Below are 48,947 nucleotides of genomic sequence, written 5' to 3'. Positions count from 1 at the left end.
GCGTTGTCGGGATCACCCCGATACCACCAGTATCGGGGCGACCCTCCGCCTTGCGATCGCACGCACCAGACGCCGCCGGACCCGCCCTCCGGGCGGACGACGCCACTTTCGAAACACGCCCTAGCCTCCGCTAGACGTCGCGCTTCTCCAGCAGGGCGAACGCGCCGCCGACGGCGACTGCCGTCACGACGACCAGCACGACGAGCTGGGACGTGCCGCTCGCGCCGTCCATGCCGTCGGCGCCGAAGATCTTGGCGAGCGAGTTGATGGCGTTGTAGTCCGACATCTTCTCGGCGAGCGTGCGCGTGCTGTCCCAGATCATCAGGAACGCCGGCAGGATCGCCGGGACGAGGACCACGCCGAGCATCGCGGTGATGGCACCCGCGGAGTGCCGCAGCATGGAGCCGACCGCCAGCGCGACCACGCCGAGCAGCGACACGTACAGGCCGCCCTTGAGGACCGTGCCCGCCCACGGGACGTCGCCCGCCTCGGGGCCGCTGTTCATCGAGGACGTCGCGAGGCCCACCAGCAGGATGGAGCCCGCCGAGACGACGAACGCCACGGCGAGGAAGACCAGGATCTTCGCCAGCAGGACGCGGTGGCGCTGCGGCGAGGCCGTGAACGTCGTACGGATCATGCCCGTGCCGTACTCGGACGAGGTCACGAGGACGCCGAGGGTGATCAGGCAGATCTGGCCGAGCATCAGGCCGAAGAAGGCCGGGATCGTGAACGGCACGTCGCCGTAGTCGCTCGGCTCCGTGTTCGCGGCGGCCAGCAGGCCGATGCCGACGACCAGGGCGATGAAGATGCCGAGGGTCCACATCGTCGAGCGGACCGACTTGATCTTCGTCCACTCGGAGGCGAGGGCGTTGCCGAGGTGCGTCTTCTTGACCGGGATCGGCGAGGAGTAGGCGTTGTTCATCGCCTGCTGCCACGCCGAGGGCGGCGCGGGGGCGGCGGGCGCGGGCGGCGGCGGGGGAGCGACCGCGGGGGCGCCGGCCGGTGCGAACGCCTGCTGGGGAAGCGGCTGGGGCTGCTGCGGGGCCTGCTGCGCCTGCGGCTGCTGCTGCGGAGTCGGAGGCGTGGTCATCGGGCGGCGTCCTCGTTGTCGGTGGCGCCCTTGGTCAGGTCGGGCGCGGGAGCGGGTGCGGCGGCGGGAGCGGGGGTGGCGGGCGGCTGCTGCTGCGGCGCGCCGGCGTACGGGTTCGGCGTCGGCGTCCCCGACGGGTCCTGCGGCTGCTGCGGCTGCTGCATCGCGAAGGGCTGACCGCCCTGCTGGGGCGGCGGCGGCGCGTACCAGCCGGGCTGGCCCTGGCCGGGCACCGGCAGCTGGCCCTGCGGCGGCACGGCACCGGGCGGCAGCTGCTGCTGGAGCCCCGCGCGCTGGTCGATAGTGGAGCGGTAGTCGACGGCGCCCTGCGTCATCCGCATGTACGCCTCCTCCAGCGAGGCCTGGTGCGGGGAGAGCTCCCACAGGCGTACGTCGGCGCCGTGCGCGAGGTCGCTGATGCGGGGGAGCGGCAGGCCCGTGACGCGCAGCGCGCCGTCCTGCTCGGGCAGCACCTGGCCGCCCGCCCCGGTCAGCGCGGCCGTCAGCTTCTCGCGGTGCTGCGGCTCGCCGTCGGGCGTGCGCACCCGGGCGAAGTCGGCGGAGTTCGCCGAGATGAAGTCCCTGACGCTCATGTCGGCGAGCAGTTGGCCGCGGCCGATCACGATCAGGTGTTCGGCGGTGAGGGCCATCTCGCTCATGAGGTGGGACGACACGAAGACCGTGCGGCCCTCGGCGGCGAGCGCCTTCATCAGGTTGCGCACCCAGAGGATGCCCTCGGGGTCGAGGCCGTTGACCGGCTCGTCGAAGAGCAGCACCTGCGGGTCGCCGAGGAGGGCCGCGGCGATGCCCAGGCGCTGGCCCATGCCGAGCGAGAAGCCCTTGGAGCGCTTCTTCGCCACGTCCTGGAGGCCCACGACGCCGAGCACCTCGTCCACGCGGCGGGCCGGGATGCCGGAGAGCTGCGCGAGGCAGAGCAGGTGGTTGCGGGCGTGCCGGCCGCCGTGCACCGCCTTGGCGTCGAGCAGCGCGCCGACCTGGCGCGGGGCGTTGGGGAGCTTGCGGTAGGGGTAGCCGCCGATCGTCACCTGCCCGGTGGTGGGCGCGTCGAGCCCGAGGATCATGCGCATCGTCGTCGACTTGCCCGAGCCGTTGGGCCCGAGGAAGCCGGTGACGGTCCCGGGCCGCACCTGGAAGGAAAGGTTGTACACGGCTGTCTTGGCGCCGTAGCGCTTCGTCAGGCCGACTGCCTCGATCATTCTCCGCACCCATCGAATGGTTCAGGACGTCGGGGCACACGCCCCCGTAAGGGTTAGGAGGATAACGGCGGGCTGACGGTTCCGGCCAAGAGCGGGTAAAAGTGTGAAGGCTTCGGTCAGGCGTCCCGCTTCTTCAGGAGCGCGTAACCGCCGAGCAGCGCGAGGACCACCCACGCCAGCATGATCGCGAGCCCGCCCCAGGGCCCGTACGGGGTGTCGTCGTCGAACGGCGTCTTGACCTGCATGATCCTGCTGCCGGCCTGGTCGGGCAGGAAGCGGCCGATCTTCTTCGTCGCCGATACGTTGCCGAGGATGCTGGAGATCAGGAAGAAGAACGGCATCAGGATGCCGAGGGAGAGCATGGGACTGCGCAGCATCGCCGCGACGCCCATCGAGAACATCGCGATGAGCGTCATGTAGAGCCCGCCGCCGATGACCGCCCGCAGCACACCGGGGTCGCCGAGCCCCGCCCGGTACGGGCCGAGCACCGCCTGTCCCGCGAAGAACGTGATGAAGCTGGTGGCCAGGCCCACGGCGAGGGCGAGCAGCGTGGCCACGAGGATCTTGCCGAAGAGGAACGTGCCGCGCTGCGGCACGGCCGCGAGCGAGGTGCGGATCATGCCGGTGCTGTACTCGTTGGAGACGACGAGCACCCCGAACACGATCATCGCGAGCTGGCCGAGCGACATCCCGGCGAAGCTGATGAAGGTCGGGTCGAAGGTCAGCCGGTCCTTGGCGTTCAGGCTGTCGTAGTCGTTCCTGGACAGGATGCTGATCAGCATGCCGAGCGCGATCGTGACGACGCCGGCGAGCCCGAGCGTCCAGACGGTCGAGGAGACCGAGCGGATCTTGGTCCACTCCGACCTCAGTACCTGTGCCACGGCCATCGCTCAGGCCCCCTTCCGCCGCTGCCAGCCCTCGCCCCAGGCGGACCGCTCGTCTGCGGGCGGCGCGCCGTCGGGCCGGTCGGAGTGCGCGTGGTACTCGACCGACTCGGCGGTGAGCTGCATGAACGCCTCCTCCAGGGACGCTTGCTGGGGGCTCAGTTCATGGAGGACGACCTGACGGCTCGCGGCCAGTTCGCCGAGCCGCTCGGGCGGCGCGCCGTCCACCTCCAGGGCGCCGTCACGCGCCTCGACGGCGCCGATGCCCGCCTCGTGCAGGACGTCGAGGAGACGCTCGCGCTGCGGGGAGCGCAGCCGTACGTACGAACGCGAGTTCTGCCGGATGAAGTCGGACATGGAGGTGTCCGCGAGGAGCCGCCCCTGGCCGATGACGACGAGGTGGTCGGCGGTCAGCGCCATCTCGCTCATCAGGTGCGAGGAGACGAAGACCGTGCGCCCCTCGGCGGCGAGGGACTTCATCAGGTTCCTGATCCAGTGGATGCCCTCGGGGTCGAGCCCGTTGACCGGCTCGTCGAACATCAGGATCTCGGGGTCGCCGAGCAGCGCGCCCGCGATGCCCAGGCGCTGGCCCATGCCGAGCGAGAACCCCTTGGCCTTCTTCCTCGCGACCGCGGTGAGCCCCACGGTGTCGAGCACCTCACCGACGCGGGCGCGCGGGATGCCGTTGCTCTGCGCCAGGCAGAGCAGATGGTTGTAGGCGCTGCGCCCGCCGTGCATGGCCTTGGCGTCGAGGAGCGCGCCGACGCAGGTGAGGGGGTCCTTGAGCCGGGAGTAGTGCTTGCCCTCGATGCGGACGGTGCCGGCCGATGGGTTGTCGAGCCCGAGCATCATGCGCATCGTCGTGGACTTTCCCGCGCCGTTGGGCCCGAGGAAGCCCGTGACGATGCCGGGCCGGACGGCGAAGGTCAGGTTGTCGACGGCCACCTTCTCGCCGTAACGCTTGGTCAGCCCGTCGAGCGTGATCATGCGGCCACGCTAGAACGCGGCAGGGCCCCCCGCCACCGGAGCGGCAGGGGGCCCGAACGCGCGCGTCGCTCAGCGGGTCTGCTGGGCGGGCACCCCACGCGAGGTCGGCTCGTCCTCGGTGGGCGTCCCGGCGGCGGCCACCGCGGCACCCGTGAGGGTGGCCAGCATCTCGCGCACGTTCGTGAGCTGCGCGTTGATGCTGTCCCGGCGGTTGGTGAGGGCCGCCAGCTCCCGCTCGGACTCGCTGCGGATGCGGTCCGCCTTGGCGTTCGCGTCGGCCACGATGTCCTCGGCCTGGCGCTGCGCGGTCTCCACCGTCTGGCGGGCGCGCCGCTCCGCGTCGGTGCGCAGCTTCTCCGCTTCGAGGCGCAGCTGCTCCGCGCGGTGCTCGATCTCCGCGAGGCGCTTCTCCGCCTTGGCCTGACGCGACGCCAGGTCGCGCTCGGACTGCTCGCGGCGCTTGGCGAGGTTCGTCTCGAAGTCCGCGGCGGCCTGGGCGGCCTTGGCGCGGGTCTCCTCGAAGAGGGCGTCGGCCTCCTCGCGCTTGGACTGCGCGTCCTTCTGGGCCTCCGAACGCAGCGAGCTCGCCTCGCCCTTGGCCTTCTCGACGATCCGGACGCCCTCGTCCTCGGCCTTGGCCTTGCGCTCGGCGGCGAAGGACTCGGCGTCGTTGCGCACCTGCTGGGCGGCGGACTCGGCGAGCTCGCGGTGCTGTTCGGCCGCGCGGCGGGCCTCTTCGCGCAGGTCCTTCGCCTCTTCCTCGGCGAGGCGGAGGATCTTCTCGACGCGGGCGCCGAGCCCGGCGTACGACGGCTCCGCGTCGCTCACCTGGGCCTGGGCGTTCTGCGTCTCGAGGTGCAGCTCCTCGATGCGCTTCTCCAGGGCGGTGATGCGGGCGAGAGCGCTGTCACGGTCGGAGACGAGCTTGGAGATACGTTCGTCCACCTGAGCGCGGTCGTACCCACGCCGCACAAGCTCGAAGCCGTAGGGGGAAGTGTCGCTCATGGGGTTCCTGTCGAATGAGACCGGTGAGGTGATAAGGGAATCCTAGGGGTCAAGGCGGCGTGTCATCGAGCAGATGCCCGTTTGATCTGGAGAATGACACCCCTTTTGAGTGGCTAACCGGCAGAGCCCTTGCCGCGACAGGGCCAAAGGTCCTCACAAGCATGCTTGTCGCAATCTGGCTAGCTTTCTGACTGCTTGCCACCCGAACGGGTCGACCCTGCCGCCGCTCCCGCCTTGACACCACCCGTCCCCGAACCGCCACCGGACTTCCCGCCGCCTGACGGGGCCTCAAGGGAGCCCAACGCCTCAAGCACGTCCTGGACACGGGAGATCTCCGCGTTGATGTCGTCGCGGCGCCGCACCAGGACCTCCAGTTCGCGCTTGCCCTCCTCGACCACGCGGGTGGCCTCGGCCTCCGCGTCGGCCTTGATCCGCTCGGCCTCGCCGACCAGCGAGGCCTTCTTCGTCTCGGCCTCCTTCAGGAGACCCTCGGCCTTCTTCACGGCGGCGATCCGGACCTTGCTCGCCTCGGACGTCGCGTCCGAGACCATCTGCTTGGCCTTCGCCTCGGCCTCGGCGAGCTGCTCCTCCGCGGCCTTCACCAGCGCGTCGCAGCGCTCGCCCGCGGACTTCATCGCCTCGGCGGACTCGCGGCGCGCACGCTCGTGCAGCTCCTCGATCTCGGCGGTGATCCGGTCGCGCTGCTCCTCGGACCGCTCCCTTATGGCGGTCGCGTCGCGCCGGGCGCCGACCAGCAGCTCGTCCGCGTCCGTACGCGCCTTCTCCACCCGGGAGTTGCCCTCGATCGTGGCCTCCGCGACCAGGCGGTCGGCCTCCTTGCGGGCCGCGCCGACCATCGTGTCGGCCTGCGCCTCGGCGTCCGTGGTCGCCTTGAGCGCCTTCTCCTGGGCGTCCGCAGCCAGCTTCTCCGCCTCGGCGGCGGCCTCCGTGATGAGCGTGTCGACCTGCTCGGCGGCCTCCTGACGACGCTTGTTGGCCTCCTTGCGGGCCTCGTCCAGGGTCCGCTCGGCCTCCTCGCGCGCCCCGGTCGTGATCCGCTCGGCCTCCCTCGCCGCCTCCGCCTCGACACGCTCGGACTCGGCGCGGACGCGCTCGGCGTGCTGCTGCGCGGAGTTCACCGTCTCCGCGGCCTCGGCGCGCAGCCGCTCGGCGTCGCCCGTCGCGTCCGAGATCAGCTTCTCGGCCTTGGCCACCGACTCCGCGCGCACCCGCTCGGCCTCGGCGGCCGTCTCCGCCTTGAGCCTCTCCGCCTCGGCGGCGGCCTCCGCGCGGACCCGCTCGGCCTCCGCCGTCGAATCGGCCCGCAGCTGCTCGGCCTCCGCCGTGGACTCCGTCCGCAGCCGCTCGGCCTGCTCGACGGCCTCCGCGCGGACGCGCTCGGCCTCCGCGATCGTCTCGTTCTGCAGCAGCTCGGCCTCGCTGCGCGCCTCGCCGATCAACGTGTCGGCCTGGGCCGCGGCGTCATTGCGGATGCGGTTGGCGTCCTCGCGGGCGTCGGCACGCGTACGGGCCGCGTCGTGCTCCGCCGACGCCTTGGTGTCGGACGCCTCCGTACGCACCCGCTGGACGTACTCCGAGGCGTCCGAGCGCATCCGCTCGGCCTCCGCGATCGCCTCGGCGACCGTGCGCTCGGCCAGCTCCTTGGCGGCCTCCGCCGCCTCCGTCGCCTCTTGCCGGGTGCGGAGGGCGTCCTCGCCGGCGCGCTCCCGCTCGGCGTAGGCGTCGGAGCGGACGCGGTCGGCCTCCTCCTGCGCCTCCGTCCGCGTGCGCTCAGCGGCGTGCTCGGCGGCCGAGCGCAGGCCCGCGACCTCTTCCTGCGCCGCCTCGTGCAGACCCGCGACGGAGTCCCGTACGGACTGGGCGGTCTGCTCGGCGGCCGAGACCAGCTCGGTCGCCCTGCGGTCGGCCTCCTCGACCAGCCGCACCGCCTCGGCCTGCGCCTCCTCGACCCGCTTGCGGGCCGAGGCGAGCAGCTCCTCGCTCTGCTCGCGGGCCCGCTCACGCTCCTGGTCGGCCTCCGCGCGCGCCGAGCCCAGCGTCTCCTCGGCCTCGCGACGGCGCCGCGCGGCCTCCTCCTGGGCGGCGGACAGGGCCTCCGCGGCCTCCGCGCCCACGCGCTCGGCGGCCGCGGCGGCCTCCGCGCGCACCCGGTCGGCGGTCTCCTGCGCCTCGGTCCTCAGCCGCTCGGCCTCGGCGGCGGCCTCCGAACGCAGCCGCACGGCGAGCGTCTCGCCCTCCGCGCGTGCCTGCGAGGCGTCCGCGGCGGCCTCCGTGCGCAGCCGCTCGGCCTCGGCCTCGGCCTGCGCCTGGAGCGTACGGACGCGCTCGGCGGACTCCGCGCGCAGCCGGTCGGTCTCCTCCGTGGCCTCCTTGCGCAGCAGCTCGGCCTGCTCACGGGCGTCGGCGAGGGCCTGCTCGGCCGCGGTCAGCCGCTCCTCGGCCTCCGCGCGCAGCCGCGTCAGCTCCTCGGCGGCCTCCGCCTGCCGTGCCGCTATGGCCCGCTCGGTCTCCTCGTGCAGCGCCCGCGCGGCCTCCTCGGCCTCGGTGCGCACCGCCTCGGCCTGCTCGACGGCCTCCTCGCGGTGCCGCTCGGCCTCCGCGCGGGTGCGCTCAAGCGTCTCCTCGGCCTGCTTGCGCAGCGACGTGGCGCGCTCGACGGCCTCGGTGCGGACCCGGTCGCTCTCCGCGGTCGCCGCCGTCCGCAGCTCCTCCGCGTCGGCCTTCGCCTTGGCGAGCAGCTCCTCGGCGGACTTGGCCGCCTCCTCGATCTCCTTGACCGCCTCGCGCCGCGCCTCGCCCCGGATGCGCTCGCCCTCCGAGACCGCGTCCGCCCGCAGCTGCTCGGCCTCGCCGCGCAGCCTGCGCGCCTCCTCCTGCAGCTCGACGGTCTTGGCGCGGTACTCCTTGGTGTCGTCCTTCGCCGCGCCCTTGAGCTCCTCGGCGATGTCGTGCGCCTCGGCCCGCAGCCGGTCCGCCTCGGTCTCCGCCTCCGTACGAATCCGCTCGGCCTCGTCGGTGGCGGCCTTCGTCGTCTCCTTGGCCTTCTTCGAGGCCTTGTCCAGGACCTCCTCGGCGGTCCGCGCCGCCTTCGCGAGCTGGCCCGCGGTCTCCTCCGCGGTGATCGTGCGCGCCTTCTCGGCGGCCTCCGCGATCAGCTTCTCGGCCTCCGCGCGGGCGTCGGCGATGAGCTGCTCGGCCTCCGACTTCGCGGACTCCGCGTCCTTGGTGGCCTCGCTGACGAGCCGCGCGACCTGCTCCTTCGCCGTACGCGTGCGCTGCTCACCGGCGGTCTCCGCCGCCGCGATCTGCTTCGCCGCGGCGTCCTTGGCCTCGGCGAGGACCTTCTCCGCCTCGGCCCGCGCCTCGCGCAGCGCCGCGTCGGCCTCGGCCATGCGCTGCTCGGCGACCCGGCTCGCCTCCGTGGCCCTGCGGCGGGCCTGCTCGGACTCCTCGGCGGTGGTGGAGCGGAGCTGCTCGGCGTGGTCGGTGGCCTCCTGGGCCTGGGTGGAGGCGGCGTTCAGGAGGCGCTCGGCGTCGGTGCGGGCCCTGCGCAGCAGCGCCTCGGCCTCGGCGCGCGCGGCCTCGGCGTCGCTCGCGAGCCGGCGGCGGGCCTGCTCGGCGACGCGCTCGGCCTCGGCGCGGGCGGCGGCCAGGGCCTGGTCGGCCTCGGCGCGCGACTCGTCGAGGAGCCGGCGGGCCTGCTGCTCGGTGCGGGCCCGCAGCTGCTCCGCCCACGCCACGTTCTCGTTGACGTGCGACTCGACGGTCCGGCGGCGCTCGGCCAGCTCCTGGTCGAGCTGCTGACGGCGCGACACGGCCTCGGCGTGCAGCTCCGACTGGAGCCTGGCCTGCTGCTCGGCGTGCTCCTGGAGGATGCGCTGGGTCTGCGCACGGGCCTCGCGCAGCTCCCGCTCGGCGTCCGCCCGCAGCTGGTCGGCCTGGATCTGGGCGTTGCGGAGCATCTGCTCGGCCTGATAGCCGATGTCCGCGCTGTCGTAGGCAGGGCGGGACGCGAGGTTGCGGCGCGCCTCGTGCAGCTTGGCGCGCAACACCTCGACCTGGTAGCCGAGGTCCTCGGCGTGCTGAACGGCCTTCTCCCGATCAGTCTTCAGCCGGTCCATCTCGGCCTCGAACCGCGAAAGACTGTCGGTCTCAGCCCGCGAGCTCTCTTGGCGTTCGTAGCCCCGCACTGCGCGGTCCCATCCGTCCCCTGGTCGAAGTCTCCAACGAGCCTCGTTCATCCGCCGAACGAGGCCCCCGGGGGAATGGTGTCAGATCAACGGCGGAGCATGGGTTGCTGCCCCGACGCTCGTCCCCCGAAACCCGGACCCCGGCACGCGGCCGCCCAGCCTTCGGACGGCCTGCCGCCCCGACTTCGGACGGCCAGGCGCTAACCCTACCGGCCCGGATATACGGAGGTCAGTGCTCCTGGGACTCGGAAGGCGCCGAAGTGACGAGTTCGGTGAGGACACCATGGCAGTCCTTGGGGTGCAGAAACGTGATGCGCGACCCCATGGAGCCGGTCCTCGGCTCGTCGTAGAGGACCCGTACGCCCTTGCCCCTGATCGCCGCGGCGTCGCCGTCCACGTCCGCGGTGCCGAAGGCGATGTGGTGCACGCCCTCGCCGTTCTTGGCCAGCCACTTGCCGACCGCGGAGTCGTCGCGGGTCGGTTCGAGCAGTTGCAGGTACGAAGCGCCTCCGTCACTCGTATCGTTGATCTTGAGCATGGCCTCGCGCACGCCCTGCTCCTCGTTGACCTCCGTGTGGAAGACGGTGAACCCGTACGTCTCCCGGTAGAACTCGACGGTCTTGTCGAGGTCGAAACAGGCGATCCCGATGTGGTCGATTCGCGTCAGCATGTTTCAAGTGCAGCGCCTCACACAGTGATTACGCAACGTGCGCGCGATCACACTCGTCGGCCGGTGACGGGCGGGGTACCGCTCAGTACATTCAGATAAACCCTCGTTAACTTCTCCTCCCAAGGGGCCGTGGCACATGTCTGGAACGACCGGTACCACCTCAGTGATCGTCGCGGGCGCGCGCACGCCCATGGGCCGCCTGCTCGGCTCCCTGAAGTCCTTCTCCGGCGCCGATCTGGGCGGGTTCGCGATCAAGGCCGCGCTCGACCGGGCCGGCATCGGCGGCGACCAGGTCCAGTACGTGATCATGGGGCAGGTGCTGACGGCCGGGGCGGGGCAGATCCCGGCGCGCCAGGCCGCGGTCAAGGCCGGCATCCCCATGAACGTCCCGGCACTCACCGTCAACAAGGTGTGCCTCTCGGGCCTCGACGCCATCGCCCTCGCCGACCAGCTCATTCGCGCCGGCGAATTCGACGTCGTCGTCGCCGGCGGCCAGGAGTCGATGACCAACGCCCCGCACCTGCTGCCCAAGTCCCGCGAGGGCCACAAGTACGGCGCGATCGAGATGCTGGACTCGATGGCGTACGACGGCCTGACCGACTCCTTCGACGGCGTCGCGATGGGCGAGTCGACCGAGAAGCACAACACCCGCCTCGGCATCGGCCGCCCCGAGCAGGACGAGGTGGCCGCGCTGTCGCACCGGCGTGCCGCCGCCGCCGAGAAGAACGGCCTGTTCGAGGCCGAGATCACGCCCGTGGAGATCCCGCAGCGCAAGGGCGACCCGGTGCTCTTCGCCAAGGACGAGGGCATCCGCCCCGACACCACCGCCGAGTCGCTCGGCAAGCTGCGCCCCGCCTTCGCCAAGGACGGCACGATCACCGCGGGCACCTCCTCGCAGATCTCCGACGGCGCCGCCGCCGTGGTCGTCATGTCCAAGGCCAAGGCCGAGGAGCTGGGCCTCGACTGGATCGCCGAGATCGGCGCCCACGGCAACGTGGCGGGTCCGGACAGCTCCCTGCAGTCCCAGCCGTCCAACGCCATCAAGCACGCCCTGAAGAAGGAGGGCCTGACGGTCGGGGACCTGGACCTCATCGAGATCAACGAGGCGTTCGCCGCGGTCGCCGTGCAGTCAATGAAGGACCTCGGGGTTTCCCCGGAAAAGGTGAACGTCAACGGCGGCGCCATCGCCCTCGGCCACCCGATCGGGATGTCCGGCGCCCGTGTCGTGCTGCACCTCGCCCTCGAACTGAAGCGCCGCGGGGGCGGCGTGGGCGCGGCGGCGCTGTGCGGCGGCGGTGGCCAGGGCGACGCCCTGATCATCAAGGTGGGCAGGGGCTGATCCGCCCCCTCCCGCCCTCTCGTACGCAGTGAAGTGAACGGAGCTGTCACATGCAGGACGTCCCCTCCCTGGTGGCGCAGGCCCGCGAGGGCAGGCCGCGGGCCGTGGCGCGGCTGATCTCCCTGGTCGAGGGGGCGTCGCCGCAGCTCAGGGAGGTGATGGCGGCACTGGCCCCACTGGCGGGCAACGCGTACGTGGTGGGGCTCACCGGGTCGCCCGGCGTCGGCAAGTCCACGTCGACGTCCGCCCTGGTCAGCGCCTACCGGCGGGCCGGGAAGCGGGTCGGCGTGCTCGCCGTGGACCCGTCGTCGCCGTTCTCCGGCGGCGCGCTGCTCGGCGACCGGGTGCGGATGTCGGAACACGCGTCCGACCCCGGCGTCTACATCCGCTCCATGGCCACCCGCGGCCACCTCGGCGGGCTCGCCTGGGCGGCCCCGCAGGCGATCCGCGTCCTGGACGCTGCGGGCTGCGACGTGGTGCTCGTGGAGACCGTCGGCGTCGGCCAGTCCGAGGTGGACATCGCCTCGCAGGCGGACACGTCCGTGGTCCTGCTCGCGCCCGGCATGGGCGACGGCATCCAGGCGGCCAAGGCCGGAATCCTGGAGATCGGCGACGTGTACGTCGTCAACAAGGCGGACCGCGACGGCGCCGACGCCACCGCGCGGGAGCTGAACCACATGCTCGGCCTCGGCGAGTCCCGCGGCGCGGGCGACTGGCGGCCGCCCATCGTGAAGACGGTGGCGGCGCGCGGTGAGGGCATCGACGAGGTCGTCGAGGCGCTGGAGAAGCACCGGGCCTGGATGGAGGAGCGCGGCGTCCTCACCGAGCGGCGGACCGCGCGGGCCGCCCACGAGGTGGAGACCATCGCGGTCACCGCCCTGCGCGAACGGATCGGCTCCCTGCACGGCGACCGCAGGCTCTCCGCGCTGGCGGAACGGATCGTGGCGGGGGAACTCGACCCGTACGCGGCGGCGGACGAACTGGTCGAGCGCGTCACGGAGGGCTGACGGGCCCCGCGGGCTCTCTGCGGGGCCTCGGTGCCTCGGTCCGTCTGCCGTCAGTCGTCCGAGCCGTCGTCGTCCGCGTCGTCGTGGTCGTCACGGTCGTCGTGGGTGTCCGAGCGGTCGGCCGTGACCTTGTCGTTCGTCAGGCCGACGTGCCAGTCGGCCTCGGCGCCCTTGGCGCCGGTCGTCTCCACGTCCCAGACGCCGGCCTTGCCGTCGTCGTCCAGGTCCACGGAGGTCACCGTGCCCTTGCCGGCGGCGGCCCGCGCGGCGTCGGCGGCGCTGGTGGAGGCGCCCTTGAGCGCGGAGTTCACCCGGGCGGCGTCGGCGGCGTCGTCACCGTCGTCGTCCTTGTCCACCCAGGAGCCGAGGACCTTGCCGGTGCCCGCGTCGACCTCGACGCCGTGCCAGGTGCTGCCCTTCAGAATGTCGACGTCCCAGACCAGGCCGCCGTCCTCGTCGTCGAGCTCGGCGGAGACCGCGGTGCCGGACGTGTCGGCGAGAGCCGCCTTGATCGCGTCCGCGGCCGTCACCTCGGCGGCCTTGGCCTCCGCGGTGTTCTCGGCGGCGTCGTCGCGGTCGTCGTCCTTGCCGTCGTCGTCCTTGCGGTCGCTGTCCTTCGGCTGGACGCTCGACTCGGCCGCGGCGCTGTCGTCGTCACCGCCGGTCGCGAAGGCGGTGGCGGTGCCGCCGCCGATCAGGGCCGCGGCGGCGACGGTGGCGATGACCAGGTTGCGCTTCATGAGGGTCCTCCCGAGGAGAGTGGGCGGTACGGGCGGCGGCCGGGGCCGCCGCCGTTCGCTTTCGACACGGACCAATCTGGCGGACCGACCCTGAACCGGAGCTGAAGCCGCCTGAAGGACTCTTCAGGTTCGCTCTGACACCCTGATGCCATGCGCCCACCCGCCTCCCACCACCACCCCGCCGGAGGCGCCTCGCGCCACACCTACCGACTCCTGATCGTGGAGGACGAGAAGCGGCTCGCCCTGTCGCTGGCCAGGGGACTGACCGCCGAGGGCTTCTCCGTCGACGTCGTCCACGACGGCCTCGACGGGCTGCGCCGCGCGAGCGAGGGCACGTACGACCTGGTCGTCCTCGACATCATGCTCCCCGGCATGAACGGCTACCGGGTCTGCTCCGCGCTGCGCGCGGCCGGCGACGACGTGCCGATCCTGATGCTCACGGCGAAGGACGGCGAGTACGACGAGGCGGAGGGCCTGGACACGGGCGCCGACGACTACCTCACCAAGCCGTTCTCGTACGTGGTGCTCGTGGCCCGCGTGAAGGCGCTGCTGCGCCGCCGCGGCACCACGGGCCCCTCCCCGGTCCACACCCTGGGCGACCTCAGCGTCGACACGGCCGCGCGGCGGGTCCTGCGGGACGGGGACGAGGTCCCCCTCACCGCCAAGGAGTTCGCGGTCCTCGAACAGCTGGTGCTGCGGGCCGGGGAGGTCGTCTCCAAGGGCGAGATCCTGGAGCACGTCTGGGACTTCGCCTACGAGGGCGACCCCAACATCGTCGAGGTGTACGTGAGCACTCTGCGCCGCAAGCTGGGCGCGGCCCTCATCAAGACGGTGCGCGGCGCCGGCTACCGCCTGGAGGCCCCGCGATGAGCCGGCTCTTCGGCTCCGTGCGAGCCAGGGCCACACTCGGCGCGAGCCTGGTCGTGGCCCTCGCCCTGGTCGCCGCGGGCGCCGCGGTGCTGCTCGCGCTGCGCGCCAATCTGACCGCGCAGGCGGAGGGCCGCGCCGACTCCGCGGCCCGCGAGGTCGCCACGCAGCTCCTTGCGGGCCGCCCGTACGCGGAGCTCGACCTGCCGGAAGAGGACGAGAACCCCGTACAGGTCGTCGACGACCAGAGCAGGCTGCTCGCCGCGAGCGAGGACCTGGAGCGGATCAGCGGCACGGGGACGGCCGAGGTCGAGCCCGCCGCGCGTTCCCGCGGCGTGGGTGACGGCAACGGGCAGGACCAGCGGGACGCGGGCGAGGCGTCCGAGCCCGGTGAGATCGACGACGACGCCGAGTACAGCTCGGGGTCGGCCACCGTCGACGGCGAACGCGCCGACTACCGCTTCGCGGCGGTCGAGGTGAGCACGGAGGACCGCGGGGACCTCACGGTCTACGCGGGTGGCTCGCTCGCCGACGAGAAGAGCGCGGTCTCGACGGCGCTGACGTCGATGCTGATCGGCTTCCCGCTGCTGCTCGCGGTCGTCGCGGGCGTCACCTGGCTGGTGACGCGCCGCGCGCTGCGCCCGGTGGCCGCCATCACCGCGGAGATGTCCGCGATCACCGCCTCCGAGGACCTGGCGCGCCGGGTGCCCGAGCCGGACACGCACGACGAGATCGCCCGCCTGGCCCGTACGACGAACGAGACGCTCACCGCCCTGCAGACCTCGGTGGAGCGGCAGCGGCGCTTCGTGGCGGACGCCTCGCACGAACTGCGCAGCCCCATCGCGTCGCTCCGCACCCAGCTGGAGGTGGGCGCCGCGCACCCCGCCCTGCTCGACGTCGAAGGGGCGGTCGAGGACACCGTGCGGCTCCAGGAACTCGCCGCCGACCTGCTGCTCCTCGCCCGCCTCGACGCGGGGGAGAAGCCCGGCGGGGCCCGCGTGGATCTGGCGGCTCTCGTCGGCGAGGAGCTGTCGCAGCGGACGCGGGACCGGGCCGAGGTGCGCACGGAGCTGCGGAGCGCGGAGGTCTCGGGGTCACGGAGCCAGCTCGCCCGGGTGCTCGGCAATCTGCTGAACAACGCCCAGCGGCACGCCCGCTCCCGGGTCACGGTCGCCACCAGGTCCGATGGCGCGTGGGCGGTCCTTGAGGTGTCCGACGACGGCGAGGGCGTGCCGCCGGGCGAACGGGAGCGGATCTTCGAGCGGTTCGTGCGCCTGGACGATGCCCGGACCCGCGACGAGGGCGGGGCCGGCCTCGGTCTCGCGATCGCACGCGACGTGGCGGCACGGCACGGCGGCACGCTCATGGTCAGGGAGGCGCCGTCCGGTGGTGCGCTCTTCGAGCTCAGGCTGCCGGGACCGGCCGTCGCCCGTCGGTGAACCGGGACGGGGCGGGGCGGGCGCGGCGGGCCGGTCGGCTCAGGGCTTGCCGCGCTGGGACCGCAGGTGCTCCGCGATCGGGGTCAGGGCCTTGTGCAGCTCGCCGAGCGCCTCGGGCGAGACGAGGTCGACGAAGTGCCGCCGGACGGAGGCGACGTGGTGCGGGGCGACCTTCCGCATGGTCTCCATGCCGTCCTCGGTGAGCACCGTGTAGAGGCCGCGCCTGTCGGACTCGCAGTTCTCGCGGCGCACCAGGCCCGCGTTCTCCATGCGGGTGATCTGGTGGGAGAGCCGGCTCTTGGACTGGAGGGTGGCGGCTGCGAGATCGCTCATCCGCATCCGCAGCTCGTCCGATTCGGAGAGGTGCACGAGAATGTCGTAGTCGTTCATGGTCAGGTTGAACGGCTGGAGGTCTTTTTCGAGCTGATACGTCAGCATCCTGTTGACCTCTACGTGGGTGCGCCAAGCGCACTGTTCCTCGTCGGTCAGCCACTGCGGGGCCGTCTCGGTCTCCATGGAATCGATTCTACCTAAGAAGTTGAAAGGTGAACGAACAGGGAAATGTGACACGCCTCGCACCCCTGATCGCACCGAAGCGCACAGGCGTTCGCCGTCACACTCCGCAGACTACCGCTCACAGCCCGAAGCGACGCTGGAGGTCCCCCAGTTGTCCGGGAAGACGCGGTGCGCCGGTTTGCTGGCCCGGTTGACCGGGCGCGCCCCGCGTGCCCGGCACACCCGCCTGGCGCGGCACCTCCCCGGACGCCTGCTCGGGCATGAGCGTCTCGGTGGACTGCAGCAGCACGGTGCCCGCGCCGACGAACTCGAACTGGTGCTCCTCGCCGGACGTCCCCCCGAGACCGGTCAGTGCCCGCACGCCGCCGATCACGCCCGTCAGGTATCCGTGGTCGTAGTGATGGCAGGGCGAGGGGCAGTCCGCCCAGCCCACCAGGGCCTGGGGATCGACCCGGATCGGCGGCTCCATGAACACCACGGGGCCGTTCGACGCGGCGACGAACTTGCCCGTTCCGATGAGCGTCAGGAAGCCGGGGACGATCGATTGCTTCAGCGCGAGAGTTGGCTGAAAAGCGAGGAGGTTGCCCGAGCGAATGGTCAGGTTGCCCTCATCCAGGTCGTACGAATTGACGTCGAAGGCCCGGTCGGCGAGGAGCATCTTGCCCTGACCGTCCGCCACCACCCAGTCATTTGCGTGCAGCGGCGAATGAAAACTGGTCCGGACGAGACGGTCCAGGCGGCCGTGCCCGATGCCGTTGAACTCCATCTGCCCGTAGTAGGCGATCATCTTTCCCTTCTGCAGGAACCACTGGCTTCCCTTGAGCTCCACGCAGAAGGTGTACGCGTTCACGTTGTCGTCGCTCGGCAGCGTCGTCGGGTCGAAGACGGCCGGGGCGCCCGCGGGGGTCGAGACGTTCGGGTTCACAGCTTCTCCTCCGAGGCCTGCACATACACCGAGCCCGTGCCCGACAGCTCCAGCTGGAACGCCTCGCCGGAGCCGCGGCCTACCATGTCGCGCCAGCCGAGCGCCGTGGACAGTCTGTTGCGGACCTCGCCGTGGTGCGCCACATAGGCCTGGGGGTCGACGTGGACCGGGCGCTGGGGCGTGATCGGCACCTCGATGACTCCGCCGTGCGCCATGACGGCCACCGCGCCGTGCCCCTTCAGGGTCGTGGTGAACAGGCCCTGGCCGCTGACCTGGCCGCGCACCATGCCCATGACGCCGCCCTGGGAGCCGAGGAACATCGTGCCCTGCTGGAGCGTGCCGTCGAAGGCCAGCAGCCGGTCGGCCTCCACATAAAGCGTGTCGCCCGCCAGGCTGATCACCTGGACGTGGTGGCCGCCGTGCCCGAAGAGGACCGTGCCGGAGCCCTCCACGGTCATCAGGGGCGTCGCCTCGCCGGCGGCCCTGCGCCCGATCATGGACATCAGGCCGCCCTGGCCGCCCTGGATGTTCGGGGTGAAGGAGACGTCTCCCTTGTAGGCGAGCATGGCGCCGCGCTGGCTGAAGACCGTGGCGCCCGGCCGGACGGTCGCCTCGACCATCTTGGAGTTGATCTCTCGGAAGGGCATGTCAGACGTCCCCCGCGATCGTGGTGCGCTCACTGGGCTGGACGTAGACGAGGCCGTCGCCCTCGAAGCGGATCTGGAAGGCCTCGCCGCCGCCCTCGCCCACGAAGGTGCGGAAGGTCACGCCGGACTGGAAGCTCTGGCGCACGTCCCCCTGGTGGGCGATGTAGGCACCCGGGTCCACCGTCAGGGGGTACTGCCGTGAGACGCGCAGCACCACCGCGGGCCCGTGGGAGACGATCGCCGCCTGGCCCGTGCCCTCGACGGTCGTGGTGAACAGGCCGTTGCCCTGCGAGGCGCCGCGCAGTCCCGTGAAGCTGGTGCCCGTGCGCAGCCCGGCGTCGGCGCAGAGCAGATTGCTCGCCTCCACGAACAGCTTGTCGCCCCGCAGCCGCACGAGGTTGATCTCGGTGGCCCGGTCGGCGAACCAGCACGTGCCGTGCCCCTTCACCTCCATCACGGTCATCTGCTCGCCGGTGACGCGGCGCGTGACCATGCCGCGGATGCCCTCGCCGCCGCCGGTCATCTTCTTGAAGGCCATCTGACCGTCATAGGCGATCATCGAGCCGTTCTTCGCCTTCACGGCGTCGCCGGTCATGTCGACGGCGAGCACTCTGCTCCCTTGGAGCCGGAACGTAGCCACGAATCGACGGTAGCCGCCCCGTACGCACGCGGAACAGGGTGAAGGGCCCTGAGCGAACCCCGAGAAGGCCCCGATGTCACAATGGGGGTCGCTTGTGCGTCCGTTCACAAGATCGGGTCGCCGAGCCGACCCGCCCTCTTCCGCCGACCCTCACCGAAGGTGACCCGTGGACATCAAGACTGCCGCTGCCCTGCACCGACTCCGACTCGTCTCGATCCCGGAAGCCATCTCGTTCCCGATCCTGCTGGTCTGCTCGGTGCTCAAGCGGACCACCGACTTCAACGGGGTCCCGGTGATGGGATGGGTCCACGCGATCCTCTTCCTCGCCTACGTCGTGTTCCTGCTCGACGCCTGGAACCGCACGAAGTGGCCGTGGAAGACGGCCGCGGTGTACTTCCTGCTCGCGATCCCGCCCTTCGGCGGCCTCTTCGCCGAGCGCAAGCTGAAGCGTGAGGCCGAGGCCGCGGTCATCGCCTCGCGCGCCCGCCGCGAGGGGGTCGTGAACGCATGATCGTCGCCTTCTCCGTGACGCCCCTCGGCGTCGGCGAGGACGTCGGCGAGTACGTGGCCGACGCGGTGCGCGTCGTCCGTGAGTCGGGGTTGCCGAACCGTACCGACGCGATGTTCACCTCCGTCGAGGGCGAGTGGGACGAGGTCATGGACGTCGTCAGGCGCGCCGTGGCGGCGGTCGAGGCGCGGGCGCCCCGCGTCTCCGTCGTCATGAAGGCGGACATCCGCCCCGGCGTGACGGACGGCCTCTCCGCCAAGGTCGCGACCGTGGAGCGCCACCTCTCCGAGTGACACCCCCGGCATCCGTCGAAGCCCCTTGAGCCCCCGTCCACCGAGGCGGGGGCTTTCGTGTGCCCGGCCGGCGTCCCCTGGGGGAAGGAGCAGAAGCCGAAGTCGCCCGCAACCGCACCAAAACCGCCCAACCTAAAACCCCTCACACGGACGCGCCCGGTTCGACACGCCGGACAAACTCCACTTCTGTTTGGTTATCGGCACGTTCTGCACCGACGTACGACGACGCAAACCTGGAGGGCGCTGTGCGGCAGCCGGAGGGCTACGACTACGAGACGTACAGCATGCTCGCGGGAGCGCTCACCGAGCCGGGCCGCGGCACGGGCAGGGACGGCGGCACGGGCGGCTACCAGGTCCGGTACCGCAAGCTGCTCGCGGGCGAACCGCACCGGATACGGGCCGTGCTCCTGATGACGCTGGCCCCGGTGCTCACCGGCCTCCTGCTCGTCTACCTCGTCTGGCCCACCCACTGGACCGAGCGCGAGGGCGGCGACAGGTGGCTCATCGGCCTGGACGTCACGATGCTCGCGTCGATCGGCCTGATCGAGCTGTTCATGCTGGTCAACGTCGTGTCGATCGCCCACGCCACGATGGTCGCGCGGGACCCGGTCCCGGTCTTCCCGGAGAAGGGCACCCGCGTCGCGTTCCTCACCACGTACGTCCCCGGCAAGGAACCCCTCTCCATGGTCAGGGCGACCCTGGAGGGCGCGGTGCGGATACGCCACACGGGCCCCCTCGACGTCTGGCTCCTGGACGAGGGCGACGACCCCGGCGCCAGGGCCCTCTGCGCGGAGCTGGGCGTCAGGCACTTCACGCGCCTCGGCGTACCCGAGTGGAACCGCGCCGAGGGCCCCCACAAGAAGCGCACCAAGCACGGCAACTACAACGCCTGGCTGGCGGCGCACCACGCGGAGTACGACTTCTTCGCCTCCGTCGACACCGACCACGTGCCGCTCCCCAACTTCCTGGAGCGGATGATGGGCTACTTCCGCGACCCCGACGTGGCCTTCGTCGTCGGACCGCAGGTGTACGGCAACTACGAGACGCCCGTCACCAAGGCCGCGGAGTCCCAGCAGTTCCTCTTCCACGCGCTCATCCAGCGCGCGGGCAACCGCTACCGCGCGCCCATGTTCGTCGGCACCAACAACGTCGTACGCGTCACGGCGCTCACCCAGGTGGGCGGCCTGTACGACTCGATCACCGAGGACATGGCGACCGGCTTCGAGCTGCACCGCCACCGCAATCCGCTCACCCACAGGTACTGGCGTTCGGTCTACACCCCCGACGTCCTCGCGGTGGGCGAGGGCCCGGCCTCCTGGACGGACTTCTTCACCCAGCAGATGCGCTGGTCGCGCGGTACCTACGAGACGCTGATCAAGCAGTACTGGCGGGCGCCCTTCTCGATGCCGCCGGGACGGCTCCTGTCGTACACGCTGATGCTCGTGTACTACCCGATGACGGCGGTCAACTGGGTGCTCGGCGTGCTCAGCTGCGTCCTGTTCCTCTGGTTCGGGGCGTCCGGCACCCAGGTGGCGGCCTCCGTCTGGCTCATGCTCTACAGCGACGCCGCAGCCCTCCAGATCTGCCTCTACCTGTGGAACCGCAGGCACAACGTCTCCCCGCACGAACCCGAGGGCTCCGGGGGCATCGCGGGCATGGCCATGTCGGCGCTCTCCGCGCCCGTCTACGCCAAGTCGCTCGGCGCGGCCCTCGTGCGCCGCCCGAGCCGCTTCGTCGTCACCCCCAAGGGCAACGACGCGAGCCCCGACCGGCTGCTGACCTTCCGCATCCACCTCTTCTGGGCGGCGGTGCTCGCCTCCTCGCTGGCCGCGTCCTTCGTCCTCGGCCACACCCACGCCGCCATGCGCACCTGGGCCGTCCTCGCCCTCGCCATCTCCCTGTCACCGGTCTCCGTCTGGCTCTTCACCCGGTACGGGGAGGTCAGGGCGGACCGGCGGGCCCAGCAGGAGCTGCGGGAGACCTCCGCGCGGACGACCGCGAACAAGGACGGAGAGCCGGAGCCGGCGTTCGCCACCGGCACCACCACAGGAGGGAACTGAGCCATGGCCTACCGGCCCTCGCGGCGCACCAGGAAGACGCTCATCGGAGTCGGCGCGGGCGCCCTGCTCGTCGGGCTGAACGCTCCCGCCGCGCTCTCCTTCGCCGAGGAGCAGTACTACGAGTACAAGATCGCCCAGCCCGGCTACAAGGCGAAGTACGGCTCCTGGAAGCAGGTCGACATCCCCGAGGAGTTCCGCACCAACGCCATCCACGCCGCGCTCCTGCACACCGGCAAGGTGCTGATCGTCGCGGGCTCGGGCAACGAGCAGAAGAAGTTCGACGCGGGCTCCTTCGACACCGTCCTGTGGGACCCGGGGAAGAACACCTTCAAGAAGATCCCGACGCCCGAGGACTTCTTCTGCTCCGGGCACGCCCAGCTCCCCGACGGCCGCCTCCTCGTGGCCGGCGGCACCGCCCGCTACGAACTGCTCGACGGCGAGGTGGAGCGGGCGGGCGGCGGCATGCGGGTCAAGAACGAGAACCCCGACAAGGCGGTCTTCCTCAAGAAGGGCACGAAGTTCCGCTCGCCCTCGGGCATCGAGTACGTCAGCAGGTTCGACGTGCACGTCCCCAAGGCCAAGCGGGACTTCGAGATCAAGTACTCCGAGTCCGGGGTGATGCAGCCCTGGAAGACGAAGACCAAGGCGAGCGAGACACGGGTCTTCGTCGAGGCGCTCGAACCGGGCGAGCAGTCGGTCAACGACAAGTCGGCCCAGTACGAGATCGAGGGCCTGACCGGGGACGAGGCCGACAACACGTACGGGATCGCCGACAAGATCGACATGGAGAAGCAGGACTTCCAGGGGATCAAGGCGGCGTACGAGTTCGACCCGCGGGCCGAGAGGTACGTCCCGGTGGACCCGATGAAGAAGGCCCGCTGGTACCCCACCCTCGTCGGCCTTGAGGACGGCAAGGTGCTCGCGGTCTCCGGGCTCGACGACGTGGGCGTGATCGACCCCGGCGACAACGAGATCTACGACCCGAGGACCAAGAAGTGGACGGACGGCCCCAAGCGGTACTTCCCGACCTACCCCGCCCTCTTCCTCACCAAGGGCGGCAAGCTCTTCTACCCGGCGTCCAACGCCGGCTACGGCCCGGCCGAGAAGGGCCGTGAGCCGGGCCTGTGGGACCTGGAGACCAACACGTTCACGAAGGTCCCCGGGCTGACCGACACGGACCAGACCGAGACGTCGGCCTCCGTGCTGCTGCCGCCCGCGCAGGACCAGAAGGTGATGATCCTGGGCGGCGGGGGAGTGGGCGAGTCGGACAAGTCGACGGGGCGCACCGCCGTGATCGACCTCAAGGAGGAGAACCCGTCCTTCAAGACCGGGCCCGAACTGCCGCAGGGCACGCGGTACCTGAACAGCGTGATCATGCCGGACGACTCGGTCTTCACCTCCAACGGCTCGACCGACTACCGGGGGCGCGGCGCGAGCAACATCCTGAAGGCGCAGTTCTACGACCCGAGGACCAACGCCTTCCGCGCGGCCGCGTCGCCCAGGGTGGGCCGCAACTACCACTCCGAGGCGCTGCTGCTGCCCGACGGCCGCGTGGTCACCTTCGGTTCCGACCCGCTGTACGACAACGAGCAGAACACCAAGCTCGGGCACTTCGAGCAGCGGATGGAGATCTTCACGCCGCCGTCGCTGCACAAGGGAGGCAAGAACCGCCCGGTGCTCGGCGCGGGGCCCGACCAGCTGGCGGCCGACGGGCGCGCGACCTTCCGCACCGAGCGCCCCGGGGAGATCGCGTCGGCCCGCCTGATGCGCCCGAGCGCCGTGACGCACACGACGGACGTCGAACAGCGCTCCATCGCCCTGCGGCTCACCCGCGGCAAGGGCGAGGTGACGGTCGACGTGCCGCGCGACGACGCGGCGCTGGTGCCGCCGGGCTGGTACATGCTGTTCGTCACGGACAAGGACGGGACGTCGTCCGAGGCCAAGTGGATTCACGTCGGACCGGAGGGGTGACGCCGCGGGCGACCCCGTCGGCGACACCGAGGGGCGGCCCGGTGAGCGGCCCGGGGCGGCCCGGCGGGCGGCCTCACGCCTCCTTGGCGTTGCGGGCGAGGCCCAGCGCGTAGTCCGGCCACCACTGGCCGGCCTCCGGGCCGCCCCGGCAGGGACCGTCGGAGTCGCCGGGGCGCTTGATCCACAGGACGGCGTCGAGCAGCGGGTCGTCCGTGCGGTCGGTCGGCGGGGTGCCGAGGCCCCGGCCCGGCGGGTTGCACCAGGCGTCCTGCCGGTCGCCCGCCAGCGGGCCCCTGCCGTTGCGGCTGGTGTCCATGACGAAGTGCTTGCCGCCGACCGCCGCCGACAGCGTGCGCCCGTACGCCTTGGTGGTCGCGTCGCTCTGGAAGTTGGAGACGTTCAGCGAGAAGCCGTCGGCCCGGGCGACGCCCGCCTGCCGCAGCGGGTCGGCGAGCTTGTGCGCGTCGGTGATCCAGCCGGGGTTTCCCGCGTCGAGGTACACCTTGACGTCCGGCTGCCGCTTGAACCGCTGGATCGCCTCGGAGAGCAGCCGGTAGCGGTCCGAGTGGTACTCCTGCGGGGTGCAGCCGTCCACGATGTGCGGGATCGCGTCGGGTTCGAGGACGACCAGCGCGGGGGCGTCGCCGATGGCGTCGGCGAAGCTGTCCACCCAGCCCCGGTAGGCCTCGGCGCTGCCCGCGCCGCCCGCGGAGTGCTGGCCGCAGTCGCGGTGCGGGATGTTGTACGCGACGAGCACGGCCGTGCGGCCCTGCTTCGCCGCGCCCCGGGTGGCCGCCCTGACGCCGGACGCCGGGTCGTCGCCCGCGGGCCAGATGGCCATGGGCCGCTCGGAGATCCGCCGCAGCGCCTCCGCGTCCCGCTCGCGCCCCTCGCGCCGCCACTCCTCGACCTGGCGGGCCGCGGGGCTCTCGGGGTCGACCCAGAACGTGCCCGGCGGCGCCTTCGAGCCCTCGGCGGACGGGCTCGTGGCCGCCGCGGCGGCGCCCTCGGGCCGCGCGGCACCGGACTCGGCCCCGGGACCCGACGAGCAGCCGGCCGTGAGGCCGATGGCGGTGAGAGCCGTGAGTGCCGTGAACGTGGGGAGCAGCCGGTGCATCCAGACCCCTTGGGCGACGTGACGGGTGGCGTGAGCGAGCGATGTGAGCGGCGCCCCGAGCAGATGAAGTGAGTGGGCGGCGTGAGCGGGTGGCGTGATGGGCAGTCAGCCCGGCAATCGTTGCATATCGGTACATTGCATGCCGCGTGCCACACCGCCGCCCCACGGCGCGATGCCGGGGGACGGGCCCCTCGCCCGGCACCGGTGCCGGGCCGGTCTCCCGAATCGCGAGACGGGGCTGACCACCATATGACCGGCGGGTAAGGTCTTTGGCGTGCCGAAGCCGCTCAGCCTTGCCTTCGATCCCATCGCCCGCGCCGACGAGCTCTGGAAGCAGCGCTGGGGATCGGTGCCGGCCATGGGCGCGATCACCTCGATCATGCGCGCGCACCAGATCCTGCTCGCCGAGGTCGACGCCGTCGTCAAGCCGTACGGACTGACCTTCGCGCGCTACGAGGCGCTGGTGCTCCTCACCTTCTCGCAGGCCGGCGAGCTGCCGATGTCGAAGATCGGCGAGCGGCTCATGGTGCACCCCACCTCCGTCACCAACACCGTCGACCGCCTCGTGAGGTCCGGCCTCGTCGACAAGCGGCCGAACCCGAACGACGGGCGCGGCACGCTCGCCTCCATCACGGAGAAGGGCCGCGAGGTCGTCGAGGCCGCCACGCGGGAGCTGATGGCGATGGACTTCGGGCTCGGGGTGTACGACGCCGAGGAGTGCGCGGAGATCTTCGCGATGCTGCGGCCCCTGCGGATCGCCGCGCAGGACTTCGAGGAGAAGTAGGGCCGTCCGCTCCGTTCTGTCGGGGGCGGCGAAGATCGCGCGAGACGGGCCGTTACGCTCGTAGGCATGAAATCCAGCGTGCTGACCCGCTACCGGGTGATGGCCTATGTCACCGCCGTCATGCTCCTCATCCTGTGCGCCTGCATGGTGGCCAAGTACGGCTTCGGCACGGGTGAGGGTCTGACCCTGGTCGTCTCCCAGGTCCACGGTGTGCTGTACATCGTCTACCTGATCTTCGCCTTCGACCTGGGCTCCAAGGCGAAGTGGCCGTTCGGCAAGCTCCTGTGGCTGCTCGTCTCCGGGACCATCCCGACCGCCGCGTTCTTCGTCGAGCGCAGGGTCGTCCGCGAGGTGGAGCCGCTGATCACCGACGGCTCGCCGGTCGCCGCGAAGGCGTAGCCGCCCCCGACGACACCGCCACGGGCAACCCGTGGCGGTCAGCCATCGACTTTTACTAGGACGTCCTAGTAAATTCAGGGGTATGGACGCTGACGCGATCGAGGAAGGCCGCCGTCGCTGGCAGGCCCGTTACGACAAGGCCCGCAAGCGTGACGCGGACTTCACCACGCTCTCCGGCGACCCGGTCGACCCGGTCTACGGACCGCGGCCCGGCGACACGTACGACGGGTTCGAGCGGATCGGCTGGCCGGGGGAGTACCCCTTCACGCGCGGGCTCTACCCCACCGGGTACCGCGGCAGGACGTGGACCATCCGCCAGTTCGCGGGCTTCGGCAACGCCGAGCAGACGAACGAGCGCTACAAGATGATCCTGGCCAACGGCGGCGGCGGCCTCTCGGTCGCCTTCGACATGCCGACCCTCATGGGCCGCGACTCCGACGACCCGCGCTCGCTCGGCGAGGTCGGCCACTGCGGCGTCGCCATCGACTCCGCCGCCGACATGGAGGTCCTCTTCAAGGACATCCCGCTCGGCGACGTGACGACCTCCATGACGATCAGCGGGCCCGCCGTGCCCGTCTTCTGCATGTACCTGGTCGCCGCCGAGCGCCAGGGCGTCGACCCCGCCGTCCTCAACGGCACGCTCCAGACGGACATCTTCAAGGAGTACATCGCGCAGAAGGAGTGGCTCTTCCAGCCCGAGCCGCACCTGCGCCTCATCGGCGACCTGATGGAGCACTGCGCGCGCGACATCCCCGCGTACAAGCCGCTCTCCGTCTCCGGCTACCACATCCGCGAGGCGGGGGCGACGGCCGCGCAGGAGCTGGCCTACACCCTCGCGGACGGCTTCGGGTACGTGGAGCTGGGCCTCTCCCGCGGCCTCGACGTGGACGTCTTCGCGCCCGGCCTCTCCTTCTTCTTCGACGCGCACGTCGACTTCTTCGAGGAGATCGCGAAGTTCCGCGCGGCCCGCCGCATCTGGGCCCGCTGGCTGCGCGAGGAGTACGGCGCGCGGACCGACAAGGCCCAGTGGCTGCGCTTCCACACGCAGACCGCCGGCGTCTCGCTCACGGCCCAGCAGCCGTACAACAACGTCGTCCGTACGGCGGTGGAGGCGCTCGCCGCGGTGCTCGGCGGCACGAACTCCCTCCACACCAACGCCCTCGACGAGACCCTCGCCCTGCCCAGCGAGCAGGCCGCCGAGATCGCGCTGCGCACGCAGCAGGTGCTGATGGAGGAGACCGGCGTCGCCAACGTGGCGGACCCGCTGGGCGGCTCCTGGTACATCGAGCAGCTCACCGACCGCATCGAGGCCGACGCGGAGAAGATCTTCGAGCAGATCAAGGAGCGCGGCCGGCGCGCGTGCCCCGACGGGCAGCATCCGATCGGCCCGATCACGTCCGGCATCCTGCGGGGCATCGAGGACGGCTGGTTCACCGGCGAGATCGCCGAGTCCGCCTTCCGGTACCAGCAGTCCCTGGAGAAGGGCGACAAGCGGGTCGTCGGCGTCAACTGCCACGACGGTTCCGTCACCGGTGACCTGGAGATCCTGCGGGTCAGCCACGAGGTGGAGCGGGAGCAGGTCAAGGACCTCGCGGCCCGCAAGGCCGGCCGGGACGACGCACGCGTCCGTGCCTCGCTCGACGCGATGCTCGCGGCGGCACGTGACGGCTCCAACATGATCGCCCCCATGCTGGAGGCCGTCCGGGCCGAGGCCACCCTCGGGGAGATCTGCGGCGTACTCCGCGAGGAGTGGGGCGTGTACGTGGAGCCGCCGGGGTTCTGAGGGCACGGGGCTCCTGCGGCCGCGTCCCGAAGGGGCGCGGGGAACTGCGCGCTCGGCCCCCACCGGCCCGCGGCGAAAGAAGAACGGGGACGGGCGCCGCGGCCCCCAAGGGCCGCGGCGCAAAAAGGCAGGTTTAAGGCCCCCGCGCCAGGGCAGGCGCCCGCCCGGTCCACCGCCCCCTACCCTGGAGTAACCGTGACCTCGACCGGCCACGCCCGCACCGCCGCCGTCGCCATAGGAGCCGCCACCCTCACCGTCCTCGGCGCGCTCCTGGTGGGCGGCTCGGGCGAGGTCAGCGCGAGCCCGCCGCCCGAACCGAAGGTGCAGGACGACTTCGACTCGCTCGGCCCCGAGGTGCGGGCGGCCAGGCTCGCCGACGGGCGCACGGCACACTATTCGGACACGGGGAACGAGGACGGCCGCCCGGTCCTCTACATCGGCGGCACCGGCACCAGCGCCCGCGCCTCGCACATGACCGACTTCTTCCGCACCACCCGCGAGGACCTGGGCCTGCGGCTGATCTCCGTGGAGCGCAACGGCTTCGGCGACACGGAGTTCGACGCCGGGCTCGACAAGAGCGACTACGCCGAGGACGCCCTGGCCGTCATGGACCGCCTGAAGGTGAAGGACTTCACCGTGGTCGCCATCTCGGGCGGCGGACCGTACGCCGCCGAACTCGCCGCCAGGGCCCCCGAGCGCGTCTCGGCGCTCCACCTCGCCGCGGCCCTGCCGCCCTACGGCACCGAGCCCGCGTACTGCGGCATGAGCGACGAGGCGCTCGCCGACGCCGTGCGGGACCAGATCAGGGACCCGCGCACCTGGTGGGCGTTCCCGGACGACAGCCCCGTGAAGTCGGTACCGGGCTTCGCCGACACGGCGTACGAGGAGGGCGCGCGGACCTACAACCAGCGCGGCCAGCGGTCCGACCCGGCGCCCCAGGTCCACGAGCAGCGGCTGTACTGCGGGCGCCCCGGCCCCGACCTGTCGGAGCTGGACGCGCCCGTCTACCTCTACGGCGGCGAGAAGGACACCACCGTCCCGCCCGAGACCCTGAAGACCTGGCGGCGTGAGCTGCCCGAGGTGCGCAAGGTGCGGACGTACGCCGACTCCGGCCACGACGTGCAGTACCGGCACTGGGACCAGATCCTGGTCGACATGGCCGGGCACGACGACCGCACGGTCGTCTGCGAGGGCGGCGGCAAGGGCAAGGGCGGGCACACGCGCGTGCTCGTCGCCCGGGAGGCGGACCGCCTCCTCGGCAAGGGCCGCCCCACACTCGGCAGCTGCGCCTGGGCGCGCAAGTAGGGAGGCGCCCGCTCACTCCGGCGCGGCGGCCGCCGCCAAGCCGTCGAGCAGCAGCAGCGTGAAGCGGCGGGCCCACTCCTCGTCGACGGGTTCCGCGCTGACCAGCGCCCGGTGGACCACCGCACCGGCGATCACGTCGAAGATGAGGTCGGCCGTGCGGGCCGCCGAGGCGCCGTCCGGTTCCGCGGGGAGTTCGCCCCGCTCCTGGGCCCGCTCGCGCCCCGCGAGGACCAGCCGTTTCTGCCGGTCCACGATGGACGCCCTGATGCGGTGCCGCAGCGGCTCGTCCGTCGTGGACTCGGCGACGACCGCCATGAGGGCCGTCTTCGTCTCGGGCCGCCCGAGCAGCAGCGCGAACTGCAGGACCACGCCCTCGATGTCCGCGGCGAGGCTGCCCCTGTCCGGCAGCTCCAGCTCGTCGAAGAGCTCCGCCACCGCGTCCACGACCAGCTCGCTCTTGCCCGCCCAGCGCCGGTACAGCGTCGTCTTCGCGACCCCCGCCCGGGTGGCGACGGCGCCGAGCGTCAGCTTCGACCAGCCGAGTTCGACGAGGACCTGCCGGGTCGCCTCCAGGATCGCGGCGTCGGCGGCAGCGCTCCGCGGACGGCCGCCGGGACGGTGGGCAGGCGTGGGGGGACTCTGCATGCCCGCGACCATACCGGCCGGTACGAACTGGTTCGGGGAGCCGAGTGAGGGAGATCACCGAGGGCGTCTTCCCAGGTCCGCGGCGCGGCAGTTACGCTACGACCCGTAGCGAAAGCTGCCGGGCGGTGAGAGCCGCCGACGCGGCCACGGGCGAGAGCGCGGTGGACCGCGGCAGCATCGCGGCACGACCAGAGCGCGACCACGCACGACGCACGTACGACCCAAGGCGCGGGGTGGGGACCCCGGGCCGACCACCGGTCCTCCTCGGGACCTCGAAGCCGTGCCCCCCTGGCCCCCGTAATCCGGCGGGGAGTCACGGACGGGCACGGTTCGCCCACGGCTTGGGGGAGGATGTACTCATGCAGCCACGGAACATGTCCATGAGCGGAGTCGTCGACCTCGCCGCGGTGAAGGCGGCCCAGGAGGCCAAGGCGAAGGCGGAGCAGGCGCGCGCCGAAGCGGCGCGGCAGGGTGGGGGCGCGGCGGGCGCAGCGGTCTCCCCGTCGAGCCTGGTCATCGACGTCGACGAGGCGGGCTTCGAGCGCGAGGTCCTGCAGCGGTCCACCGAGGTCCCGGTCGTCATCGACTTCTGGGCCGAGTGGTGCGAGCCGTGCAAGCAGCTCGGCCCCCTCCTCGAACGGCTCGCGCAGGAGTACAACGGCCGTTTCCTCCTCGCCAAGATCGACGTCGACGCGAACCAGATGCTGATGCAGCAGTTCGGAATCCAGGGGATTCCGGCCGTCTTCGCGGTGGTCGCCGGGCAGGCCCTCCCCCTCTTCCAGGGCGCGGCCCCCGAGGCGCAGATCCGCCAGACCCTCGACCAGCTCATCCAGGTCGGCGAGGAGCGCTTCGGCCTGACCGGTCTCACGGTCGACCCCGCCGCCGGGGGCCAGGAGCCCGCCGCGGTGCAGGAGGCGCCCCCGGGCCCGTACGACGCGCTGCTCGAAGCGGCCGTCCAGGCGCTCGACGCGGGTGACCTCGCCGGTGCCGTCCGGGCGTACAAGAACGTGCTCAGCGACGACCCGGCCAACACCGAGGGCAAGCTCGGCCTCGCCCAGGCCGAACTGTTGCAGCGGGTCCAGGACCTCGACCCGCAGCAGGTCCGCAAGGAAGCGGCCGACAAGCCGGGCGACGTGCCGGCGCAGATCGCCGCCGCCGACCTGGACTTGGTGGGCGGCCACGTCGAGGACGCCTTCGGGCGGCTCATCGACACGGTGCGCCGCACGGCGGGCGACGACCGCGACAAGGCCCGCGTGCGCCTGCTCGAACTCTTCGAGGTGGTGGGCGGCGACGACCCGCGTGTGATCGCCTCGCGCACGGCCCTCGCCCGCGTCCTCTTCTGACGGGCTCGCGGCTGACCAGTCGCTAAACGCAGGGGCCTGTGACGCCGGAGTGAAGACTTCGCCCGCAGGGTCCGCAGTGGCCGCGCTTTACCAAAACTTGGTAAACGCGGCCACTGTTACTCCGAGTAAGACCCCAACTTTCTTCTGGGCTCTTTCGCCCGTACCTGTCCCGTTTCGCTCCCGCCACGTGAGGCACCGTCCGTGGCCGACCGGCACCGCACGGTCGCGGGCCGGTTATCCGGCCGTTACCAGCGAGTAACGAACCCCCTTGTGCGTCAGCCGAGAATGCACCACGATCGGCGACGCTCGGTCCGATGACCCGCAGCCTCGACAGCCACTCGGGGAGCGGCGTCCGAGGGTCCCCACCGAGCAGGCCGGTGACGCCGTCGCCGGTCTGGGACAGGGGGGTCTCTGCCGTCCCGGCAGGGCCTGTCCATCGGGTTGTGCGTGATGCGTCAGGCGCGACCAGTGGTTGTCGCTCGGGGGTGATCGCCGGTGATGTGTGGTGCGGTACGCGCCTCGAAACAGGCGCTCTCCTTCCCGAGGACGTAGCACTTCTCCCATCCCTGCCCGGCTGAGCCGCCCGAACGGGAGCAGTCAGGGCCGGAGATGTACGTCCGAGAAGGAGGAAAGTCATGGAGTCCGTGGCTCGTGGCGGAACCAGATGGAAGCGGTTCGCCGTGGTCATGGTGCCGAGCGTCGCGGCGACAGCCGCGATAGGCGTCGCCCTGTCCCAGGGTGCGCTCGCGGCATCGTTCAGTGTGTCCGGTCAGCAGTTCAAGGTGACTGCCAAGGAGCTCGACGGTACGGGATTCGTCCAGTACGGGGCGATGGACAGCGGCAAGTCGGGTAACCACCCGGTGGCCGTCGTCGGTCTCGAAGAGGCCACGATCACCAACCTCTGCCAGTCCGTGGTCGTGCCGGTCCCCGTCTTCGGCGACGTGTCGATGACCCTCAAGGCCGGCGGCAAGGGCAGTCCGAAGGTAGAGGCCAAGAAGCTCTACATCGACGCCGACGACCTGAAGGCCAACGCGACCTTCAACAAGGTCGACATCGGCGTCTCGGTCGACAGGACCACCAAGGGACCCGGTCCGGCCGCGAACGACAAGTACGTGCCGGACTCGTTCGCGCAGCAGGCGGAGTCGGTGAACTTCACCGACGTCAAGCAGCGCGCGTGGGCGACCACCGCCGGCACCTTCAAGCTCTCTGGCCTCGCGATGTCGGTCAAGAAGGGCAAGCACGAGTGCTACTAGGGCCATCGCTGCCCCGGTAGATCGTACGCAGTTCGGTACGCACTCGATGCGATGAACGGCCGGGCGCGGGGGCGCGACGGCATTCGACGACAGCCGTCCCCGTGCCCGAATCCGCACGACACACAGAACCAACGCCATTCCCGAGGAGCTGTACGACATGAGCGCCGAAGCGCAAGTGGGACTGGGCGACAAGCTCGGCCGGATGCGCCGATCGTTCCGAGGGTGGCGCGGCCGGCGCCCGTTCTGGGGTGGTCTGCTGACGCTGCTCGGCGGCATCCCGATCATGTACTTCCCGTACGCGAACCTCACGCTCGGCACGATGACGATCCGGATGGCGACCACCGCCGGCGCCGGATCGCTGATCATCGGGGTGCTGTTGGTCGTGCTCGGACTGACCATGTGGTTCCAGCCGCACTCCCGGGTCTTCGCGGGCGTCGCGGCGATCCTGCTCGCCCTGGTCTCCCTCGTGGTGTCCAACTTCGGCGGCTTCGTCATCGGTTTCCTGCTCGCCCTGATCGGCGGCGCCCTCGGCGTCTCCTGGGCGCCCGAGAGGCCTGCCGGTGAGCCCGCGAAGGGGCGCGGGACCCAGAGGCCCGGGGGCCCCGTGGACGGCGGGGTGCCCGAGGCGCCCGCCGCGGCGGCGGGTGGGGTGAGCGGCGCGCAGGACGATCTGTCAGGAACGAGCCCGACGAACGGGACGAACGGGAGGCACCGTGCCGGCTGACGAGGTGCACCACGAGAGCTCCGCGGGGGAGCCTCGTGCGAGAACCGGGCCGCGCCACGCGGCACCGAGGAAGCCGCTGCTGACCCGGCTGCAGGTGCCCGCGGGCAAGGTCATAGCCATCGCCGCCATGCCGACCGCGGTCCTGATGGGCATGGGCCTGACGCCGACGCTCGCGCAGGCGAAGCCCGGGGTCCCCGAGAACCCCTTCCAGGACGGCCCCTGTGTCACCGCGCCCGACAAGGACGCGGAGGACGAGGCTCCCGAGGAGGCGGCTCAGGACACCGCCGGGCAGGACGCCGGGGACGAGGCGTCCGACGGGGACAAGGACGAGCAGGGCGACACACGGGGCGAAGGGGAGCAGGGCGAGGGGACGCCCTCCGCGACCGCTTCGCCCTCCGCGGGCGACACGGCGGACGCGGGCGACACGGCGGACGAGGACAAGGACGCGGACGAGGACGAGCCGGCCGAGCGGCCGTCCGCCGACGGCGCGGACACCGAGGACGGGGCCGGCGAGCCCGAGCCCGCGGAGACCAGGAACCCCTGGGACCCGCTGGGCCTCGGCGACGCCCTGAAGGACGCGTTCACGCCCGACGACAAGGAGAAGGAGGAGGAGCAGCGGCAGGAGGAGCGGAAGGAGTCGGGGAACCCGGACCCCACGCCCTCCGACTCGGGTTCGGGCTCGGCCTCCGATTCCGGTTCCGGCTCCGATTCCGGGAAGACCACGCCCTCCGAGGACAAGGCGGAGGACGAGGCGGAGGACGAGTCGGGGGACAAGGCCACCGAGCCGGCCGAGGACACGGCCGGCGAGGTCGGCGACGGGCTGAAGAAGGGCGCGGACGGCGTCGCGGACGACGCGGGCAAGGCCGGGGACGCGGCGCGGGAAGCCGGGGACCGGGAAGGCGCCGAGGCCGACGACCCGATGGCGCCGGACGAGAACGGCAAGAAGCCCTTCCCGTGCGTGGTCGAGAAGAAGGTCGAGGGCAAGGGCGAGCAGACGCCCGTCCCGATCCCGAACCAGCCCTGGCACCTGGAAGCCAGCTCGCTGACGCTCAAGGGCGCCGACTACCAGGGCGTCGTGAACCTGACGATGCCCGACGGCAGGACGAAGCAGGCCCTGAAGTATGTGGTGCAGGGCACCGACATCGGCGATCTGCACCAGATCGTCGAGGGGCCGGGCGGCAAGAAGTACCACGTCGAGGCGGCCAAGGGCTCCACGTCCACCATCAGGGACGGGGAGACCACGATGTACACCGAGCGGATCTCGGGCAAGCTGTTCGGGCTCATCCCGATCACGTTCGACCCCGAGCACCCGCCGCCGCTCAACATTCCGCTGATCTACTTCACGGATGTGAAGGTGCAGCAGGCGGGCCAGTTCGGAGGGAACCTCACGATCCCCGGCCTGCACCAGTCGATCACCGACTGAGCCCCGGCCACCGGGAGCCGCGAAAGCGCCGAGGGCGCCCCCTCCAGCAGGGGGCGCCCTCGGCGTTCGTACGGGGGGTGTCCGGCGGCTCAGTCGCGGCCGTTGCCGCCCAGGTGGTGCACCCGCACCATGTTGGTGGTGCCGGGGACGCCGGGGGGCGAGCCCGCGGTGATGACGACCGTGTCGCCGTCGTTGAAGCGGTTGAGCTTGATCAGCTCGGCGTCGACGATCTCGACCATGGCGTCGGTGTTGTCGACGTGCGGCACGACGTAGGTGTCCACGCCCCAGCTCAGCGTGAGCTGGTTGCGGGTCGACTCGTCGGTGGTGAAGGCCAGGATCGGCTGGGCCGCGCGGTAGCGGGACAGCCGGCGGGCCGTGTCACCGGACTTGGTGAAGGCGACCAGGGCCTTGCCGCCGAGGAAGTCGGCGATCTCGGCGGCGGCACGGGCCACCGAACCGCCCTGCGTCCGCGGCTTCTTGCCGGGCACGAGCGGCTGGAGGCCCTTGGAGAGCAGCTCCTCCTCGGCCGCGGCGACGATCTTCGACATCGTCTTGACGGTCTCGATCGGGTACGCGCCGACGCTGGACTCGGCCGACAGCATGACCGCGTCCGCGCCGTCCAGGATCGCGTTGGCGACGTCGGAGGCCTCGGCGCGCGTGGGGCGCGAGTTGGTGATCATCGACTCCATCATCTGGGTCGCGACGATCACCGGCTTGGCGTTGCGGCGGCACATCTCCACGAGGCGCTTCTGCACCATCGGGACCTTTTCGAGCGGGTACTCGACGGCGAGGTCACCGCGGGCCACCATCACGGCGTCGAACGCCGCGACGACGCCCTCCATGTTGGCGACGGCCTGCGGCTTCTCCACCTTGGCGATGACGGGGACCCGGCGGCCCTCCTCGTCCATCACCTTGTGGACGTCCTTGACGTCGTCGGCGTCGCGCACGAAGGAGAGGGCGACCATGTCGCAGCCCATCCTCAGGGCGAAGCGGAGGTCCTCGATGTCCTTCTCGGACAGCGCGGGCACGTTCACGGCCGCGCCGGGCAGGTTGATGCCCTTGTGGTCGGAGATGACGCCGCCCTCGACGACGATCGTCTTCACGCGCGGTCCGTCGATCTCGACGACGCGCAGCTCGACGTTGCCGTCGTTGATCAGGATCTGGTCGCCCTTGGAGACGTCGCCGGGCAGGCCCTTGTAGGTGGTGCCGCAGATCGACTTGTCACCGGGCACGTCCTCGGTGGTGATGGTGAACTCGTCACCCCGCACCAGCTCGACGGGGCCCTCGGCGAAGGTCTCCAGGCGGATCTTCGGCCCCTGCAGGTCGGCGAGGACGCCGACGGCACGGCCGGTCTTCGCGGCGGCCGAGCGGACGCGGTCGTACCGCCCCTGGTGCTCGGCGTGCGTGCCGTGGCTGAAGTTGAAGCGGGCCACGTTCATGCCGGCCTCGATCAGCGAGACGAGCTGATCTTCGGAGTCGACGGCTGGGCCCAGCGTGCAGACGATTTTGGAACGGCGCATGGGGCGATCCTATCGGTTTGTTTCGCTACGGAATATTCCGTCTGGTGGAATCTACAAATGGGCGGAAGTGCGCTCAGGCGTTGCGGTCCCGGCCGATTTCCCGATTCACGCTTATGCCGGGTCACTGACCAGGGCGTAAGTCTGGTTCGCGATCTCCAGTTCCTCGTCCGTGGGAACGACGGCGACGGCCACGCGCGCGTATTCCGGCGATATCAGCCTGGCTTCGTCGGATCGTACGGAATTGAGTTCGCCGTCGACCGCGAGGCCCAGCTCCTCCAGGCCCGCCACGGCCGCCTCGCGCACCGGCGCCGCGTTCTCGCCGACGCCCGCGGTGAACACGACGGCGTCCACCCGGCCGAGCACGGCGTAATAGGCGCCTATGTACTTCTTCAGACGGTGGATGTAGATGTCGAAGGCGAGCGCGGCCTCCTGATCGCCCTCGTCGATCCTGCGCCGGATTTCCCGCATGTCGTTGTCGCCGCAGAGCCCGACGAGACCGCTCTTCTTGTTCAGCAGGTCGTCGATCTCGTCGATCCCCATTTCGCCCACCCGGACCAGGTGGAAGATGACCGCCGGGTCCATGTCGCCGGAACGGGTGCCCATCACGAGCCCTTCGAGCGGGGTGAGGCCCATGGAGGTGTCCACGCAGCGACCGCCCCGCACGGCCGACGCGGAGGCGCCGTTGCCCAGGTGCAGCACGATCACGTTGACGTCCTCGGGAGCCTTGCCGAGCAGCTCGGCGGTGGCGCGCGAGACGTAGGCGTGCGAGGTGCCGTGGAAGCCGTAGCGGCGCACGCGGTGCCGGTCGGCGGTGGCCACGTCCATCGCGTAGCGCGCGGCGGACTCCGGCATCGTCGTGTGGAAGGCGGTGTCGAAGACGGCGACCTGCGGCAGGTCGGGGCGGAGCGCCTGGGCGGTGCGGATGCCGGTGATGTTCGCCGGGTTGTGCAGCGGGGCGACCGGCACCAGGCGCTGGATCTCCTTCAGCACCTCGTCCGTCACCACGGTCGGCTCGGTGAACTTCAGGCCCCCGTGCACCACCCGGTGGCCGATCGCGGCCAGCTCGGGGGAGTCCAGGCCGAGGCCGTCGGCCGACAGCTCCGCGGCGACGGCCCGCAGCGCCGCGTCGTGGTCGGCGATCGGCTCCTCGCGCTCACGGGTCTCGGCGCCGTCGCCGGTCAGCGGCGTGTGCTTGAGCCGTGAGCCCGCCTCGCCGATCCGCTCGACCAGGCCGACGGCGAGCCGCGAGCGGTCGCGCATGTCGAGCAGCTGGTACTTCACCGACGAGGAGCCGGAGTTGAGGACGAGTACGCGGGTGGCGGTCACTGGTGAGGCGCTTCCTGTTCGGGGGTTCAGCGGGGGCCGGGCGTCTGTGCCTGGGCCTGGATCGCCGTGATGGCGACGGTGTTGACGATGTCCTGGACGAGCGCGCCCCGGGACAGGTCGTTCACCGGCTTGCGCAGGCCCTGCAGGACCGGGCCGACGGCGATGGCGCCGGCCGAGCGCTGCACGGCCTTGTAGGTGTTGTTCCCGGTGTTCAGGTCGGGGAAGATCAGCACGCTCGCCTGGCCGGCCACGTCCGATCCGGGCAGCTTGGTGGCGGCGACCGACGGCTCCACGGCGGCGTCGTACTGGATCGGCCCCTCCACCTTCAGATCGCTCCGGCTCGCGCGTACCCGCTCGGTCGCCTCGCGCACCTTGTCGACGTCGGCGCCCGAGCCCGACGTGCCCGTCGAGTACGAGAGCATCGCGATCCGCGGGTCCACACCGAACTGCTCGGCCGTGCCGGCCGCCTGCACGGCGATGTCGGCGAGTTGCGCCGCGTCCGGGTCGGGGTTCACGGCGCAGTCGCCGTACACGAGCACCTTGTCGGCCAGGCACATGAAGAACACCGAGGAGACGATCGAGGCTTCGGGCTTGGTCTTGATGATCTCGAAGGCCGGCCGGATCGTCGCGGCGGTGGAGTGCACGGAGCCGGAGACCATGCCGTCGGCGAGGCCCTCCTCGACCATCAGCGTGCCGAAGTAGTTCACGTCGGACACCACGTCGTACGCGAGTTCGGCGGTGACGCCCTTGTGGGCGCGCAGCTCGGCGTACTTCGCGGCGAAGCGATCCCGCAGCTCCGAGGTCTGCGGGTCGATCAGCTCGGAGTCGGCGAGGTCCACGCCGAGGTCGGCGGCCTTCTTGCGGATCTGCTCGACCGGGCCGAGCAGCGTCAGGTCGCAGACGCCCCGGCGCAGCAGGACGTCGGCGGCGCGCAGCACCCGCTCCTCGCAGCCCTCGGGCAGCACGACGCGGCGGCGGTCGGAGCGGGCCCGTTCCAGGAGCTTGTGCTCGAACATCATCGGCGTGAGGCGGTCACTGCTGGGCGCCGAGACGCGCTTCAGCAGGTCCGCGGTGTCGACGTACCGCTCGAAGAGGCCGAGGGCGGTCTCCGCCTTGCGGGGGGTCGCCGCGTTCAGCTTGCCCTCAAGGGCGAACAGCTCGCCCGCCGTGGGGAAGGAGCCGCCGGAGACGGCGATGACCGGGGTGCCGGGCGCGAGGCGGTCGGCGAGGGTGAGGATCTCCCTGCCCGGCTGTTCGTCCAGGGTCAGCAGGACGCCCGCGATGGGCGGCGTACCGGCGCTGTGCGCGGCGAGCGAGCCCACCACGAGGTCGGCGCGGTCGCCGGGGGTCACGACGAGGCAGCCCGGGGTCAGGGCCTTGAGGAACGTCGGCAGCATGGCGCCGCCGAAGACGAAGTCGAGGGCGTCACGGGCGAGCCCGGAGTCGTCGCCGAGCAGGACGCGCCCGCCGAGCGCGTGGGTGATCTGCGCGACCGTCGGCGCCGAGAGCGCGGGCTCGTCGGGCAGGACGTAGCTGGGCACGGGCAAATCGGGGGCGAGCAGCTCGTGGATCTCGTCGCGGTCGGCGGGGGCGACCCGGTTGGTGATCATCGCGATGATGTCGCAGCCGAGGCCCTCGTACGCCCGGTGGGCGTTGCGTGTCTCGGCGCGCACCGACTCGGCGGTCTGCTTCCTGCCGCCGACGACGGGGATCACGGAGGCCCCGAACTCGTTCGCGAGCCGGGCGTTGAGCGACAGCTCGTCGGGCAGCTGGGTGTCGGCGAAGTCGGTGCCGAGGACGAGCACCACCTCGTAGGCCGCGGCCACCGCGTGGAAGCGGTCCACGAGCCGGGACACGAGCTCGTCGGTGCCCTGCTCGGCCTGGAGCGCGGACGCCTCGTGGTAGTCCATGCCGTACACCGACGCGGCGTCCTGCGAGAGCCGGTAGCGGGCCCGCAGCAGTTCGAAGAGGCGGTCGGGTCCGTCGTGGACGAGCGGGCGGAAGACGCCGACCCGGTCGACCTGGCGCGTCAGGAGTTCCATGACTCCCAGTTCGACGACCTGGCGGCCGTCGCCGCGGTCGATCCCGGTCACGTACACGCTGCGCGTCACGCGTGCTCTCCCCTTCTTCGCTGCCCTGTGGGCCCTCCGGCGGTGCCCGGCCCGCCCTGCGGGCGCCCGGAACGGACCGCCGAGCGAGCTGGACAAATTACCCGATATCGCGGCTGTGCCCTCTTGACAATACCTCTGCGGCTGACTAGGCCGCCTGACGGACGGGTGCCCTGGCGGCAGGGCTCCATCCCTGTCGCACGAACATCCCTCGCACACAGGTGAGCGGCGTCCCCCCTCCGGCCGTGGAACAATCGGACCGGCTCACAAGTACCAGTAGCGAGCAGGAGACACAGCGCGATGCGTATCGGAATTCTCACCGCGGGCGGCGACTGCCCCGGCCTCAACGCAGTGATCCGGTCGGTCGTACACCGCGCCGTCACGCACTACGGCGACGAGGTCATCGGCTTCGAAGACGGCTACGCGGGCCTGCTCGACGGGCGCTACCGCGCCCTCGACCTGAACGCGGTCAGCGGCATCCTGGCCCGCGGCGGCACCATCCTCGGCTCGTCCCGCCTGGAGCGCGGCCGGTTCCGCGCGGCCTGCGACAACGCCAAGGACCTCATCGAGCGCAGCGGCTTCGACGCGCTCATCCCGATCGGCGGCGAGGGCACGCTCACCGCGGCGCGCATGCTCTCCGACGCGGGCGTGCCGGTGGTCGGCGTCCCGAAGACGATCGACAACGACATCTCCTCCACGGACCGCACCTTCGGCTTCGACACGGCCGTCGGCGTCGCCACCGAGGCCATGGACCGCCTCAAGACGACCGCCGAGTCCCACCAGCGCGTGATGGTCGTCGAGGTCATGGGCCGGCACGCGGGCTGGATCGCCCTGGAGTCCGGCATGGCGGGCGGCGCCCACGGCATCTGCCTGCCCGAGCGCCCCTTCGACCCCGCCGACCTGGTCAAGCTGGTCGAGGAGCGGTTCTCGCGCGGCAAGAAGTTCGCGGTGATCTGCGTGGCCGAGGGCGCGCACCCCCAGGAGGGCACCATGAACTACGGCGTGGGCGCGATCGACCAGTTCGGCCACGAGCGCTTCCAGGGCATCGGCACGGCCCTCGCCTACGAGCTGGAGAGCCGCCTCGGCAAGGAGGCCAAGCCGGTCATCCTCGGCCACGTCCAGCGCGGCGGCACCCCCACCGCGTACGACCGCGTCCTCGCGACGCGCTTCGGCTGGCACGCGGTGGAGGCCGCGCACCGCGGGGAGTACGGCAAGATGACGGCGCTGCGCGGCACGGACATCACGATGGTGCCGCTCGCCGAGGCGGTCACGGAGCTGAAGAGGGTGCCGAAGGACCGGATGGACGAGGCGGAGTCGGTCTTCTAGGCCCCGTGGCCCGTGCGCCCGGCGGGCCGGCCCCGGGTCACGGCCGTCCCCGGACGAGGGTCCAGAAGTGGTCGAGGACGCGCTCCAGATAGTCCCGGCCGGCCTCGCCGGACGCGTCGGGTCCGGGCCCCGAGCCCCAGCTCAGGGTCCGCGCCATGCGCGACTGGTAGTCCTCGTGCATCTGCCGCAGGGCGTCCTCCACGCGCCGCTTCTCCACGGGCAGCAGCTTGCTCACGGGGCGCACGTACCCCTGCCAGCGGGTGGTGACGGCGCTGCGCAGCAGTTCGGCGAGGGGCTCGGCGCGCCCGGTGACCTCGACGAAGTCGGGTGCGGCCAGCCCCAGGGCGCGGGCCAGGGCCTGGGACTGCCGTTCGTTGCCGCGCCAGGAGTTCGCCTCCTCCATCCGCAGGTACGCCCGGAGCTCGACCCCGGCCTGCCGGGCGACGTCCTCCGGGGCGAACCCGCGCGCGAGCCGGTGCTCCCGCAGGGTCCTCGCGGCGCTCATGAGGTCCCCGGGGGAGCACCAGAGCGTGGCCGCGAGCGCGGTGAGCTCGGCGGCGCTGGGCGCCAGCAGCCCGCGCTCCCAGGAGGCGACGGTGTCGGCGGTGACGTAGGTGAGCCCGTACCCCGCCCGCAGTCCGTGGGCGACGTGCCCGTGCGCCATGCCCAGCGCCTCGCGCAGACGGCGGGCGGCCGGGAAGTCGAAGGGCGGCGTGGGCTGCTGCGGTCGGCTCGGTTGCACGGGCACACGGTAGGCGCCGGGGGAGCCGGCGACTACGGTGTGTTCCTACGAGGTTGCGGATTGGTGGGAAGGTACGGGCTGTTCCGCCGCCGTCAGCCCTTCACGGCGCCGCCGAGCGCGAAGCCGCCGCCGAGGCGGCGGGAGATCAGGACGTACAGGAGGATCACCGGCGTCGAGTAGAGGAGGGAGAACGCGGCGAGCTGGCCGTAGACCACGGTGCCCTTGTTGCCGAAGAAGTCGTTGATGCTGACCGACGCCGGCATCTGCTCCGGGGTGAGCAGGAGCATGAAGGGGACGAAGAAGTTGCCCCACATCATGACGAAGGAGAAGACGGTCACCACCGCCACCCCGGGGCCCATCAGCGGCAGGACGATCCTCAGCAGGGACTGGAAGGACGACGCGCCGTCCGTCCACGCCGCCTCCTCCAGGTCCTTCGGCACGCCGTCCATGAAGTTCTTCATCAGCCAGATGGCGAACGGGAGTTGGGACGCGGCGAAGAAGAAGATCGTGCCCTGCATGGTGTCGATCAGGTCGACCCGCACGAAGAGGGCGTAGACCGGCACCATGATCGCGGTGATCGGCAGGCTCGTCGCGAACAGGATCGTCAGCATGAAGGGCCGGTTGAGGCGGGACCGGTAGCGGGAGAGGGGATAGGCGGCGAGGGCCGCGCAGACCACCGTGAGCAGGGTGCCGCCGCCGCAGAGCAGGAAGCTGTTCAGGAGCGGGGTGAAGGTGATCTCCGGGGTGAGGACCTTGTCGTAGTTGTCCAGGGTCAGGCCGTCCGGCAGCCGTACGCGCAGGTCCGCCTCCGGGTCGAAGGAGGACAGGACGACCCAGGCGAGGGGCAGCACGAACGCGCACGCCGCGACGAGGAGTCCCGCGTCGGCCGCGAGGCGGTGCCGCCTGCGGCGGGAGCGCGGGGTGCGGGGAGCCCTGGCGCTGCCGGCGCTCTTGGTGGCGGACACTCAGACCTCCGTACGCAGCAGGCGCATGTAGACGAGGGAGAAGAGCGAGCCGACGACGAGGAGGAGCAGGGCCACGGCGGTGCCGTAGCCGATCATGCTCTTCTGGAAGGCCTGCTCGTACATGAAGAGCGGCAGCGTCTGGCTGCGGTTGCCGGGGCCGCCGCGTGTCATCACCCAGATCAGACCGAAGACGGAGAGCGTCTGGAGGGTGTTGAGCATGAGGTTCGTGCCGATCGAGCGGCGGATCATCGGCAGCGTGATGTGCCACATGCGGCGCCAGCCGCCCGCGCCGTCGACCTCCGCGGCCTCGGTGACCTCCCGGGGGATCTCGTTGAGGGCCGCGGAGTACACCAGCATGGAGAACGCGGTGCCCCGCCAGACGTTGGCGAACGAGACGGCCAGGATCGGCAGCGTGAACAGCCAGTTCTGCGCGGGCAGGTGGAGGAAATCGAGGACCGCGTTCAGGGTGCCCTCGCGGCGGAAGAACGCGTACAGGAGGAAGCCCGCGACCACCTCCGGCAGGACCCACGCCGTGATGACGACGGCGCCCGTGGCCGTGCGCACCGGCTTCGACGCGCGCCGCATGAGCGAGGCGAGGGCGAGGCCGAGGATGTTCTGGCCGATCAGGGAGGACAGGACGGTGAAGACGAGGGTGAGCCAGACGGCGTTGAGGAACCGCTCGTCGCCGAACGCCTCGCGGAAGTTGTCGAACCCGATGAAGCTGGACTCCGCCTGGCCGGTCAACTGGAGGTCGGTGAAGGCGATGTACGCGCAGTAGCCGATCGGCCCGGCCAGGAAGAGCGCCAGGAGGATGACGGCGGGCGACACGGGCAGGGCCCTGAACAGGCCGCGCCGGGCGCGGGCGGCCGTGCGGCGGGTGGGCGGCGGCAGGTCGGGGCCCCGTGACGTCTTGACGACGCCACCCGGGCCCGCGGGGGGTGCGGTAGTCACGTACGGGCACTCACTCTCTGGTACCGGCACTCGTCGGCCTTTCGGCACCCACCGGGACCGGGCAGGGCGCTACTTCTCGATGACCTCGCCGTCCGTCGCCGATTCCACCTCTTCGTCGTATCCGCGCGCCGCCTCGGCCACCGAGGCGTCGCCGGTCGTCACCGACTCCATCGCCTCCTGGATGGCGGTGGAAACCTTCGGGTACGCGGGATACGCCGGCCGGTAGTGGGTCGAGGCGACCAGGTCGGTGAAGAACTCGATGCCGGGCTGCGCCTTCACGTACGACGGGTCGGCCGCGACGTCCTCGCGGACCGCGATGCCGGAGTTGGCCACGTACCACTTCTTGGCGTTGGCCTTCGTCTGCATGGTCTCGATGAACTCGAAGGCCAGGTCGGGGTTGTCCGCCTTGGCGGGGATCGCCCAGGTCCAGCCGCCGGACATGCTCACCTTGCCGGGGGCCCGGCCGTCTTGCGTCGGCATGTGCGCGAGGCCCAGCTTCTTCGACCACTCGGGCCACTCGTGGCCCGCGCCCTCGCCCCAGTCCTGCGGCAGCCAGGAGCCGTCGAGGTTGATGCCGAGCTTGTCCTCGGGCAGCAGTTCACCGCGGACGCGGGTGGGGAAGTTGGGGTCGAGGGCGTCCGAGACGTCGGGGCCGAGCTTCTCCTTGTAGACGGTCTCCACGAAGGCGAGGGAGTCCTTGAAGCCCTTGCTGCCCGTGACCCACTTCTTCGCCTCCGGGTCGTACAGCGGGTCCTTCCCCGTGCCGTACGCCAGCATCTCGAAGCCCTGCATGGACGCGGCCTCGCCGACGGGCTTGCCGGTGTAGACGTTCAGGGGGGTGACCCCGGGGACCTTCTTCTTGATGGTGCGGGCCGCGTCGAGGATGTCGTCCCAGGTCTTCGGCTGCCAGTCCGCGGGGAGCCCCGCCTTCTCGAAGATGGACCTGCTGAACCACAGGCCGCGCGTGTCGGTGCCGTCGGGCACCCCGTACGTCTTGCCGTCCGCCGCCTTCGCCGCCGTCTTGGCCGTGTCGATGAACTGGTCCCAGTCCTTCCACTTGGCCAGGTAGGGGTCGAGCGGCCTGAGGTAGCCGCTGGTGATGTCCGAGTTGATGAGGAAGGTGTCCTCGTAGACCAGGTCCGGCGCGGTCTTGGGGGAGCGCAGCATCTGCTGGAGCTTGGTGTAGTACTCGGAGTCCGGCGCCTTGATCGGCACCAGCTTGACCTTCTTGCCGGGGTGGGCCTTCTCGAACTGCTTCTTGATGTCCGCGAGATAGGTGTCCATGACCCTGACGTCGTTGTCCGTGGACTGCTTGAACGAGACCTTCACGGTGTCGGGGTCGTCGCCGGAGCCACCGCCGCACGCGGAGAGGGTGCCGGCGGTGAGCAGGGTGGCGGCGGCGAGGAGCAGTGGGCGGTGGGTGGGGCGCACGGGCACGACCTCCTACGGGCCGACGCGGCCGGGTCGCCGCGCGGGGCTCTGCCCGGTGAACGTAAGCGCGTGCTCCGAGCAAGGTCAATGCCCGTGCCGCCGCTTGGGGGCGCGCCGGTTCACTCCCCGGAGGGCCGCCAGCGGTACACCAGTTCGGGGCGTCCGACGTGGCCGTACTGGGGGCTCCGGGCGGCGCGCGCGGTGTCGACCAGGTGCTCCAGGTAGCGGCGGGCGGTGATGCGGGAGAGCCCCGCCGCCTCGGCCGCCGCGGTGGCGGTCAGGCCGTCGCCCGCGTCGCGCAGGGTGCGGACGACGCGCTCCAGGGTGGGGCCGCTGAGCCCCTTCGGCAGGGCGGCGGGGCCGGGGGCGCGCAGCGTGGCGAGGGCGCGGTCCACCTCGTCCTGGCCGGTGGCCTCGCCCTCGGCGGCGGCCGTGCGGAACTCCGCGTACCGGGTGAGGCGGTCGCGCAGGGTGGCGAAGGTGAAGGGCTTCAGGACGTACTGGACGACGCCGAGCGACACGCCCTCGCGGACCACGGCGAGGTCGCGGGCCGACGTCACCGCGATGACGTCCGTGGGGTGCCCGGTGGCGCGCAGCGAGCGGGCGAGCTGGAGCCCGTGCCCGTCGGGCAGGTGCAGGTCGAGCAGGATCAGGTCCACCTGGGTGCGTTCGAGGGTGCGGCGGGCCTCGGCGGCGGAGTGGGCGGGCCGCTCGATGGCCTCGAAGCCGGGCACGCGGTTGACGTAGAGGACGTGCGCGTCGGCGGCCACGGGGTCGTCCTCGACGACGAGTACGCGGATCACCGCACACCTCCCCGGGGACGGCCGCCGCCGGGCCCGCCGGTGCCGGGCCCCGGGCCCTGGTGGCTCCCGTGCCGGCGGGCGTCGCTTCCTTCCCCGGCCCGCGGGAGCGGGGCGCGGGGGTGGTCCGTCCGTGGACGGTCGCCGGGCGCCCCGTCCGCGGGCCCGCCCTCCGCCCCGGGTCTGTCCATGCCGCCGTCGTGCGCTCGCATCGCTCCGTCTCCGTCTCCGTCTCCGTCTCCGCCTCGCTCTTCGCCGTCTCCGCGGCCGGCCAAGGGGCCGGGGCCCTCCCCGGTGGCCCCGGGCGGGGCAGGCCGGCCGTACGCGGGGGCGCCCGTGCCAGGTGCCCGCAGGGTCACCTCGAACTCGGCTCCCCCCTCGGGGGACTCCCGTACCGCCAGGTCGCCGCCGTTCCTCGCCACCGTCTGGCGGACCAGGGCGAGGCCGAGGCCGCGGCCCGCCGCCTTGGTCGACCAGCCGCGTTCGAAGACCGCCTCCCGTTCGGCGGGGCTCACCCCGGGGCCCGTGTCGCCGACGCGCAGCAGGAGGCCGCGGCCGTCGGCGCGGGCCGTCACCGTGACGCGGGCGGACGGTGAGCCCTGGGCCGCGTCCACCGCGTTGTCGATGAGGTTGCCGAGGACGGTGACCAGGTCACGGGCGGAGAGGCCCGCGGGGAGCATGCCGTCGTCGATGCTGCTGTCGTCGGAGACGACGAGTTCGACCCCGCGCTCATTGGCCTGCGCGGCCTTGCCGAGGAGCAGCGCCGCGAGCACCGGCTCGCTCACCGCGGCCACCACCTGGTCGGTCAGCGCCTGGGCCAGTTCCAGTTCGGCGGTGGCGAAGTCGACGGCCTCGTCGGCGCGGCCCAGCTCGATGAGGGACACCACCGTGTGCAGCCGGTTGGCGGCCTCGTGGGCCTGCGAGCGCAGCGCCCGGGTGAAGCCCCGCTCCGAGTCCAGCTCGCCCGCGAGGGCCTGCAGCTCGGTGTGGTCCCTGAGGGTGACCACCGTGCCCCGGCGTTCGCCGCCCGTCACGGGCGAGGTGTTGACGACGACGAGGCGGTCGGCGGTCAGGTGCAGCTCGTCCACCCGCGGCTCGGAGGCCAGGAGCGCCCCCGTGAACGGCACGGGCAGCCCCAGCTCCGCGACGTTGCGCCCGACGGGGTCGCCCCGGACGCCCAGCAGCTCCCGGCCGCCGTCGTTGATGAGGGCGACCCGCCGCTGCCCGTCGAGCATCAGCAGCCCCTCGCGCACCGCGTGCAGCACCGCCTCGTGGTAGTCGTGCATGCGGCTCAGCTCGGTGGCGTTCATGCCGTGGGTGCTGCGCCGCAGCCGGGCGTTGATGACGTACGTGCCGATGCCGCCGATGACGAGCGCCGCCGCCGCGACACCGAGCAGCGCGAGGAGCTGGCCGCGCGCCTTGGCGGTGATCTCCTCGATGGTGATGCCGGCGCTGACGAGGCCGACGATCCGCCCCTCACCCGACTCGCCCGCCCTGATCGGCGTGACCACCCGCACGGACGGGCCGAGCGTGCCGGTGTAGGTCTCCGAGAAGGTCTTCCCGCGCAGCGCGTCCGCCGTGTGGCCGAGGAAGCGCTCGCCGATGCGCCGCTCGTCGGGGTGGGTCCAGCGGATGCCCCGCGGGTCCATGATCGTGACGAAGTCGACGCCGGTGTGCCGCTGCACCCGGGCGGCGTACGGCTGGAGCCGCGCCGACGGGTCGTCGCCCCCGATGGCCTCCCGTACGGAAGGGGAGTCCGCGACCGCGCGGGCGGCGGCGGTGGCCTGGTTGCGCGCGCCCTCCTCGGCCTGGTGCTTGTCGCTCAGATACGTGAAGAGCGCGCACCCCGCGACCACGGCGGTCACCAGCACGATCTGCATGGCGAAGAGCTGGCCCGCCAGGCTGCGCGGAAGGCGGCTGCGGCCGGTCGGGCGGGTGCGGGACATGGTGCAAGTCTGCCTCTTCGTACAAGTGATCGTATCGGCGCGGCGGGCCCCGCGTCGGCCCGGCGCCGCGGCGGACGTACGCCCGTGCCCGTGGGGTCCGCGGTGCGTGAGTGAACCGACGGTCGTACAAGTGCGAACTAAATGAACGCAAGCGTGACCGGGCCCACAGGGCGGGAGATAGTCGCCGGGATTCCCGGGACACCGATGAGCCATCGGTGAGGGCATCGCCGAGGTACCCCGCCCCAGGACGTGAGCCGCACGCACCGCAGGCGCCACCAGGCACCACGAACGCCGACGTCGTCGTTGAAGGAGGGCCCCGTGACCAGCACGGCCGACCCGCAGAAGGCACCCGCCGCGAAGCGGGACCGCACGCACTACCTCTACATCGCCGTCATCGGCGCCGTGCTGCTCGGCATCGCCGTCGGCTTCATCTGGCCGGACTTCGCCAAGGAGCTCAAGCCGGTCGGCACGGGCTTCGTCAACCTGATCAAGATGATGATCTCGCCGATCATCTTCTGCACGATCGTGCTCGGCGTCGGTTCGGTCCGCAAGGCCGCCAAGGTCGGCAAGGTCGGCGGCCTCGCGCTCGCCTACTTCATGGCGATGTCCGTCGTCGCGCTCGCCATCGGCCTCCTCGTCGGCAACATCCTGCACCCGGGTTCGGGCATGGACCTCACCGAGTCGGTGAAGGGCGCGGGCCACACGGCCGCCGACGAAGCGAACGAGGGCCTCGTCGACTTCGCGCTCGGCATCATCCCGAAGACGCTCGTCTCCGCCTTCACCGAGGGCGAGGTGCTCCAGACGCTGCTCGTGGCCCTGCTCGTGGGCTTCGCCCTGCAGGCCATGGGCCGCTCCGGCGAGCCCGTCCTGCGCGGCATCGAGCACATCCAGAAGCTCGTCTTCCGCGTGCTCGGCATGATCATGTGGGCCGCCCCGATCGGCGCGTTCGGCGCGATGGCCGCCGTCATCGGCGAGACCGGCGTGGACGCCCTGAAGGCGCTCGCCACGATCATGATCGGGTTCTACGTCACCTGCGCGCTGTTCATCGTGGTCGTGCTCGGCACCCTGGTCAGGGTCGTGACCGGGGTCAACCTCTTCAAGCTGCTCACGTACCTGGGCCGCGAGTTCCTGCTGATCCTCTCCACCTCCTCGTCGGAGTCCGCGCTGCCGCGGCTCATCGCGAAGATGGAGCACCTCGGGGTCAGCCGCCCGGTCGTCGGCATCACCGTCCCGACCGGCTACTCGTTCAACCTCGACGGCACCATGATCTACCTGACCATGGCCTCGCTCTTCATCGCCGACGCCATGGGCCAGCCGCTCGGCGTCGGGGAGCAGATCTCGCTGCTGCTCTTCATGATGATCGCGTCCAAGGGCGCGGCGGGCGTCTCCGGCTCGGGCATCGCGGTCCTCGCGAGCGGTCTGCAGTCCCACAAGCCCGCCCTCGTCGACGGTGTCGGCCTGATCATCGGCGTCGACCGCTTCATGAGCGAGGCCCGCGCCCTCACCAACTTCGCGGGCAACGCGGTGGCCACCCTGCTGATCGGCACCTGGACCAAGGAGGTCGACAAGGAGCGGGTCGCGGCGGTCCTCGCGGGCAAGCTGCCCTTCGACGAGCGGACGCTGATCGACGACGGGCACGGTCCCGGGCCGGTGGCCGCGCCGGAGCCCGCCGCCGCGCCGGAGCCGCGGGGCGAGGGGGAGAAGGAGCCGGCGAAGGTGTAGCCGGCCCCTCACCGGGTCACCGCGGGGCGCCGCCCGCGACGCAGCAGCCGATGCGCTGCCGTGCCGCGGGCGGCGTCCCGCTTTCTCCGTGCCCGGCGCGGCCGGGGCGTGTGTCGAAAGTCCCGCCCAGCAGTAGCGGGGCGACCCTCCGCCGTGCGATCGCACGCACCGGACGCCGCCGGACCCGCCCTCCGGGCGGACGACGCCACTTTCGAAGCACGGCCTAGGTGTATTGACCCGCAGGGTTGTTGACGCGGTTGATGGGCGGCTGGCCGCCGAGTGCGGTGTGGCAGCGGTGGTGGTTGTAGGTGTGGAGGA

The 48,947-nt window shown here is 71.5% G+C and carries 41 protein-coding genes; 18 read left to right on the top strand and 23 right to left on the bottom strand.

What is annotated here, in order from left to right; translation table 11 throughout:
• Positions 1-130: 130 nt before the first annotated feature.
• The 7 genes from AB0I16_RS31265 to mce all read right to left on the bottom strand — a co-directional run bounded on the left by AB0I16_RS31265 (position 131) and on the right by mce (position 10,064).
• Positions 131-922 (bottom strand): ABC transporter permease, encoded by a 792-nt coding sequence (locus AB0I16_RS31265; RefSeq protein WP_363253013.1) that lies wholly within the window; start codon positions 920-922, stop codon positions 131-133.
• Positions 923-1,086: 164 nt separating this feature from the next.
• Positions 1,087-2,307 (bottom strand): ATP-binding cassette domain-containing protein, encoded by a 1,221-nt coding sequence (locus AB0I16_RS31260; RefSeq protein ID WP_363253009.1) that lies wholly within the window; start codon positions 2,305-2,307, stop codon positions 1,087-1,089.
• 116 nt (positions 2,308-2,423) lie between these two features.
• The gene (locus AB0I16_RS31255; protein WP_363253008.1) at positions 2,424-3,194 is read right to left on the bottom strand and encodes an ABC transporter permease; all 771 of its coding nucleotides are present in this window, start codon (positions 3,192-3,194) and stop codon (positions 2,424-2,426) included.
• A 3-nt stretch (positions 3,195-3,197) separates the two neighbouring features.
• Positions 3,198-4,178 (bottom strand): ATP-binding cassette domain-containing protein, encoded by a 981-nt coding sequence (locus AB0I16_RS31250; RefSeq protein WP_363253007.1) that lies wholly within the window; start codon positions 4,176-4,178, stop codon positions 3,198-3,200.
• 69 nt (positions 4,179-4,247) lie between these two features.
• On the bottom strand, positions 4,248-5,183 hold the full coding sequence (locus AB0I16_RS31245; RefSeq protein WP_363253006.1) for a cellulose-binding protein: 936 nt from the start codon (positions 5,181-5,183) through the stop codon (positions 4,248-4,250).
• 179 nt (positions 5,184-5,362) lie between these two features.
• A complete protein-coding gene (scy, locus tag AB0I16_RS31240) occupies positions 5,363-9,394 on the bottom strand; it encodes a polarized growth protein Scy (RefSeq protein WP_363253005.1) in 4,032 nt (1,343 codons plus the stop codon).
• 229 nt (positions 9,395-9,623) lie between these two features.
• Entirely contained in the window at positions 9,624-10,064 is a 441-nt protein-coding gene (gene mce, locus AB0I16_RS31235) for a methylmalonyl-CoA epimerase (protein WP_363253003.1), read from the bottom strand.
• A gap of 136 nt (positions 10,065-10,200) precedes the next feature.
• Here mce and AB0I16_RS31230 point away from each other — a divergent pair, with 136 nt between their 5' ends.
• Positions 10,201-11,403 (top strand): acetyl-CoA C-acetyltransferase, encoded by a 1,203-nt coding sequence (locus tag AB0I16_RS31230; RefSeq protein ID WP_363253002.1) that lies wholly within the window; start codon positions 10,201-10,203, stop codon positions 11,401-11,403.
• Between the two features lie 50 nt (positions 11,404-11,453).
• A complete protein-coding gene (gene meaB, locus AB0I16_RS31225; protein ID WP_363253001.1) occupies positions 11,454-12,410 on the top strand; it encodes a methylmalonyl Co-A mutase-associated GTPase MeaB in 957 nt (318 codons plus the stop codon).
• Positions 12,411-12,460: 50 nt separating this feature from the next.
• Here the strand turns inward: meaB and AB0I16_RS31220 are convergent, their stop codons facing one another.
• Entirely contained in the window at positions 12,461-13,150 is a 690-nt protein-coding gene (locus tag AB0I16_RS31220) for a PepSY domain-containing protein (protein ID WP_363253000.1), read from the bottom strand.
• 150 nt (positions 13,151-13,300) lie between these two features.
• Here AB0I16_RS31220 and AB0I16_RS31215 point away from each other — a divergent pair, with 150 nt between their 5' ends.
• The gene (locus AB0I16_RS31215) at positions 13,301-14,020 is read left to right on the top strand and encodes a response regulator transcription factor (protein ID WP_363252999.1); all 720 of its coding nucleotides are present in this window, start codon (positions 13,301-13,303) and stop codon (positions 14,018-14,020) included.
• The gene (locus AB0I16_RS31210) at positions 14,017-15,456 is read left to right on the top strand and encodes a HAMP domain-containing sensor histidine kinase (protein ID WP_363252998.1); all 1,440 of its coding nucleotides are present in this window, start codon (positions 14,017-14,019) and stop codon (positions 15,454-15,456) included. The genes AB0I16_RS31215 and AB0I16_RS31210 overlap by 4 nt, the downstream gene beginning before the upstream one ends.
• 39 nt (positions 15,457-15,495) lie before the next feature.
• On the opposite strand, the gene AB0I16_RS31205 is transcribed toward AB0I16_RS31210, so the two are convergent.
• From AB0I16_RS31205 to AB0I16_RS31190, 4 genes are all read right to left on the bottom strand, one after another.
• Positions 15,496-15,972 (bottom strand): MarR family transcriptional regulator, encoded by a 477-nt coding sequence (locus AB0I16_RS31205; protein ID WP_363252997.1) that lies wholly within the window; start codon positions 15,970-15,972, stop codon positions 15,496-15,498.
• A 118-nt stretch (positions 15,973-16,090) separates the two neighbouring features.
• Complete coding sequence (locus AB0I16_RS31200; RefSeq protein WP_363252996.1) at positions 16,091-16,897, bottom strand: AIM24 family protein; 807 nt, start codon at positions 16,895-16,897, stop codon at positions 16,091-16,093.
• Positions 16,894-17,544, bottom strand: coding sequence for an AIM24 family protein (locus tag AB0I16_RS31195; RefSeq protein WP_363252995.1), 651 nt, complete (start codon positions 17,542-17,544; stop codon positions 16,894-16,896). Before AB0I16_RS31195 ends, AB0I16_RS31200 begins: the two co-directional genes overlap by 4 nt.
• A gap of 1 nt (position 17,545) precedes the next feature.
• Entirely contained in the window at positions 17,546-18,184 is a 639-nt protein-coding gene (locus tag AB0I16_RS31190) for an AIM24 family protein (RefSeq protein ID WP_363252994.1), read from the bottom strand.
• Positions 18,185-18,350: 166 nt separating this feature from the next.
• On the opposite strand from AB0I16_RS31190, the gene AB0I16_RS31185 reads away from it, so the two are divergent.
• The 4 genes from AB0I16_RS31185 (at position 18,351) to AB0I16_RS31170 (ending at position 23,016) form a co-directional block, all read left to right on the top strand.
• Positions 18,351-18,695, top strand: coding sequence for a DUF3817 domain-containing protein (locus AB0I16_RS31185; protein ID WP_363252993.1), 345 nt, complete (start codon positions 18,351-18,353; stop codon positions 18,693-18,695).
• A complete protein-coding gene (locus AB0I16_RS31180) occupies positions 18,692-18,985 on the top strand; it encodes an MTH1187 family thiamine-binding protein (protein ID WP_363252992.1) in 294 nt (97 codons plus the stop codon). Before AB0I16_RS31185 ends, AB0I16_RS31180 begins: the two co-directional genes overlap by 4 nt.
• 284 nt (positions 18,986-19,269) lie before the next feature.
• The gene (locus AB0I16_RS31175; protein WP_363253012.1) at positions 19,270-21,045 is read left to right on the top strand and encodes a cellulose synthase catalytic subunit; all 1,776 of its coding nucleotides are present in this window, start codon (positions 19,270-19,272) and stop codon (positions 21,043-21,045) included.
• Between the two features lie 3 nt (positions 21,046-21,048).
• Positions 21,049-23,016 carry a kelch motif-containing protein gene (locus AB0I16_RS31170; protein WP_363252991.1) on the top strand — a complete coding sequence of 656 codons (1,968 nt, stop codon included), beginning with the start codon at positions 21,049-21,051 and terminating at the stop codon, positions 23,014-23,016.
• Positions 23,017-23,089: 73 nt separating this feature from the next.
• On the opposite strand, the gene AB0I16_RS31165 is transcribed toward AB0I16_RS31170, so the two are convergent.
• Positions 23,090-24,133 (bottom strand): glycoside hydrolase family 6 protein, encoded by a 1,044-nt coding sequence (locus AB0I16_RS31165; protein ID WP_363252990.1) that lies wholly within the window; start codon positions 24,131-24,133, stop codon positions 23,090-23,092.
• 274 nt (positions 24,134-24,407) lie between these two features.
• Here AB0I16_RS31165 and AB0I16_RS31160 point away from each other — a divergent pair, with 274 nt between their 5' ends.
• From AB0I16_RS31160 to AB0I16_RS31145, 4 genes are all read left to right on the top strand, one after another.
• A complete protein-coding gene (locus tag AB0I16_RS31160; RefSeq protein ID WP_363252989.1) occupies positions 24,408-24,917 on the top strand; it encodes a MarR family transcriptional regulator in 510 nt (169 codons plus the stop codon).
• 66 nt (positions 24,918-24,983) lie between these two features.
• Positions 24,984-25,316: a DUF3817 domain-containing protein gene (locus AB0I16_RS31155; RefSeq protein ID WP_363252988.1), complete on the top strand. Its 333-nt coding sequence runs from the start codon at positions 24,984-24,986 to the stop codon at positions 25,314-25,316.
• An 82-nt stretch (positions 25,317-25,398) separates the two neighbouring features.
• Positions 25,399-27,099 (top strand): methylmalonyl-CoA mutase family protein, encoded by a 1,701-nt coding sequence (locus AB0I16_RS31150; protein ID WP_363252987.1) that lies wholly within the window; start codon positions 25,399-25,401, stop codon positions 27,097-27,099.
• Between the two features lie 195 nt (positions 27,100-27,294).
• On the top strand, positions 27,295-28,404 hold the full coding sequence (locus AB0I16_RS31145) for an alpha/beta hydrolase (protein ID WP_363252986.1): 1,110 nt from the start codon (positions 27,295-27,297) through the stop codon (positions 28,402-28,404).
• Positions 28,405-28,416: 12 nt separating this feature from the next.
• Here AB0I16_RS31145 and AB0I16_RS31140 read toward each other — a convergent pair whose 3' ends face one another.
• On the bottom strand, positions 28,417-29,049 hold the full coding sequence (locus AB0I16_RS31140) for a TetR/AcrR family transcriptional regulator (protein ID WP_363252985.1): 633 nt from the start codon (positions 29,047-29,049) through the stop codon (positions 28,417-28,419).
• Positions 29,050-29,408: 359 nt separating this feature from the next.
• On the opposite strand from AB0I16_RS31140, the gene AB0I16_RS31135 reads away from it, so the two are divergent.
• The 4 genes from AB0I16_RS31135 (at position 29,409) to AB0I16_RS31120 (ending at position 33,792) form a co-directional block, all read left to right on the top strand.
• On the top strand, positions 29,409-30,392 hold the full coding sequence (locus AB0I16_RS31135) for a tetratricopeptide repeat protein (RefSeq protein WP_363252984.1): 984 nt from the start codon (positions 29,409-29,411) through the stop codon (positions 30,390-30,392).
• A gap of 635 nt (positions 30,393-31,027) precedes the next feature.
• The gene (locus AB0I16_RS31130; RefSeq protein WP_363252983.1) at positions 31,028-31,645 is read left to right on the top strand and encodes a DUF6230 family protein; all 618 of its coding nucleotides are present in this window, start codon (positions 31,028-31,030) and stop codon (positions 31,643-31,645) included.
• 157 nt (positions 31,646-31,802) lie between these two features.
• Positions 31,803-32,369, top strand: coding sequence for a DUF6114 domain-containing protein (locus AB0I16_RS31125; RefSeq protein ID WP_363252982.1), 567 nt, complete (start codon positions 31,803-31,805; stop codon positions 32,367-32,369).
• Complete coding sequence (locus tag AB0I16_RS31120) at positions 32,359-33,792, top strand: hypothetical protein (protein ID WP_363252981.1); 1,434 nt, start codon at positions 32,359-32,361, stop codon at positions 33,790-33,792. Before AB0I16_RS31125 ends, AB0I16_RS31120 begins: the two co-directional genes overlap by 11 nt.
• A gap of 89 nt (positions 33,793-33,881) precedes the next feature.
• On the opposite strand, the gene pyk is transcribed toward AB0I16_RS31120, so the two are convergent.
• The 3 genes from pyk to pta form a co-directional block, all read right to left on the bottom strand.
• The gene (gene pyk, locus AB0I16_RS31115) at positions 33,882-35,312 is read right to left on the bottom strand and encodes a pyruvate kinase (protein WP_363252980.1); all 1,431 of its coding nucleotides are present in this window, start codon (positions 35,310-35,312) and stop codon (positions 33,882-33,884) included.
• Positions 35,313-35,423: 111 nt separating this feature from the next.
• Positions 35,424-36,638 carry an acetate kinase gene (locus AB0I16_RS31110; RefSeq protein ID WP_363252979.1) on the bottom strand — a complete coding sequence of 405 codons (1,215 nt, stop codon included), beginning with the start codon at positions 36,636-36,638 and terminating at the stop codon, positions 35,424-35,426.
• Positions 36,639-36,664: 26 nt separating this feature from the next.
• The gene (gene pta / locus AB0I16_RS31105; RefSeq protein ID WP_363252978.1) at positions 36,665-38,749 is read right to left on the bottom strand and encodes a phosphate acetyltransferase; all 2,085 of its coding nucleotides are present in this window, start codon (positions 38,747-38,749) and stop codon (positions 36,665-36,667) included.
• A gap of 297 nt (positions 38,750-39,046) precedes the next feature.
• Between pta and AB0I16_RS31100 the strand changes: the two genes are divergently transcribed.
• Positions 39,047-40,072, top strand: a complete 1,026-nt coding sequence (locus AB0I16_RS31100) for an ATP-dependent 6-phosphofructokinase (RefSeq protein WP_363252977.1) — start codon at positions 39,047-39,049, stop codon at positions 40,070-40,072.
• Positions 40,073-40,109: 37 nt separating this feature from the next.
• Here the strand turns inward: AB0I16_RS31100 and AB0I16_RS31095 are convergent, their stop codons facing one another.
• The 6 genes from AB0I16_RS31095 to AB0I16_RS31070 form a co-directional block, all read right to left on the bottom strand.
• The gene (locus AB0I16_RS31095; protein ID WP_363253011.1) at positions 40,110-40,736 is read right to left on the bottom strand and encodes an XRE family transcriptional regulator; all 627 of its coding nucleotides are present in this window, start codon (positions 40,734-40,736) and stop codon (positions 40,110-40,112) included.
• A 170-nt stretch (positions 40,737-40,906) separates the two neighbouring features.
• Positions 40,907-41,779, bottom strand: coding sequence for a carbohydrate ABC transporter permease (locus AB0I16_RS31090; protein ID WP_363252976.1), 873 nt, complete (start codon positions 41,777-41,779; stop codon positions 40,907-40,909).
• Positions 41,780-42,670, bottom strand: coding sequence for a sugar ABC transporter permease (locus AB0I16_RS31085; RefSeq protein ID WP_363253010.1), 891 nt, complete (start codon positions 42,668-42,670; stop codon positions 41,780-41,782).
• A gap of 129 nt (positions 42,671-42,799) precedes the next feature.
• Positions 42,800-44,161: an extracellular solute-binding protein gene (locus tag AB0I16_RS31080; protein ID WP_363252975.1), complete on the bottom strand. Its 1,362-nt coding sequence runs from the start codon at positions 44,159-44,161 to the stop codon at positions 42,800-42,802.
• A gap of 119 nt (positions 44,162-44,280) precedes the next feature.
• On the bottom strand, positions 44,281-44,964 hold the full coding sequence (locus AB0I16_RS31075; RefSeq protein ID WP_363252974.1) for a response regulator: 684 nt from the start codon (positions 44,962-44,964) through the stop codon (positions 44,281-44,283).
• Positions 44,961-46,907, bottom strand: a complete 1,947-nt coding sequence (locus AB0I16_RS31070; RefSeq protein WP_363252973.1) for a sensor histidine kinase — start codon at positions 46,905-46,907, stop codon at positions 44,961-44,963. The genes AB0I16_RS31075 and AB0I16_RS31070 overlap by 4 nt, the downstream gene beginning before the upstream one ends.
• 318 nt (positions 46,908-47,225) lie before the next feature.
• Between AB0I16_RS31070 and AB0I16_RS31065 the strand changes: the two genes are divergently transcribed.
• Positions 47,226-48,629: a cation:dicarboxylase symporter family transporter gene (locus AB0I16_RS31065; protein ID WP_363252972.1), complete on the top strand. Its 1,404-nt coding sequence runs from the start codon at positions 47,226-47,228 to the stop codon at positions 48,627-48,629.
• Positions 48,630-48,947: the final 318 nt, after the last annotated feature.

The sequence above is a fragment of the Streptomyces sp. NPDC050703 genome (assembly GCF_040654435.1).
Taxonomy (GTDB): domain Bacteria; phylum Actinomycetota; class Actinomycetes; order Streptomycetales; family Streptomycetaceae; genus Streptomyces.
The sequence above is the reverse complement of the archived record's forward strand: the minus strand, read 5'-3'. Positions and strand labels throughout refer to the sequence as shown.

What these genes read in the sequence shown, in the direction of transcription:
- AB0I16_RS31265 (WP_363253013.1), bottom strand. Translation starts at nt 922, where the DNA reads ATGAACAACGCCTACTCCTCGCCGATCCCGGTCAAGAAGACGCACCTC.
- AB0I16_RS31260 (WP_363253009.1), bottom strand. Translation starts at nt 2,307, where the DNA reads ATGATCGAGGCAGTCGGCCTGACGAAGCGCTACGGCGCCAAGACAGCC.
- AB0I16_RS31255 (WP_363253008.1), bottom strand. Translation starts at nt 3,194, where the DNA reads ATGGCCGTGGCACAGGTACTGAGGTCGGAGTGGACCAAGATCCGCTCG.
- AB0I16_RS31250 (WP_363253007.1), bottom strand. Translation starts at nt 4,178, where the DNA reads ATGATCACGCTCGACGGGCTGACCAAGCGTTACGGCGAGAAGGTGGCC.
- AB0I16_RS31245 (WP_363253006.1), bottom strand. Translation starts at nt 5,183, where the DNA reads ATGAGCGACACTTCCCCCTACGGCTTCGAGCTTGTGCGGCGTGGGTAC.
- mce (WP_363253003.1), bottom strand. Translation starts at nt 10,064, where the DNA reads ATGCTGACGCGAATCGACCACATCGGGATCGCCTGTTTCGACCTCGAC.
- AB0I16_RS31230 (WP_363253002.1), top strand. Translation starts at nt 10,201, where the DNA reads ATGTCTGGAACGACCGGTACCACCTCAGTGATCGTCGCGGGCGCGCGC.
- meaB (WP_363253001.1), top strand. Translation starts at nt 11,454, where the DNA reads ATGCAGGACGTCCCCTCCCTGGTGGCGCAGGCCCGCGAGGGCAGGCCG.
- AB0I16_RS31220 (WP_363253000.1), bottom strand. Translation starts at nt 13,150, where the DNA reads ATGAAGCGCAACCTGGTCATCGCCACCGTCGCCGCCGCGGCCCTGATC.
- AB0I16_RS31215 (WP_363252999.1), top strand. Translation starts at nt 13,301, where the DNA reads ATGCGCCCACCCGCCTCCCACCACCACCCCGCCGGAGGCGCCTCGCGC.
- AB0I16_RS31210 (WP_363252998.1), top strand. Translation starts at nt 14,017, where the DNA reads ATGAGCCGGCTCTTCGGCTCCGTGCGAGCCAGGGCCACACTCGGCGCG.
- AB0I16_RS31205 (WP_363252997.1), bottom strand. Translation starts at nt 15,972, where the DNA reads ATGGAGACCGAGACGGCCCCGCAGTGGCTGACCGACGAGGAACAGTGC.
- AB0I16_RS31195 (WP_363252995.1), bottom strand. Translation starts at nt 17,544, where the DNA reads ATGCCCTTCCGAGAGATCAACTCCAAGATGGTCGAGGCGACCGTCCGG.
- AB0I16_RS31180 (WP_363252992.1), top strand. Translation starts at nt 18,692, where the DNA reads ATGATCGTCGCCTTCTCCGTGACGCCCCTCGGCGTCGGCGAGGACGTC.
- AB0I16_RS31175 (WP_363253012.1), top strand. Translation starts at nt 19,270, where the DNA reads ATGCTCGCGGGAGCGCTCACCGAGCCGGGCCGCGGCACGGGCAGGGAC.
- AB0I16_RS31170 (WP_363252991.1), top strand. Translation starts at nt 21,049, where the DNA reads ATGGCCTACCGGCCCTCGCGGCGCACCAGGAAGACGCTCATCGGAGTC.
- AB0I16_RS31165 (WP_363252990.1), bottom strand. Translation starts at nt 24,133, where the DNA reads ATGCACCGGCTGCTCCCCACGTTCACGGCACTCACGGCTCTCACCGCC.
- AB0I16_RS31155 (WP_363252988.1), top strand. Translation starts at nt 24,984, where the DNA reads ATGAAATCCAGCGTGCTGACCCGCTACCGGGTGATGGCCTATGTCACC.
- AB0I16_RS31150 (WP_363252987.1), top strand. Translation starts at nt 25,399, where the DNA reads ATGGACGCTGACGCGATCGAGGAAGGCCGCCGTCGCTGGCAGGCCCGT.
- AB0I16_RS31140 (WP_363252985.1), bottom strand. Translation starts at nt 29,049, where the DNA reads ATGCAGAGTCCCCCCACGCCTGCCCACCGTCCCGGCGGCCGTCCGCGG.
- AB0I16_RS31135 (WP_363252984.1), top strand. Translation starts at nt 29,409, where the DNA reads ATGCAGCCACGGAACATGTCCATGAGCGGAGTCGTCGACCTCGCCGCG.
- AB0I16_RS31130 (WP_363252983.1), top strand. Translation starts at nt 31,028, where the DNA reads ATGGAGTCCGTGGCTCGTGGCGGAACCAGATGGAAGCGGTTCGCCGTG.
- AB0I16_RS31125 (WP_363252982.1), top strand. Translation starts at nt 31,803, where the DNA reads ATGAGCGCCGAAGCGCAAGTGGGACTGGGCGACAAGCTCGGCCGGATG.
- pyk (WP_363252980.1), bottom strand. Translation starts at nt 35,312, where the DNA reads ATGCGCCGTTCCAAAATCGTCTGCACGCTGGGCCCAGCCGTCGACTCC.
- AB0I16_RS31100 (WP_363252977.1), top strand. Translation starts at nt 39,047, where the DNA reads ATGCGTATCGGAATTCTCACCGCGGGCGGCGACTGCCCCGGCCTCAAC.
- AB0I16_RS31095 (WP_363253011.1), bottom strand. Translation starts at nt 40,736, where the DNA reads ATGGCGCACGGGCACGTCGCCCACGGACTGCGGGCGGGGTACGGGCTC.
- AB0I16_RS31070 (WP_363252973.1), bottom strand. Translation starts at nt 46,907, where the DNA reads ATGTCCCGCACCCGCCCGACCGGCCGCAGCCGCCTTCCGCGCAGCCTG.